The organism is Amycolatopsis sp. MtRt-6, from assembly GCF_017308975.1.
Classification (GTDB): Bacteria; Actinomycetota; Actinomycetes; order Mycobacteriales; family Pseudonocardiaceae; genus Amycolatopsis.
In genome coordinates, this window is sequence record NZ_JADWPD010000024.1 from 1 (window position 1) to 56,094 (window position 56,094).

The window sequence follows — 56,094 nt, forward strand, 5'->3', positions numbered from 1 at the left end:
CGGGGCCCCCCCCCGCGGGGGGGGGGCCCCACGGTTCGGAGTCGATCCGGTACGACCCGTGGGCGGGTCGTGGTCCGCGTCGGCGTGGTTCGTGCTGTAATGCAGCGTGCTTTACATCGTGCTGGTCCTGGTGCTGGCGGCTCTGGGGTTGCTCGTCACGGCGCTGATGACGGCTTCTTCGCTGTGGGCGTGGGTGTCCATCGGCCTGTCCGTGCTGGCCGGCCTGCTCCTGGTCGCCGACTGGCTGCGCCGCCGTCGCCGCTCCGCCGCACCGGCCGTCACTGCCGAGCCTGAGCCCGAGGCGCCTGCCGAGCCGGTCGCGGAAGAACAGACCGCGCTGATCCCGGCCTCCGGTGACCTGGGCGACCCGGCCGACACGCCCGAGCCGGCCGTGGATTCCACCGAGACCGAAACAACGGCCGATTCCGAGCCGGGGGTCGAAGAGACCCCGGAGGAGGACGTCGCCGTCCTGGCCGACCTCGAGGACGAGGTCGTGGTGGTCGACGAGCACCCCCGCTACCACCTGCGCACCTGCACCTGGCTCGGCACCCGCGAAACGATCCCGATCGGCGTCGGCGAGGCCCGCCAGCTCGGCTTCACCCCCTGCGCCGTCTGCCGCCCCGACGCCACCCTGGTAGCCGCCCACCGCTGACCGTGTCGCCCCTCCCATCACACGTGATGCCTCTCTGATCACGCGTGATGCCCGCCGGATCACACGTGATGCCCGTCAAGCGACCAGGTCGGCGAGGCCGAGGTGGGTTTCCAGCGCCCGGGCGCCGTCCGGAGTCAGGCGCAGCGCGCGGTGGGCCTGCGCGCGACGCGTCACCCAGCCCGCGTCGAGGAACCGCGTCGCCACCGCCGCGCCCAGCGCGCCCGCCAGGTGGTGACGCTGCTCGCTCCAGTCCAGGCAGAACCTCAGCAGCGGCCGCCGCTCCGCCGCGACGACGTCGACGTCGACGCCCAGCGCACCGAACACCGCGGCCGCCGCGGGACCCAGCGTGTACGGGTGTTCGCGCAGCGGAGCCGAAATCCGGTCGCCCGGTCGCCGTCGCGTGTCTCGGGGCCCGGCCAGGGCGCCCCGCGCGAGCAACGCCGACGTGACCGTCACGCCGAGCCGGCCCGCGAGGTGGTCGTAGCAGGTCCGGGCCGTCCGCAACGCCTCCGCGCGCGTCCCCTCGCGCAACGACGTCACCGGCTGGGCCGGCGAGTACCGCGCCAACGTCTCCAGCAGCTCCGCGGTGTCCGGCCCGGCCAGCCGGTAGAACCGGTGCCGCCCCGACTTCTCGGCGACGACCAGGCCCGCCGACCGCAGCTTCGCCAGGTGCGCGCTGACGCCTTGCGCGGACAGCCGCGCCTCGGCGGCCAGCACCGACGCCGCCAGTGCCCGGCCGTCGGCGAGCGCGAGCAGCACGCGGACCCGCGCCGGGTCCGCGAACAACGCGGCCGTGCGGGCGATGTCGGCGTCGCCTTCCACGCCGTTCAGGGTGCCCCCGCGACGCTTCCACCCAAACGGAAGTGTCCGCGCGGTCCACTGGGGGACATGCTCCTGCTCACCATGTGCGCCGGGATGTTCCTGGTGCAGCTGGACGTCACGGTCGTCAACGTCGCGCTGCCCGCCATCGGCACCGGCCTGCACGCCGGCCTCGCGGCGCAGCAGTGGGTGGTCGACGGCTACTCGGTCACCCTGGCCGCGTTCCTGCTCACCGGCGGCGCCCTCGGCGACGTCTTCGGTCACCGCCGGGTCGTCCTGGCGGGCTTCGCGCTGTTCGGCGCGGCGTCGGTCGGGTGCGGGCTCGCCACCACCGCGTCCCTGCTCGTCGCCGCCCGCGCCGGCCAGGGCCTGGGCGCGGCGTTGCTGCTGCCCGGCACGCTCGCCGTGATCACGAACGCCTACCCGGGACACGCCGAGCGCGCGCGGGCCCTCGGCGTCTGGGCCGGGGTCTCGGCGCTCGCCCTGGCGGCGGGCCCGGTCCTCGGCGGCGCGGTCGTCTCGGCCGCGGGCTGGCGGCCGGTGTTCTGGCTCAACGTCCCCGTCGTGCCGGCCGCCGTCTTCGCGACCCAGCGGCTCGTTCTACACAGCGAACGCGAGCCCGGACGGCGGATCGACGTCGCCGGCGTCCTCACGGCCGTGCCCGCGCTCGGCGCCGGGATCTACGCGGTCATCGACCGGAACATCGTGGCTGCGGTGGTCGCGGCCGCCGCGCTCGGCGCGTTCCTCGCCGTGGAGCGCCGCACCCCGGATCCCATGCTGCCCCCGGACCTCGCCCGGCGGACGCTGAGCCCGAACTTCGTCGCGGCGGCGATGAACTTCACCGGCATCGGCACGATCCTCGTGCTGACGCTGTACCTGCAGGGCGTGCGGCACGCGGGACCGCTCGAAGCCGGGCTCGAGCTGCTGCCGCTGTTCGGCCCGCTCTCGCTGCTGGCCCCCGTCGCGGGCCGGCTCACCGGCCGGTTCGGGCCGCGCCCGCTGATGATCACCGGGCTCGCCCTGGGTGCGCTCGGGATGTTCACCCTGCTGCTGCTGAACGAAACCAGCGGGTACGCGGCGCTCCTGCCGACGCTGCTCGGCCTCGGCATCGGCATGGGCCTGCTCACGACGGCGGTGGTGACGGCCGCGGTCGCCGGCATCCCGCCGGAGCGCTCGGGTGTCGCCGGCGGTGTCAACAACACCGCTCGCCAGGCCGGCGGCGCGCTCGGCGTGGCGGTGCTCGGCACCGTCGTGGACGGCCCGTTCGTCACCGGCCTGCACGAGGTGGGGCTGATCGCCGGGACGTTGTGGCTGGTCGCGCTCGGCGTGACCGTACGTGCCCCTCGTGACAACCGGTTGCGCGGGCCAGTTAACCTGGTAGGCAACACGGCGTCGATCCGGCCATCACCGGGGAGCCTCCGGAAGAACCGAGCGTCACGCTCCCAGTAGAACCGGACGGGTGCGGCCCGTGACAGCCGTCGAATGAGCGGCCCGGGAGCAAGTGCCGGGCAAGCGGGGTGGTACCGCGGAACGCCGGAAGGTGTCTCGTCCCCGTGTGGGTGACCGGTGCGGGAGCCGGTCGTCCGTACGCGAGCGACGAACCGAGGAGCACCCGGATGTACCCCCAGGCCCAGCTTGGCGACGGCGCAGGAGTCCCGTCGCAGCCGTCGTTCCCCGCCCTGGAGAAGCAGGTCCTCGCCTACTGGGAGAGCGACCGCACGTTCCAGGCGACGATCGACGCGCGCCCGGCGGGCGAAAAGGGCGAAAACGAGTACGTCTTCTACGACGGCCCGCCCTTCGCCAACGGCCTGCCGCACTACGGCCACCTGCTCACCGGGTACGTCAAGGACCTGGTGCCGCGCTACCAGACCATGAAGGGCCGCAAGGTCGAGCGCCGCTTCGGCTGGGACACCCACGGCCTGCCCGCCGAGCTCGAAGCCATGCGCCAACTCGGCATCACCGAGACGTCCGAGATCGAAGAGATGGGCATCGCGAAGTTCAACGCGGCTTCGCAGGAATCCGTCCTCCGCTACACCGACGAGTGGCGCGAGTACGTCACCCGTCAGGCCCGCTGGGTCGACTTCGACAACGACTACAAGACCCTCGACGTCACCTACATGGAGTCGGTGCTCTGGGCGTTCAAACGCCTGTGGGACAAGGGACTCGTCTACGAGGGCTACCGCGTCCTGCCGTACTGCTGGCGCGACGCGACGCCGCTGTCCAACCACGAGCTGGGCATGGACTCCGACGTCTACCGCAATCGCCAGGACCCGGCCGTCACGGTCGGCTTCCGCCTGGAGGGCAACGGGAACGACCTCGACGGCGCCTACCTGCTCATCTGGACGACGACGCCGTGGACGCTGCCGTCGAACCTCGCCACGGCCGTGCACCCGGACGTGCAGTACGTCGTCGTCGAGAACGACGGCAAGCGGTTCGTGCTCGCCGAAGCGCGAGTTGCCGCGTACGCGCGGGAATTCGGCGAAGAGCCGACGGTCGTCGCCCACTACACCGGCGCGCAGCTGCTCGGAACCCGTTACGCCCCACCGTTCCCGTACTTCACCGGGACCGAGAACGCCCATCAGGTGCTGGCCGCCGACTACGTCACCACCGACGACGGCACCGGGATCGTCCACATCGCCCCCGCCTACGGCGCCGACGACAAGCTCGTCACCGACGCCGCCGGCATCCCGCCGGTCACGCCGGTCGACGCGCACGGCAAGTTCGACGCCACCGTGCCGGACTACGAGGGCCAGCAGGTCTTCGACGCCAACCCGAACATCGTGCGGGACCTCAAGAACGGCACCGGATCCGCGGCGCGGCAGGGGGCCGTGCTGCTGCGGCACGAGACCTACGACCACAGCTACCCGCACTGCTGGCGCTGCCGGAACCCGCTGATCTACCGCGCGGTGTCGTCGTGGTTCGTCGCGGTGACGCAGTTCAAGGACCGGATGGTCGAGCTCAACCAGCAGATCACCTGGTACCCGGAGAACGTCAAGGACGGCCAGTTCGGGAAGTGGCTGGAGAACGCCATCGACTGGTCGATCTCCCGCAACCGGTACTTCGGCACGCCGATCCCGGTGTGGCAGTCCGACAACCCCGAGTACCCGCGCACCGACGTCTACGGCTCGCTCGACGAGCTCGAGGCGGACTTCGGTGTGCGGCTGGACAACCTGCACCGGCCCTACATCGACGAGCTGACCCGGCCGAACCCGGACGACCCGACCGGCAAGTCCACCATGCGCCGCGTCCCGGACGTCCTCGACGTCTGGTTCGACTCGGGCTCGATGCCGTACGCCCAGGTGCACTACCCGTTCGAGAACGCCGAGTGGTTCGAGCACCACTACCCGAGCGACTTCATCGTCGAGTACATCGGGCAGACCCGCGGCTGGTTCTACCTGCTGCACGTCCTGGCCACGGCGCTGTTCGACCGGCCGGCGTTCCGCACCTGCGTCTCGCACGGCATCGTCCTGGGCTCCGACGGCGCGAAGATGTCGAAGTCGCTGCGCAACTACCCGGACGTCAACGAGGTCTTCGAGCGCGACGGCTCCGACGCCATGCGCTGGTACCTGATGGCGAGCCCGATCCTGCGCGGCGGCAACCTCGTCGTCACCGACAAGGGCATCCGCGACGCCGTCCGCCAGGCCGTGCTGCCGCTGTGGAACTCGTACTACTTCCTCGCGCTGTACGCGAACGCCGAGGGTGTGGCAGGCCAGTGGCGCACGGATTCGGCGAACGTGCTCGACCGGTACGTCCTGGCGAAGACGCACGAGCTCGTCACCGACGTCGAGTACGCGATGGACAACTACGACGTCGCGGGCGCGTGCCAGACCGTCCGGGACTTCCTCGAGGTCCTGACGAACTGGTACGTCCGCCGCTCGCGCGACCGCTTCTGGGCGGGTGACCAGGACGCGATCGACACGCTGCACACCGTGCTGGAGGTGACGTCGCGGGTCGCGGCGCCGCTGCTGCCGCTGACCACCGAGGTCGTCTGGCGCGGGCTCACCGGCGGCCGCTCGGTGCACCTGACCGACTGGCCGAACGCCAACGACCTGCCCGCGGACGCGGCGCTCGTGACGGCGATGGACCGGGTGCGGCAGGTGGCGTCGTCGGCGTTGTCGCTGCGGAAGGCCAACAAGCTGCGCGTGCGGCTGCCGCTGTCGTCGCTGGTCGTGGCGGCGTCGGACGCGGAGACGATGGGCGCCTTCGCCGACATCCTGCGCGACGAGGTGAACGTCAAGGCGGTCGAGCTGACCACCGACGTCGCCGCGCACGGCGGGTTCGAGGTCGCGGTCAACGCCCGTGCCGCCGGCCCGCGGCTGGGCAAGGACGTCCAGACGGTGATCAAGGCCGTCAAGGCGGGGGACTGGTCGTTCCAGGGCGGTGCTGTGGTCGCGGCCGGGATCGCCCTGCAGGAAGGCGAGTTCGAGCGCCGGCTGGTCGCCAAGGGCGGCGGCGCGGCGGCGGAACTGCCCGGCGGGTCCGGCCTGGTCCTGATCGACACCGCGGTGACGCCGGAGCTGGCGGCCGAGGGCCTGGTCCGCGACCTGGTCCGGGTGGTGCAGCAGGCCCGTCGCGACGCCGGGCTCGACGTCGCCGACCGAATCGCGCTCACCGTCGACGCGCCCGCCGACGTCGTCGAAGCGGCCCGGACCCACGAGAAGTTCCTGGCGTCGGAGACTCTCTCCACGTCGGTGGCCTACGGCCCGGTCGCCGAGGGCTTCGCCGGCACCGTCGGGGACGGCACGAAGGTCACGGTCGCGGTCGCGAAGGCGTGAATTGCCGGGGGTGGCCGGTAGGGTGCGAACTCGACCGGCCACCCACGGCCGGCTCCTTGGGGGAGGGGAACCGGAATGAGCCCAGGCAAGAGACGCGGGATCCTGATCGGCGGCGCGCTGCTGGTCGTCGTCACCGTGGTCGCGGCGTTCTTCCTGCTGAACAGCGGGGATTCGACGCCGGAAGCCGCCACCGGGGAAACCACCGTCGAGCGGCCCGGTGCGATCGACCCGAACTCCGCGATCACCGAGTACCTGCAGGACCTTTCCGAGAACAACCCCGACGCGGCGGCCCGGCTGACCGACGACACCGCGGCCGCCGCGGTGACCCTGCGGACCACCCGGAACACGCTGAACCCGACGTCGGTGACCGCCAAGCTGACCGTCCTGCAGCCGGCCCCGGCCGGGGCGAAGCAGACGGGCGGCACGTTCAGCATGGCGTGGACGCTGAAGCCGGGCCAGGTCTGGACCTACGACGTGCCGTTCGAGCTGGTGCAGAACGGCGGGAAGTGGCTGGTCCACTGGGCGCCGTCGCTGCTGCACCCGAAGCTGGAGGCGGACCAGCGGCTGGTGATCAGCACCGCCGTGCAGGACACCGTCGCGGTCGCCGACCGCGACGGCAAGCCGCTGCTCGTCAGCGGGTCCGGCGGCGTGCGGCCGGTCGACGGCAACCCGGCGCCGCTGCTGCGCTCGGCGCTCACCGGGCAGGTCACCGCCGCGGCGGGCTCGGGCTTCGCCGTCGAGCGCGTCGACGCCGCCGGCAAGAGCGTCGAGCGGCTGTTCGGAAAGGTGGCGGAAGACGGCGCGAAGCCGCTCGTGACGAGCCTGAGCCTGGCCACGCAGAACGCCGCCCAGGCGGCGGTGGACGGCTACCAGGGGTCGGCGATGCTCGTCGCCCTCGACACGGGCTCGGGCGACATCCTCGCCGTCGCGCAGAACACCGCCGCCGGGGACGCCCCGAAGGCGCTCAACGGCCTGTACGAGCCGGGTTCGTCGTTCAAGATCGCGACGGCGGTGGCGGCGGTCCAGCAGCGCGGTCTCACCGCGACGTCGCCGGTCGACTGCCCCGGCGTCGCGACGATCGGCACCCGGACGGTCAAGAACGAGGGCTTCGAGCTGGGCGCGACGAACCTCCAGACGGCGTTCGCGCGCTCCTGCAACACGACGTTCGGGCAGCTCGCGCTCGACCTGCCCGCGGACGGCCTGAAGAAGGCGGCCGACCAGCTGGGCCTCAACGCCGACTACGAGATCCCGGGCATCAACACCGAGCTGGGGAAGATCGAGCCGGCGGCGAGCAAGGACGAGCAGGTCGAGGACGGCTTCGGCCAGGGCCGCATCCAGGCGAGCGCTCTCGGCGGCGCGCTGATGGCCGCCACGGTCGCCGCGGGCAAGGCGATCACGCCCCGGCTGTGGCACGACCTGCCGACCACGGTGGTCAAGGGCTACTCGCCGCCACCGGCGTCGGCGCTGGGCGAGGTCCGGAAGCTGATGCGCGCGGTGGTCACGAGCGGAACCGGCCGCGCGGCCGGCGCGGCCGGGAACGTCTTCGGCAAGACGGGCACGGCCCAGTTCGGCGACGGTTCGAACGCGACGGGCTGGTTCGTGGGCTACCGCGACAAGGTGGCGTTCGCGGTGGTCCTGGAGAACTCCAACGACTCGGGCCCGGCCGTCCAGCTGGCCACGAAGTTCCTCAAGGCCCTCTGACCCGGCGGGTGCGAAGGTTCGGCCACGGCCGAAGTCCCGCCGCCGTAGCGTGGGGACATGGAGACGATCGCGCTGGCCGAGGTGGCCGCGGTGCTCGCCGACCCGAGCCGGGCCACCATGTGCCTCGTGCTGCTGGACGGCCGGGCCTGGACCGTCGGCGAGCTCGCGAAGGCCGCCGGGATCGCGCTCTCGACGGCCAGCGAGCACGTCACCCGGCTGGCCGGTGCCGGCTTCGTCGTCCGCGTCAAGCAGGGGCGGGCCAGCTACGTCCGGATCGCCGACCCGCGCGTCGCCGAGCTGATCGAGCACCTGGCCCAGCACGCCGAACATCGGCCTCCGACCGGCCTGAAGTCGTCGCTGCGGGCGCGGCGGCTCGGGTTCGCCCGGACCTGCTACGACCACCTCGCCGGCGAGCTCGGCGTCGCCCTGCGCGACGGCATGCTCGCCGCCGGCCTGGTCGGTACCGCCGACGGGCTGACGCTGACCCCGCGCGGCCGCGCGGTGCTGGCGGACCTCGGCGTGCCGGTCGCCCCCGGGCGGCGGCCGCTGCTGCGGGACTGTCTGGATTGGACGGAGCGCCGCGACCACCTCGCCGGTGCCCTGCCCGCCGCCCTGCTCGACCGGGCGGTCGACGCCGGCTGGGTGGCCAGGGACGGCCACCGGGCGGTCAAGGTCCTGCCGGCCGCGCACGCGCCGTTCGCCGCTCTCGGTGTCGATCTCGACGCGCTCGGTGGCGTCGCGGCGCATTAACACACCGGGTCGCCGGAGCCGGGCAGCGGTACACGAACGAGTTAACCCCTGCGCCTCACTATTCTGAGGGCCCACGGCACTCGGGAGGAGGCGGGCATGAACCAGCTTCCCGTGCTGCTCGGCGTCGGGGGCGTCGTGCTCCTCGCCTCCGTGCTGGCCGTGCGGGTGTCGATCCGGCTCGGCCTGCCGTCGCTGCTGCTGTACCTGGGGATCGGCGTCCTGCTGGGCGAAGCCGGCTTCGGCATCCGGTTCGACAACCCCGAGCTCACCCAGTCGCTCGGGCTCGCCGCGCTCGTCATGATCCTCGCCGAGGGCGGGCTGACCACCCGGTGGTCGGCGGTGAAACCCGCGCTGGGCCGCGGGATCGCACTGTCCACAGTGGCCGTGGTGGTGAGCGTCGCGGCCACCGGCGCGGCCTTGCACTGGCTGCTGGGCCTCGACTGGCGGCTGGCGCTGCTGTGGGGCGCGGTGCTCGCCTCGACGGACGCGGCCGCGGTGTTTTCGGTGCTGCGGACGGCCGGGATCGGCAAACGGCTCACCGGCGCGCTCGAGCTCGAGTCGGGCATCAACGACGCGCCGGCCTACATCGCCGTCGTGGTGCTGGCCGAAGGCACCACTGTGGACTGGACGCTGCCGCTGCTGGTGGTCTACGAGCTGACGGCGGGCCTGGTCATCGGCTTGGCCTTCGGCTGGCTCGGCGGGATCGCGCTGCGGCGGGCCGCGCTGCCGGCCACCGGCCTCTACCCGCTGGCCACGGTCGCGGTGTGCGTCGTGGCGTACTCGTCCGGGCAACTGCTGCACGCGTCCGGGCTGCTCGCCACCTACGTCGCCGCGCTGGTGCTCGGCAATTCGCGGCTGCCGCACCGGTCGGACACGCTCTCGTTCGCCGAGGGCCTCGGGTGGCTGGCGCAGATCGGGCTGTTCGTGCTGCTCGGTCTGTTCGCTTCGCCGAGCCGGCTGCTCGACGCGATCGTGCCGGGCCTGGTCGCCGGCGCCGTCGTGCTGCTGCTGGCGCGGCCGCTCTCGGTCGTGCTGTCGATGCTGCCGTTCCGGCTGCCGTGGCGGGAACAGGCGTTCCTGTCGTGGGCCGGGCTGCGCGGCGCCGTGCCGATCGTGCTCGCCATGATCCCGCTGTCGCAGGGCCTGCCGGGCGCGCAGCGGCTGGTCGACGCGGTGTTCGTGCTGGTCATCGTGCTGACGCTGGTGCAGGGGGCGACGCTCGGCCCGCTCGCGCGCAAACTCGGGCTGGCCAAGAAGTCCGAGGCACACGAGATCGAGGTCGACTCCGCGCCGCTGGACGAAATGGGCGCGGAGCTGCTGCAGGTCCGGATCCAGCCCGGGTCGAAGCTGCACGGCGTGTACCTGTCCGAGCTGCGGCTGCCCATCGGGGCGACGATCAGCCTGGTCGTCCGCGACGGCGCGGGCTTCACGCCGCAGAAGACCAGCCGGCTGCAGGAGCACGACCAGCTGCTGGTCGTCACGACGAGCGCGGTTCGCGACGCCGTCGAACGCCGGCTGCGCGCGGTCGACCGGGCCGGGCGCCTGGCCCGCTGGAAGGGCGAATCCGGGCGCTGAAGGAAATTCACGAACAGTCTTCCCTGTAGTCGCTCTTTTGGCTCAATGTGCGCTCGTTCGAGTGAACATTGCCGGCCAGCAGGTCTACTCGGCGGGCATCCACTCCGACGACGGCAACACCGGGGTGAAGAACGCCATCGACTTCAGCCCGGCCGACGGCACGGTCCGCGCCCCGCTGGCCGGCACGGTCCACCTGCAGCACTGTGCGGGCGGTGACTGGGTGACCGTCGATCACTCGGGTGGGTGCTCGGCTCGACCGGCAACGCACTGCCGTGCGGAGGGAGCAGCACGGGCGCCCACGTGCACTTCACGCTCTGGACGCTCCCGGACGCGGCGGCGGGGGATTGGGACGGCGTCGCGTTCGCCCGCCTGTCGACGGAGGTGGCGGCGGCCCTCGGCGAGCCGGTCGACGGAAAGACGTTCGGCGGCTGGCGGTTCGCGGCGGGGCGGAGCAGTACTCGGGCACCGCGACGCACGTGGCGGACGGAGCGGTGGTCCAGCTGCCGGGCCGCTTCCGCGCAGCTCGCTGACGCGCCTGCGCGCACGAAGCCAAGCCGTGTTGGCGGGTCGCCAGCGCCCCAATGTGGCCTTCGGTGCGCTCAACGCACCGAAGGCCACATTGGGTGCGTTGAGCGCAACCAAGGCCACATTGGGGCGCGCCTTCCGTTCACCGTCTGTGAGCGCCGTCTCAGAATGTGAGGTGGGACTTGGCCGCCGGCCGCCTTCTCGGTTACCTTCTGGCTCAGGTCATGAGTGCCAGCGCGAAGCCCCGGCTTGCTGGCCGGCAACCCTCCAACCGCGGTGGGGTGCCCCGGGTGAAGACCGGGCCGGTCGCGCCGTGCGACGGGCAAGCGCGGGCCCCTCGCCGGGGTCCCCCGGATCGCCGAGGAGGCACCCGATGACTCTCGCCATCGACCGCACCCAGCTCGAAACCCAGGCCGTCCCCGCCGTCGCGGGGGCGTCGCTGCGGGTTCCGCTGGTGACCGGCGAAACCATCGGCTACGCCAACCTCGACCACGCCGCGAGCGCCCCCTGCCTCGACGCCGTCCGGACCAAGATCGACGAGTTCCTGCCCTGGTACGCCAGCGTCCACCGCGGGGCCGGCTTCGCCTCGCAGGTCTCCACCAAGCTCTACGAGCGCACCCGTGACGTCCTGCGCCGGTTCGTCGACGCGCGGCGGACCGACACCGTCGTCTTCACCCGCAACACCACCGATTCCTTCAACCTGCTCGCCCGCAGCCTGCCGCGGCACACCACCGTCGTCGTGTTCGACACCGAGCACCACGCCGCTCTCCTGCCGTGGCAGGGGCCGAACGTCCGCCGCCTGCCGACCCCGCGCACCCGCCTCGCCGCGGTGTCCGCTGTGGACGAAGCGCTCGCGGCCGCCCCGCAGGGACCGCGGCTGGTCGTCGTCACCGGAGCGTCCAATGTGACCGGTGAGCTGCTCCCGGTGGCGGAAATCGCCGCCGTGGCGCGGAAACACGGCGCTCGCGTCGCGCTCGACGCCGCGCAGCTGGCCCCGCACCGCCGGATCTCGATCAAGGACCTGGACGTCGACTACGTCGCGCTGTCCGGCCACAAGCTGTACGCCCCCTTCGGCGCGGGTGCGCTGATCGGCCGCGCCGACTGGCTGCGCGCGGCCCGCCCGTACCTCGCCGGCGGCGGGGCGACCAAGCTCGTCACCGAAGACGCCGTCGTGTGGAACACCGGCCCGGAGCGGCACGAAGCCGGCTCGCCCAACACCGTCGGCGTGTACGCGCTCGGCGTCGCGTGCGAAACCCTGAGCGAAAACTGGGCCGCGATCGAAACCCACGAGCAGGCCCTGCTCACCCGGCTGCGCAAGGGCCTCGAGAGCATCCCGGGCTGCGCCGAGCTGCGGTTGTTCGACGCGCCGGTCGACCGGGTCGGCACGGTCGGCTTCGTCGTCGACGGCTTCGACCCGGGCTGGCTCGCCGCGGTGCTGTCCGCCGAGTACGGCATCGGCGTCCGCGACGGCGCCTTCTGCGCCCACATCGCGGCCAAGCGCCTGATCGGCGTCACCGGCGGCGACGGGCAGCAGGCGGTCCGCGTCAGCCTCGGCCTCGGCAGCACCGAGGAACACGTCGACCGCCTGCTCCTGGCGCTGCGCCAGATCGTCGCGCGCGGGGCCCGCTGGGAGTACGCGAAGGTGGACGGCCGCTGGGCCCCGGTCGGCGACCCGCGCGAGCTGCCGCCCTTCTGCTGAGCGCTAGCCTGGGCCGATGGGGCGAGGGCCGTGGTTTCCGCTGGCGCTGCTGGGGTTCGCCGAGATCGGCCTGGCCGTGACGCAGCTGCTGGCCCGTCGCAGCCAAGCCCAAGCCGAAGCCGCGAACCTCCTGCTCCGACCGGCCGCACCGGCCGCCACCCGACCGCAGTTCCTGTCCCAGGACGACTTCTACGCGCTGGGCCCGGGTCTGCCCACCGAGACCGTGTGGCTGGTCGCGCTCGGCGTGGTCGTCCTCGGCACGGCCGTCTGGTACGCGATCGCCCTGCGGCCCGTCCGCACCGGGCGGTTCGTCCTCGGCACGGTCGCCGCGCTGCTCGCCCTCCCGCTGCTCGACCTGGTCGGCTCCTGGCAGTTCCGGCTCGGCGACGACCTGCGCGGCCCGCTCCTGGCCACGCTCGGCCTGCTGCTCCTCGCCGCCTACGAGCGCAGCCGGTTCGTCCTGCTGACGACGGCGGCGTTCGCCCTGGTCGCCGTCGTGTTCTCGGCCGACATGGCCGGCGTGCTGGGCTCGGCCATGATCCTGCTCGCCGCCGCCTTCGCCGCCCTGCTGCGGGGAAAGCCGCGCTCGATACCCTGAGGCGATGGGGAGTTCTCGCCGGTCCTGGTTCCCGTTGGCCGCGCTGGGGTTCGCGCTGCTCGTGATGGTGGTCGTCGACCTGGTGCCGGACACCTTCGAAGCTCCGCAGGGCCGCCCCGGCCTCGGCACGGGAGGCGTCGGCGGTACCGGCCTGGCGAGCGAGCAGCGTTCGGTCGCCGTCGCCGTGGCGGTCGCCGGGGTGCCGCCGGCCAGGCTCGGCTGGCTCGCCGGTCTCGTCTGCGTGGTGCTCGCCGTGGCCGCCTGGTACTGGTGGCAGCTGCGGCCACCGCGGCCGGGCCGGTTCGTCCTCGGCACGCTCGGGGCGCTGGCCGCCGTCCCGCTGCTCGACCTGGCCGGCGCCCTCCAGTTCCGGCTGGACGCCGACGTGCGCGGCCCGCTGCTCGCGGCGCTGGGCCTGCTGGTGCTGGCGGCCTACGAACGCAGCTGGTTCCTGGCGGCCGTCGCCGGGGTGTTCGCGCTGGTCGCGACGCTGTTCCTGCCCCCGGTCGCCGGTGCGCTCGTGGCCGCGGGCGTGCTGTTCGCGGCCGCGTTCGCCGTGCTCCTGTGGCCGCGCCCGGACGGGCCCGCCACCGCCTGACCAGCGCCGTGGACAATGGACCGGTGAGCACCGAGCCCAGCCACTCCGAACCCGGCACCGACACGCCCGCCGAAGCGGTGCCCGACACCGTGTCCGATCCCGAGGCCGACGCGCCCGAAAACCCGGAGGTCCCGGCGAAGCCGCTGCTGCCGAAGCGGCGGGTCGGCTGGGTCTTCGCGGTCGCCGTCGTGTTCTGGGCGATCGACCTGGTGACGAAGAACCTGGTCGTCGCCAACCTGGAGGGCAAGGAGCCGCAGCGGATCCTCGGCGGGCTGATCTACCTGCAGGTCATCCGCAACCCGGGCGCCGCGTTCTCGATGGCCACCGGCATGACGTGGGTGCTCGCCCTCGTCGCGCTCGCCGTCGTCATCGCGATCGTCTGGCTCTCCCGGCGGCTGCGTTCGATCGGCTGGGCGATCGGCCTCGGCCTCGTGCTCGCCGGCGCCACCGGCAACCTGACCGACCGCATCTTCCGTGCGCCCGGCGGCCTGCAGGGCCACGTCGTCGACTTCATCTCGGCCTTCGCCCCCAACGGCAAGGGCTTCGCGATCTTCAACATCGCCGACTCCGCGATCTGCGTCGGCGGCGCCCTGATCGTGCTGCTGTCGCTGCTCGGCAAGGACTACGACGGCACGTCGACCAAGGACAAGAAGAAGCAGGAAACGCAGGAGGACCAGGCGTGAGCTCGCGGATGCTCCCGGTGCCCGACGGGCTCGACGGGATGCGGGTCGACGCCGGCCTCGCCAAGCTGCTGGGGCTGTCCCGCACGGTCGTCGCCGAGCTCGCCGAATCCGGGGACGTGCTGCTCGACGGCCGTCCCGCGGGCAAGTCCGACCGCCTTTCCGGCGGCGGCCTGCTGGAGATCACCCTGCCCGAGCCGGCGAACCCGGTGGAGGTCGTCGCGCAGCCGGTCGAGGGTATGCAGATCCTGCACGACGACGACGACATCGTCGTGATCTCGAAGCCGGTCGGCGTCGCCGTGCACCCGAGCCCCGGCTGGACCGGCCCGACCGTCGTCGGCGGCCTCGCCGCGGCCGGCCTGCGCATCGCGACGTCGGGCGCGGCCGAGCGCCAGGGCGTCGTGCACCGGCTCGACGCGGGCACCACCGGCGTGATGGTGGTGGCCAAGAGCGAGCACGCCTACACGGTGCTGAAGCGCGCGTTCAAGGAACGCACGGTCGACAAGGGCTACCACGCGATCGTCCAGGGCCACCCGGACCCCATGCGCGGCACGATCGACGCCCCCATCGACCGCCACCCGCGCCACGACTACAAGTTCGCCGTGGTCCAGGGCGGCCGCCCGAGCGTGACGCACTACGAGGTCGTCGAGGCGTTCCGCGCCGCGTCGCTCGCGCACATCAAGCTCGAAACCGGGCGGACGCACCAGATCCGCGTGCACTTCTCGGCGCTGCGGCACCCGTGCGTCGGCGACCTGACCTACGGCGCGGATCCGGTGCTGGCCCGCCACCTCGGGCTCAGCCGGCAGTGGCTGCACGCGAAGACCCTGGGATTCGCGCACCCGGCGGACGGCCGCTGGGTCGAGTTCGAGTCGGAGTACCCGGACGACCTCGCGAAGGCACTGGACACCCTGCGCGAGGAGAGCTACTAGTCCTCGATCGACCAGGTCAGCGTGCGCTCGTCCGGCTCCGGCCGCGGGCTCCAGCGCACCGAGACCACGCGGGTCGCGTCGGGCAGGACGTACACGGTGTGGCCGCCCAGCGTCTCGCCCGGCTTGACGCCGATCTTGTGCGGCGGCCGGGACGTCAGCGACACCGGCGCCTTGCCGATCGCCGTGCCGTCGGCGGCGAGCAGCTCGAGGTAGTTGTCCGGCAGCGACGCGAACGGGATCGACCCGCGGTTGGTGATCTCGGTGTGCACGACCACCGCGCGTTCGCCGTCCTCCAGGCGGTACCCGGCCGCGCTGAACAGGTAGTCGGCCGGGTCCTGGACCTCCAGCAGCTGCACCGACAGCTGCTCGCCCTCCAGACCCTGCGTCTCCATGACCTCGCCCAGCTTGCCGCGCTTGCCCGCGGCGGGCCCGGACGGCCGGGCGGGTTCGTCGCCGCGGGCCCACGACGCCGTCTGCGGCACGCCCCACGTGCTCACGGCCGGGTCGAGCGGCACCGGCGGGGGCGTGAACGGCGGGCGCGGCGGCTGCGGCCGGGGCGGCGGGCCCGGGTACCGCCCGGACGGCGTGCCCTGGACGGCGTGCGGCCCGGACGGCGTGCCCTGGACGGTGTACGGCCCCGAAGGCGTGCCCTGGACGGTGTACGGCCCCGAAGGCGCGCCCTGGACGTTGTACGGCCCTGAGGGGGCGCCTTGCACGGTGTACGGCCCCGACGGCGTGCCCTGGACCGGCGGCGGCACCGGTGGCCCTGGCTGCGGCGGGCCGGCCTGCTGCTGCGGTCCGGCCTGCTGCGGCACCGGCTGCGACGGCGGCGCGAACTGCTGCTGCGGCGGCCGGTTAGCCCACGAGGGCGGTGCGCCGGCGATGGCCGCGCGCAGGCCGTTCGGGTCGCTTTCGACGCCGACGAGCAGGGGCAGCCCGCTGCCGGAGAGGGCGACCAGCCGGTAGGCGACCTCGCGGGGATCCATGCCGACCTTGGCCGCGAGCTCGTGCACGGCCGCCTTGCCGAGGTCGGCGAGCGCGGCGAGCAGGCGGGTATCCACGGGATCGGTCACGGCCACCCCTCGAACGCTACCGCTTCGCCGATCCGCGGTGCCGCAGGCCGTCCGCCCCGGGCGAACGGTCCGGCGTTTCTGTCGGTGATCTCCGTTAGGGTCGGCCGGGAGCACAACAGTCGAAGCTGGGGGTCCTGCCATGACCGCGGTCACCGAACTCGCCGACGAGTTCGTCGAAGCGCTGTTCGCCGCCGATCCGCTGATGCCCGCGCTCCTGGGCATCCGCCCGGCGGAGCCCGGTCTGCCGGACCTGTCCGCCGAGGCCGGGCAGGCGTTCCGGGCCCGGCTCGCGGCGTTCGTCGAACGCGCCGGCGCGCTGGCCGTCGAAGACCTCTCGGCGGAGGACCGCGTCACCCGCGAGGTCCTGATCACCACGGCGGAAAACCGGATCACGGCGATCGACAGCCGGATGACCGAGTTCACGGTCACCGACCTGTCCATCGGGCCCGCGGCCGGCCTGCTCATGGCGTTGCCGATGACGACCGTGACGGCGGGCGAGGCCGCCGAGGCCCAGCTCGGCCGGCTGGCCGCGATCCCCGGCCACCTGCGCCAGGCCGCGCGGCGGCACGCCGAGGGCATTGCCGCCGGCCTGCTCCCGGTGGCCCACCTGGTCGACGCCGCGGTCGCGCACCTCGACCGCTACCTCGCCGACCCGGACGCCGACCCCCTGCGCCGCCAGCCCGCCCCGGACGAGGAGTTCGAGCGGCGGCGGGAGGAGCTGCTCGCCGACGTCGTCCGGCCGGCCTTCGCCGAGTACCGCGAGTTCCTGGTCACCGAGGTCAAGCCGCACGGACGGCCCGCGGACCGGCCCGGCCTCCCGTGGCTGCCGGGCGGCGCGGAGACCTACGCCCGCCTGGCGCGGACGCACACGACCACCGACCTGACCCCGGAAGAACTGCACCGGATCGGCCTCGACACCATCGCCTCGCTCGCCGTCGAGTACCGCGAGCTGGGGCAGCAGGTGTTCGGCACCGACGACCTCGCCGAGATCTTCCGGCGCCTGCGCACCGACCCGTCGCTGCGCTGGCGCAGTGCCGACGAGCTGCTCGAGACCGCCCGCACGGCGGTCGCCCGGGCGGCCGCGGAAGCCCCGAAGTGGTTCGGCCGGATCCCGGAGCAGCAGTGCACCGTCGAGGCGGTGCCCGCGGAGGTCGCCCCCGGCGCGCCCGCGGCCTACTACCTGCGCCCGGCCGTCGACGGCTCCCGGCCGGGGATCTACTTCGCGAACACCCACGAAGCCACCGAGCGGCTGCGGCACATGGCCGAGACGACCGCGTTCCACGAAGCCGTGCCGGGGCACCACTTCCAGCTCAGCATCGCGCAGGGGCTCACCGAGCTGCCGCTGCTGCGCCGCGTCGGCATGTTCAACGCCTACGTCGAGGGCTGGGGGCTCTACGGCGAGCGCCTCGCCGAGGAGATGGGGCTCTACTCCGACGACATCGCCCGGCTCGGCATGCTGGCCGGCGACTCGCTGCGGGCGGGCCGGCTGGTCGTCGACACCGGGCTGCACGCACTGGGGTGGAGCCGGCAGCAGGCCGTCGACTACCTGCTCGAGCACACGCCCGAGGCGCGCGCGGAGATCGAGTCCGAGGTCGACCGCTACATCGCCTGGCCGGGCCAGGCGCTCGGGTACATGGTGGGGCGGCGGGAGATCCAGCGCGCCCGGGCCCGCGCCGAGCAGCGGCTCGGCTCGCGGTTCGACGTCCGCGCGTTCCACGACCTCGTGCTGGCCGGCGGTCAGTTGCCGCTGTCGGTGCTCGCCACCGTCGTCGACGAGTGGGTGGCCGGGCACGGCGACACCGTCGACGGCCTGGCGAGCGAGCTCGTCGAGCTGTCGTTCGAGCAGGAGCCGCTGAACGCGTCGGTCCTCGGCCTGCCGGGTGACCACGACCGGCTCGGTGACCAGACGCGGGCGGCGCAGGAGCGGTTCCGCGCGGCGTACACGGCCATCGCCGGCCGCGCGCGGGCACTGGCCACCGAAGGCCTGACGCCGGAAGAAGCCGTCACGCGCGAGGTCGTGATCGCCGCCGCCGAGGTCGAAGCCGACCGGCTCGGCGCGCGGACCGCCGACATCGCGGTCAGCGACGGGCTCACCGCGCCCGCGCTCGGCCTGTTGATGTACCTGCCGTACTACAAGCTGGACGACGAAAAGAAGGCACGCGGCTACCTGGCCCGGCTCGCCGCGATCGAGCCGTTCCTCGCGGATCTGACCGAGCGGCAGCGCGAAAGCCTGGCCGAGGGGCTGGTGCCGCCGGCCTACCTCGCCCGCGTCGGCATCGAGTACCTCGACCGCTACCTCGGCGCGCCGGACGGCGACCCGCTGAAGGTGGGCACGACCGCGGCCGTCGAAGGCTTCGAGGCCGAGCGCGACCGGCTGCTCGCCGAGGTGGTCCACCCGGCGTACGCGCGGTACCGCGACTTCCTCCGCACGGAGGTCGAGCCGGCCGGGCGGCCCGAAACCGCCCCGGGCATCTCCCACGTGCCGGGCGGGGCCGAGCGGTACGCCGCCCTGATCCGCGCGGAGACGACCACCGAGCGCACCGCGCGGGAGCTGCACGAAACCGGGCTGGCGCTGATCGAAAAGCTCGGGGCGGAGTACCGCGAGCTGGGCGCGAAGGTGTTCGGCACCACCGAGCTCCCGGAGATCTTCGAGCGCCTGCGCACCGATCCGGCGCTGCGCTGGCGCGACGGCGAGGAGCTGCTGTCCGCGGCCCGGGACGCCATCGCCCGCGCCGAAGCCGTCGCGCCGCAGTGGTTCTCGCGCATCCCGGCGGAGAAGTGCGAGGTCGCGCCGGTGCCGGAGGCCGACGCCGCCAGCGGCACGATCGCCTACTACCTCCAGCCGTCGCTCGACGGCACGCGACCGGGCACGTACTACGCGAACACGTACGAAGCGGCCAAGCGGCCGCGGTTCACCAGCGAGGCGATCGCGTTCCACGAAGCCGTGCCGGGGCACCACTTCCAGCTCAGCCTGGCCCAGGAACTGCGTGACCTGCCGCTGCTGCGGCGGATCGGCATGTTCAACGCCTACGCCGAAGGCTGGGGCCTCTACGCCGAGCGGCTCGCGGACGAGATGGGCCTGTACTCCGACGACGTGTCGCGGCTGGGGATGCTCACCCAGGACTCGATGCGGGCGGGCCGGCTGGTCGTCGACACCGGGCTGCACGCGCTGGGCTGGAGCCGGCAGCAGGCGATCGACTTCCTGGTCGACCACACGCCGATGGCGCGGCTGGAGATCGAAGCGGAGATCGACCGGTACATCGGCTGGCCGGCGCAGGCACTCGGGTACATGGTGGGGCGGCTGGAGATCCAGCGGCTGCGCGCCGAGGCCGAGCAGGCGCTCGGCGCGGCGTTCGACATCCGCGGGTTCCACGAAGTCGTGCTGGGGCACGGCATGCTGCCGCTCTCCGCGCTGGCGAAGGTGGTCGAGGACTGGGTGGCCGGGCAGCGTGACACGCCCGGCCGGCTGGCCGACGAGCTGGTCGCGCTGGACTTCGAGCGGCAGCCGCTGTACCCGTCGGTGTTCGGCCTGCCCGGCGACCACGGCAAGCTGCCCGATCCGAGCGCCGAAGCCCAAGCCCGGCTCCGCGCCGGGTACGCGGCGATCGCCAGGCGCGCCGAAGCCCTCGACACCACCGGGTTGCCCGCCGAAGAGCGCGTCACCCGGGAAGTCGTGCTGTCCCAGGCGAACGCGGCCATCGACGAGATCGACTCCGGCCGCGCCGAGATCTCGGTCAGCGACGGGCTCGGCGCACCCGCGCTGCAGCTGCTGCTCTCCCTGCCGCAGACGGTGCTGGACGACGAGCCGAAGGTCCGCGGCTACCTGAGCCGGCTCGCCGGCCTGGGGGATTACCTCGACGCGCTGATCGAGCGGCAGCGCGCGGCGGCGGGCGAAGGCCTGGTGCCGCCGGGCTTCCTGGTGCGCATCGGCATCGGCTACGTCGACCGCTACCTGGCCGCGCCGGAGAGCGACCCGCTGCGGGTGACACCGCCGTATGCGCTCGAGGGCTTCGAGGCCGAGCGCGACCGCCTGCTCGCCGAGGTCGTCCGGCCCGCGTACGCGCGCTACCGCGCGTTCCTGGCCGACGAGCTCGCGCCGGTGGCCCGGCCCGAGACGTCGCCGGGTATCGGTGCCCTGCCGGGCGGGCCGGAGCGGTACGCCGCGCTCATCCGCGTCGAGACGACCACCGAGCGCACGGCGCAGGACCTGCACGAAACCGGGCTGGCGCTGATCGAGCAGCTCGCCGGGGAGTACCACGAGCTGGGCGGAAAGCTGTTCGGCACCACGGATCTCGGGGAGATCTTCGACCGGATCCGGACCGACCCGGCGCTGCGCTGGAACGACGGCGAGGAGTTGCTGGCCGGCGCCCGGGCCGCCATCACCCGCGCGGAAGCCGTCGCCGGGCAGTGGTTCTCGCACGTTCCGGAGCAGAAGTGCCAGGTCGCGCCGGTGCCGGCGGCCGAGGCCACCAGCGGCACGATCGCGTACTACCTGCGGCCGTCGCTCGACGGCACACGGCCGGGCGTCTACTACGCGAACACGTACGAAGCGGACAAGCGGCCGCGGTTCACCAGTGAGGCGATCGCGTTCCACGAAGCCGTGCCGGGCCACCACTTCCAGCTGTGCCTCGCCCAGAGCCTCACCGGGCTGCCGCTGCTGCGCCGGATCCTCCACGTCAACGCCTACGGCGAGGGCTGGGGGCTCTACGCCGAGCGGCTCGCCGACGAGATGGGCCTGTACTCCGACGACGTGTCGCGGCTGGGGATGCTCACCCAGGACTCGATGCGGGCGGCCCGGCTGGTCGTCGACACGGGCCTGCACGCGCTCGGGTGGAGCCGGCAGCAGGCCGTCGACTACCTCGCCGAGCACACGCCGATGGCGCGCCTGGAGATCGAGGCGGAGATCGACCGGTACGCCGCCGACCCGGGCCAGGCGCTGGGCTACATGGTGGGGCGGCTGGAGATCCAGCGGCTGCGCGCCGAGGCCGAGCAGGCCCTGGGCGAGCGGTTCGACATCCGCGAGTTCCACGACGTCGTGCTGGGCAGCGGGACCCTGCCGCTGCCGGTGCTGGCCGGCGTCGTCGCCGAGTGGGTGGCGCGGCGCCGCGACACGCCCGGGAAGCTCGCCGACGAGTGCCTGGAGCTGATGTTCGAGGCGGAGCCGCTGTACCCGTCGCTGTACGGGCTGCCGGGCACGCACGACAAGCTCGCCGACCAGACCGCCGAAGCCGCCGCCCACCACCGCGCCGGCCTCGCCGGGATCATCGCGCGGGCGGAGGCGATCGAGGCGGCGACGCTGACGCCGCACGACCGCGTCACGCGGGACGTCGTGATCTGGCAGGCCCGCACGCTGATCGACGTGCTCGACTCCGGCCGGGCCGACATCGCGGTGAGCGACGGGCTGGACGCGCCGGCCCTCAAACTGCTCACGGAGCTGCCGCAGACGATTCTCGACGACGACGTCAAGGCGCGCGGCTACCTGAGCAGGCTGGCCGCGATCGGCACGTACCTCGACCAGGTGATCGAGCGGCAGCGGGCCGCGCTCGCCGCCGGCCTGACGCCGCCGGAGTTCCTGGCGCGCATCGGCGTCGGCTACGTCGAGCGGTACCTCGCCGCCCCGGAGAACGACCCGCTGAAGGTGCCCGTCCGGGGCCTGGAAGCCGAGCGTGACCGGCTGCTGGCCGAAGTGGTGTGGCCGGCTTACCGGCGGTACCGGGATTTCCTGGCCGACGAGGTCGTCCCGGTGGCGCGCCCCGAGACGTCGCCGGGCATCGGCGACCTGCCGGACGGGCCGGCGCGGTACGCGGCCCTGATACGGGCCGAGACGACGACCGAACGCACGCCGCAGGAGCTGCACGACACCGGGCTGGCGATCATCGAGCGGCTGGCGGGGGAGTACCGCGAGCTGGGCGCGGAGCTGTTCGGCACGACCGAGCTCGCGGAGATCTTCGAGCGGATCCGCACGGACCCGGCTCTGCGCTGGCGCGACGGCGACGAGCTGCTGGCGGCCGCCCGCGCGACGATCGAGCGGGCGGAAGCCGTGGCGCCCCGGTGGTTCTCGCGGCTGCCGGAGCAGCGGTGCCGGGTGGCGCCGGTGCCCGACGCGGAGGCCGAGAGCGGGTCGATCGCCTACTACATCGAGCCGTCGCTCGACGGTTCGCGGCCGGGCACGTACTACGCCAACACGCGCGACGCCGACCAGCGGCAGCGCACACTGAGCGAGTCCGTCGCCTTCCACGAAGCCGTGCCCGGCCACCACTTCCAGCTGACGCTGGCGCAGCAGCTCACCGGCGTGCCGGTGCTGCGCCGGATCTGCATGTTCAACGCGTACGCGGAGGGCTGGGGCCTCTACGCCGAGCGGCTCGCGGACGAGATGGGCCTGTACTCGGACAGCACGGCGAGGCTCGGCCTGCTGACGCAGGATTCGATGCGCGCGGCGCGGCTGGTGGTGGACACGGGCCTGCACGCGCTGGGCTGGAGCCGGCAGCAGGCGGTCGGCTTCCTGGTCGCGAACACGCCGATGGCGCCGATCGAGATCGAGGCGGAGATCGACCGGTACGCGGGTCTCCCGGGGCAGGCGCTCAGCTACATGGTGGGCCGCCTGGAGATCGAGCGGCTGCGCGCCGAGGCCGAGCGCGAGCTGGGCGAGCGGTTCGACATCCGCGAGTTCCACGACACGGTGCTGGGCAGCGGAACCCTGCCGCTGCCGGTGCTGGCGGACGTGGTGGCCGGCTGGGTGGCGGCGCGAGCCGCCCGGGACGAGGAGTGAACGTGACCTGGCTCGACCTTGCCGACGAGACGCCGTTCGGCCTCGAGAACCTGCCCTACGGCGTCTTCTCCGCCGGTGGCGCGCCCGAGCGGCGGGTCGGCGTGCCCGTCGGCGACCAGGTGCTCGACCTGACCGCCGCGGCCGCCGAGACCGCCGCTTCCTTCGCGCCGCTGCTCACCTCCGGTGTGCTCAACCCGTTGCTGGCCGCGGGGCCCGCTACCTGGCGCGAAGTCCGCGAAAGCGTCACCGGGTGGTTCACCGAAGCCCGCTACGCCGATCGGCTGCGGCCGCACCTGGTTCCGCTGGCCGAGGTCACCACCCACCTCGCGGTCGAGGTCGCCGACTACGTCGACTTCTACTCCAGCGAGCACCACGCCCTCAACGCCGGCAAGATCTTCCGCCCGGACGCCAACGAACTCCCGCCCAACTGGAAGCACCTGCCGATCGGCTACCACGGCCGGGCCGGCACCGTCGTCGCGTCCGGCACGCCGATCGTCCGGCCACATGGGCAGCGCAAGCCACGCAACGCCGACACCCCCTCGTTCGGCCCGTCACAGCGGCTGGACATCGAGGCGGAGGTCGGCTTCGTCGTCGGCACACCGTCCACTGTGGGCAGCCGGGTGTCCACAGCGGACTTCGCGGACCACGTGTTCGGCGTCTGCCTCGTCAACGACTGGTCGGCGCGCGACATCCAGGCCTGGGAGTACCAGCCGCTGGGCCCGTTCCTCGGCAAGTCGTTCGCGACGTCGGTGTCGCCGTGGATCGTCCCGCTGGCCGCGCTCGAACACGCGCGCGTCGACGGCCCGCCGCAGGACCCGGAGCCGTTCGAGTACCTCCGGACCACCGAAAAGTGGGGGCTCGACCTGGCACTGGAGATCCGGCTCAACGGCCACCTGGTGTCGAGCCCGCCGTTCGCGACCCAGTACTGGACGGCCCCGCAGCAGCTGGCGCACATGACGGTCAACGGCGCGAGCCTGCGCACCGGCGACCTGTTCGCCTCGGGCACGGTGACCGGCCCGGAGCGCGACCAGCGCGGCTCGTTCCTGGAGCTGTCCTGGGGCGGCCGGGAGCCCCTCGAACTGCCGGGCGGCGTGACGCGGACGTTCCTCGAGGACGGCGACGAGGTGGTGATCAGCGCGACCGCGCCGGGCCCGGGCGGCACGCGCATCGGCTTCGGTGACGTGCGGGGCACGGTGGTCGCGGGTGGATAGTGGCGGTCCCCATATCGCCGGAGTCCGCGCAGCGCGCATAATGACCTGCGACTAAGCGCTTGCTCACCACGGGAGGACGCCCATGAGGATCGGGACCGGGATCAGCTACTCCGGAGGCTTCGCCGAAAGCGTGGCCGACGTCGTCGAACTGGAGAAGGCCGGCCTCGACGTCGTCTTCGTGCCGGAGGCGTACTCGTTCGACGCGGTCAGCCAGCTCGGCTACCTGGCCGCGAAGACCGAGCGCGTCCAGCTGGCGTCGGGCATCTTCCAGATCTACACCCGCACGCCGACGCTGACCGCGATGACCGCGGCCGGGCTCGACTTCGTCTCCGACGGGCGGTTCATCCTCGGGCTCGGGGCGTCCGGCCCGCAGGTCATCGAGGGGTTCCACGGCGTGAAGTACGACGCGCCGCTGGGCCGCACCCGCGAGATCGTCGAGGTCTGCCGCCAGGTGTGGCGCCGCGAGCGCGTGGTGCACGAGGGCAAGCACTACACGATCCCGCTGCCGCCGGAGCAGGGCACCGGCCTCGGCAAGCCGCTCAAGCTGATCAACCACCCGGTCCGGGAGCGGATCCCGGTGCTGCTGGCCTCGATCGGGCCGAAGAACGTCGCGCTGACGGCCGAGATCGCCGAGGGCTGGCAGCCGATCTTCTTCCACCCGGAGCAGGCGGCCGACGTCTGGGGCGCGTCCCTGGCCGAAGGCAAGGCCAAGCGTGACCCGGCGCTGGGCGAGCTGAACACGTTCGTCATGACCGCGCTGGCGATCGGCGACGACGTCGAACCGCTGCTCGACCACATGCGGCCGATGGTGGCGCTGTACGTCGGCGGGATGGGCGCGCGGGGCAAGAACTTCTACAACGAACTCGCGTGCCGCTACGGCTACGAGGCCGAGGCGAAGCTGATCCAGGACCTGTACCTGGACGGCAAGAAGGAGGAAGCGGCCGCGGCGGTCCCGCTCGAGCTGCTGCGCGCGATTTCGCTGGTCGGCCCGGCGGGCTACGTGAAGGAGCGCGTGGCGGCCTTCGCCGAGGCCGGCGCGACGACGCTGATCGTCAACCCGCTGCTGCCCGGCAGGGAGGCCCGGGTGGCGGCGGTGTCGCAGCTGCGCGAGCTGATCGGCTGACGGAAGACCGAGTCGAAAAGGCCCGAGGTCGCGGAGTCATTCGCGACCTCGGGCCGCGGCGGTCCGAAGCCGTTACGCCGGCGTCGCGTAGACCGCCACCCGCGTATCGCTGAGGCCCGTGCTGTCGTACGTCCCGTCGCTGGTGATCAGCCGCAGCTCCGGGCCAGGGCCCTCCGACGCCACCAGTGTGCTGTCCGGCTCGTCCGCCGGGAACACCGCCGTCTTGCGGACCGTGAAGCGGATCTCCTGGCCCTTGGCGTCGCGGACCGTGATCGTCGCTCCCGGCTTGAGTCTGCCCAGGAACGCGAACGCGCCCGGCGAATACCCGAAGGCCGAGTGCGCCGACAGCACCGCCACGCCCGGGGCGCCCGGGGCCGGGCCGTCGGCGAACCAGCCGACGCCGCGGGTCGTGCCCGGCTGTTCGCGGCGGCCGCCGGGGGTGACGCCGAGGGCGACCACGTGGTTCAGCTCCAGGCCCAGGTCGGGGATCAGCAACGCGGCCGGCGGGGCGGCGGGCCGTGCCTGGTTGTTCGCGGCGACCGGCGGGGCCGGCGCGAGCACCGACGTCACGCCGAGCAGGACGCAGCCCAGCCCGGCCACGACCGCGAGCATGACGGCGGCCGGCCGCACGAACCGCTCGGGCCGTTGCATCTCTTTCCCCTGCTCCACGCCGGTTCCGATGTCCGATCAATCGCCGGACGCTGCCTGGCGTTACCGAATCGTGTCCAGTTGTACCCTGGTTCACTCGATCGGGTTATCTCACTGTGACCTTTGCATCAGGAACACGCCCCCGGAGGGCCCCAATCGCGGAAATGCGCGGCACCACGGCGTGAGTTCGGACATCATTGCTGGTTTCGAACCGTCGAACTGGGATATTCACCAGGCGGAAGTGAGGTGCCTCGAGCAGTGCGAAAAAGGGAAGAGCCCGCGGTGGGCGTGCTGGACGTCGGTTCGTTCAGCGCCCGGCTCGTGGTGGTGCCGGTGGCCGGCTCACCCCGGGAACCGCTGGTCAACCACCAGACGCGGCTGCGCCTGGACCGTGAGCTCGACGTCCACGGCCGCCTCTCCGACCGCGGCATCGCCGCCGTCACCGCCGCCGTCGCCGCGGGCATGACCACCGCCTACCGCCACGGCGTCAGCGACGTCTACCCGCTCGCGACGTCCTCGATCCGGGACGCCGCCAACGCGGCGGACGTCGTCCGGCACGTCGCCGGCGAAACCGGGGTCGAGCTGCGGTTCCTCTCCGGCCGCCGCGAGGCCGAGCTGACCTACCTCGCCGCCCGCCGCTGGTACGACGCCGAGCCCGGGCCGATGCTGGTGCTCGACATCGGCGGCGGCACGGTCGAGCTGGCCGCCGGCTCCGGCGAAAAAGCCACTTTCGCGCGCTCGCTGCCGCTGGGTGCCCGCTCGATGACGCGGGACTGGCTGCCGTCCGAGCGCGTGTCGAACAAGCAGGTCAAGGCGCTGCGCGCGCACGCCCTCGACGTCGTCACCACCACGCTGGGCGCCGCCGACGTCGACGACCCGCGGGTCATCGGCTGCTCGAAGGTGCTGCAGCAGCTCGCCCGGCTGGCCGGCGCCCGGCCGGGCAAGTGCCGGGAACTGCGGCTCGACGACCTCCGCGCGTGGATCCCGCGGCTCGCCGCGCTGCCGCCGTCGAAGCGCGCCGAGCTGCCCGGCATTTCCCGCAGCCGCGCCCACCAGGCCCTGGCCGGCGCGATCGTCGCGGAAGCGCTGCTGACCGTCGCCGGCGGCAAGGTGACGATCTGCCCCTGGTCCACGCGCGACGGCCTGCTGCTCACCCTGCAGGACAAGGCACGCGCGGCGGCCGGGAAGCGCGCGGCCTGAGGTTTTTCGGGGGTTCCGGGTGGCGGAGCCCCCGGCCCGGGGCGCAGCCCCGGATGTCACAGACCCGCTGGCCGTGACCGGGAAAACCGGGTATTCCGGAAAGCATGAGCGAGCAGCAGCGCCTCCACGGCCGTGACGACGAAGACGAAGAGCTCCCGAAGCTCCCGACCCCCGGCAAGCTGACCCACGACGTGCCGACCGCACCGGACCCGGACGTGAGCCCGGGCGGGACCGAGGAGATCCCGGCCCCACCCGGCCGCGACGCCGCTAGCGACCTGCCTCGGTGAGAGTTATTCAGCCGTCGGCCGCCGCATGACTTCGGCGGCGACCTGCGGTTCCGCGGTGGAGGCGGCGGCCTAACCAGAATAACTCTCAGTAATCGGGTTCGACGGCTCGGCGTACTGACGCACCTTCTCCGAGTCGCGCCGCATCGGGGCGCGGCCCGGCGGCTGCTTCGGCGGCTCGCCCGCGTCGATCTTCGGGATCGCGAACCGCTGCGGCTCCGGGGTGAGCGTGATGCGCTCGCCGTGGTGCAGGACTTCGAGCGGCTCGCCGTCGAGCACGTGGTAGGTGACCTGGTCGGGGTCGATCTCGACCTGGAACCGGGTGCCGCGGAACATCAGCCGGAAGGTGATCCGGCCCAGCTGCGCGGGCAGCCGCGGTGAGAACGCCAGCGTCCCGCTGTGGTCGCGCAGCCCGCCGAACCCGGCCACCGCGCCCTGCCACGCCCCGGCCAGTGACGCCATGTGCAGGCCGTTGCGGACGTTGTTGTGCACGTCGTGCAGGTCGGTCAGCGCCGCTTCGGCGAGGTAGTCGTAGGCCAGCTCGAGGTGGCCCACCTCGGCCGCGATGACCGCCTGCGTCCCCGCCGACAGCGAAGAATCGCGCACGGTCCGTGCTTCGTAGTAGGCGAAGTTGCGGGCTTTCTCCTCCTGACTGAAGGAGTCGCCGCACAGGTGCAGCGCCAGCACCAGGTCCGCCTGCTTCACGACCTGCTTGCGGTACAGGTCGAAGTACGGGTAGTGCAGCAGCAGCGGGTAGTGCGCCTGGTCGGTGTTCGCGTAGTCCCACTCGTCGTGGTCGAGGAACCCCTCCGACTGCGGGTGCACGCCGAGTTGTTCGTCGTAGGGCAGGAACATCGCCGCGGCCGCCGCGCGCCAGGAGTCCAGCTCGACGGTGTCGACGCCGAAGCGCGCCGCGACGTCGGGGTGCCGCTCGCACGACTCCGCCGCCGCCAGCAGGTTCCGCCGCGCCATCAGGTTCGTGTAGACGTTGTTGTCCGCCACCGCCGAGTACTCGTCCGGGCCGGTGACGCCGTCGATGCGGAACGCGCCGTGCCGGTCGTGGTGGCCGAGTGACGCCCACAGCCGCGCGGTTTCCAGCAGCAGCTCGGTGCCGTAGTCGCGTTCGAACTGCTCGTCGCCGGTCGCGTTGAGGTAGCGCAGGACGGCGTCGGCGATGTCCGCGCTGACGTGGAAGGCCGCCGTGCCGGCCGGCCAGTACGCCGAGCACTCGGCGCCGTTGATCGACCGCCACGGAAACGCCGCGCCGCGCAACCCCAGCTGGTGGGCGCGTTCCCGCGCTTTGTCCATTGTGGAGTGCCGCCAGCGCAGCGCGTCGCGTGCCGCGTCCGGGATGGTGTAGGTGAGCACCGGCAGGACGAAGGATTCGGTGTCCCAGAAGGCGTGCCCGTCGTAGCCGGGCCCGGTCAGCCCCTTGCCGGCGATCGCGCGGCTCTCGCCGCGGGCCCCGGCCTGCAGGATGTGGAACAGGGCGAACCGGACGGCCTGCTGCAGCTCGGGGTCGCCCTCGATCTCGATGTCCGAGGTGGCCCAGTAGTCGTCCAGGAACTCGCGCTGCTCGGTGAGCAGGCCCTTCCAGCCCGTCTGGCGGGCGCCGGCCAGCGCGGCCTCGACCTGCGAGCGCAGCGCGGGTACCGAGCGCTGCGCCGACCAGCCGTAGGCGAGGAACTTGGTGATCCGCAGCCGCCCGCCCTTGGGCACGTCGACCGCGACGGTCAGCCGCGCGAGGTCCTCCTCGGCGTGGATGCGGGCGCGGATCCCGTCGTCCACCTCGATCTTGTGGTCCATCGCCGCGGCCATCCGCAGCCCGGACCGGCGGGTCTGGTGCACCAGCACGGCGTTGTACTCCGACGCGCGGTGGAACTGGCCCACCAGCGGCGATTCCAGCGCGGCGGCCACCCGCGGGTCGCTCGTGTCGGACTCGATCGGCTCGTTGGCGAGCAGGTCGGACTGGACGACCAGCTGCAGGTCCTCGTCGAGCGGCTCGACTTCGTACCGGATCGCGGCGACCGCGCGCTGGGTGAACGACACCAGCCGCTCGGTGCGGACGCGGACGCGCCGCCCGGTCGGCGACGACCACTCCGTGGTCCGGCTCAGCGTGCCCTTGCGGAAGTCGAGCACGCGGTCGTGCGCGGTGGCCGCGCCGTAGCGCATGTCGAGCGGTTCGTCCTCGACGAGCAGCCGGATGATCTTGCCGTCGGTGACGTTGACGACGGTCTGGCCCTCTTCGGGGTAGCCGTAACCGGCTTCGGCGTAGGGGAGTTCGTGCTGTTCGTAGAAACCGTTGAGGTACGTGCCGGGCAGCCCGCGCGGCTCGGCCTCCTCGAGGGTGCCGCGCAGGCCGATGTGGCCGTTGGACACCGCGAACGCCGATTCGGTGCGCTGCAGGGCGTCGACGTCCATGCCGCGCCACCGCAGGGCCCAGGGCGCGCACTCGTAGCCGTGCGGTTCGGTCATCGGTCCTCCAGGAGGTCGGCGAGGTCGTCGACGACGATGTCGGCCCCGTGGGCCTTCAGTTCGGCGGCCTGGTTCGCCCGGTTCACGCCCACGACGTACCCGAAGCCGCCGGCCTTGCCGGCCTGGACGCCGGACTGGGCGTCCTCGAAGACGGCCGCGTGCGCGGGCTCGACCCCGAGCGCGGCGGCGCCGGCCAGGAACGAGTCCGGCGCGGGCTTGCCCTTGAGGTGCTGTTCGCGGATCACGATGCCGTCGATGCGGGCCTCGACGTACTGGCTCAGCTCGGCACCGTCGAGCACCTTGGCGCCGTTGGCCGACGACGTCACGACGGCGATCCGCAGGCCGGCGGCCTTGACGGCTTCGAGGTAGCGCACCGAACCGGGGTAGGGGTTCACCCCGCGCTCGTCGATGATCTTGAGGACCAGCTCGTTCTTGCGGTTGCCGACGCCGTTGACGGTGGGGGCGTCCACCGGGTCGTCCGGGGTGCCCTCGGGCAGCACGATCCCCCGTGACCGCAGGAACTCCCGCACGCCGTCGGCGCGCGGGCGCCCGTCCACGAAAGCCGCGTAGTCGAGGTCGGTGAACTCGGCGAACCCGGCGCCGTCACGGGCGCGGAGGAATTCGTCGAACGTCCGTTTCCAGGCCTCGCGGTGGAGGATCGCCGTGCCGGTCAGCACTCCGTCGAGGTCGAACAAGCAGGCGGTGATGGTCTCGGGCAATCCCGTCATGCCCGCACGCTACCGGTCCTCGGCTTCGTTCGCGGGCTGTTCGGGATGGGGACGCACTCGATGGATGAGTTCGTGCACGGTCGCGTCCGCCAGCCGGTACCGCACCACGCGGCCGGTGCGTTGCGGTGTGACCAGGCCGTGGGCCCGCAGCAGCCGCAGGGCCTGCGACACCGCGGTGTCGGTCATGCCGGTGGCCGCGGCGAGGTCGGTGACGCTGATCTCGCGGGCGTAGTGGATGCAGACCAGCAGCGCCAGCCGCGAGGGGTCGGCGACCACGGAGAAGCGGCGGGCCCATTCGTCGATGACGGCGCGGTCGCCCAGCCCGTCGACCGCCGCCGCGACGCGTTCCGGGTCGATCAGCTTGCGGTCGGTGTGCACCCCCGGATGATTCCACCCCGGTCGCGGGCCGACCACCGGTGGCCTGGGTCACGCCGCGCTTGACGCTCGCCCTCCCGCGGGCGACGCTGTTGTTAAGACAGCTGTCATAATCGAGGAGCCCGGATGACCGACGTCGAAGCCCAGGTCCGTTCGAAGACCATCACGTGGCAGGACCCCCTCGAAACGGCTCGGCTGGGCGCCACGATGTCCGGCCTGGAGTACATGCGGGCGATCGCCGACGGCCGCGTCCCACCGGCTCCGATCGCGGCGCACTTCGGGATGCGCTGGGAAAGCATCGAACCCGGCGAGGTCGTGGCGGTCGCCGAGCCGGACGAGTCGCTGTACAACCCGATCGGCATGGTCCACGGCGGCGTGGCGGCGACGATGCTGGATTCGGTGGTCGGCTGCGCGGTCCACACGACGCTCCCGGCCGGCGTCGGCTACGCGTCGGTGGAGCTGAAGGTGAGCTACCTGCGCGCGATCCACGCGGGCCGCGGCGAGATCCGCGCGACGGGCCGGGTGGTGAAGGAGGGGTCGCGGATCGCCTTCGCGGACGGGGAGATCCGCGACGCCGAGGGGAAGCTGCTGGCCACGGCGTCGGGGACCTGCGTCATCACCCGCTGACGGGCTGCTTGACGTCCCAGTGCTCGACGAGCAGGCCGTCCTCGACGCGCAGGATGTCGACGACGGCCATGCCGGCGACGTGCAGGTGCGCGACGACGAGGTCATCCTCCGCGACGACGTGCCGGATCACCGCGGTCGCGCCGGCCAGCGGCGAGTTCTTCACGGCGTCGGTGAACGCCTCCCGGCCGGAGGGCAGCCCCGGGCTGTGGGTGACGAAGTCCGGGTGCAGCGCGGCCTTCGCGGCATCGAAGTCCTTGTGCACGAACAGGTTCTCCAGGCAGCCGACGACGATCATGCGGTTCTTGGCGGATTCGCTCATGCGCTTGATGGTCGGCTGTCCGGGCGACGACGTCGATTACGCCGGAGGTAATCAGCGCGGCGGCCGGACCCGCCGGGCGCGGATCGCGTCGTCACCGCCATAACGGCCGATGACCGCCGCCAGGAGTTTCCGCGCGTCCTCGACCCGTTCGGCGCCGTAGTCGGACTCGATTTCCTCCTGAAGGTCCCGCCGCAGCACCCGGGTCGCCTCGACGGCGGCCAGCGCGTGCCCGGTCAGGTGCAGCAGTTTCGTCCGCGCGTCCGACGGGTCGGCTGCGCGCCGCACCAGCCCTCGGCGTTCGAGGTCCGCGACCGCCTTCGATGCGGCCTGCTGGGTCACGCCCATCCGCTCGGCCAGCGCGGTGATGGGCAGCGGTGCGGCCAGGATGTGCTGGATGACGACGCCGTCGTTGAAGCGCAGGTCGCCGAAACCCTGCTCGGCGAGCCGCCGCTGGACCTCGTCGGTCATCGCCCAGCCCGCGAAGAGGGCGGTCAGGGAAAGGTCGAGAGTGGTAGGATCCACAACCATGGTTGTGGAATCTAGCAGAGTGCCGCCGGAGCTGGCGGAAGCGTTCGTGCGCGTGGCGCACCGGATCGTCTGGTGCACGCTGGTGACCGTCGACCGGCGCGGCCGCCCGCGTTCCCGCGTCGTCCACCCGATCTGGGAGCGGACGCCGGACGGGCTGACCGGACGGCTGTTCACCCGGCCGACACCGCTGAAGCTGGCGCACCTGGCGGCGTCGCCGTACGTGTCGTGCTCGTACTGGGACCCGCAGCACGAGGTCGCGGTGGCGGAGTGCCACGCGGCGTTCGAGGACGACGAGGAGAGCCGCAAGAACCTGTGGGACCTCTTCGCGTCGACGCCGGAACCGCTGGGCTACGACCCGAAGATCCTCGGCGGCGAGGACCACCGCGACCCGAAGATCACGGTGCTGCGCCTGACACCCTGGCGCCTCTCGACCGGCGGCGAGGCCTGGCGGGCGGCTTAGGCGGCGCCCACCCGGCGGTCGAACACCAGCCCCTCGGCCGCCCGCAGGCCCACGCTGATCGCGCCGGTCAGCACCGCGTCCTCGCCCAGCTCGCCCTGGACCACCTTGGGCACCAACGGCGTGAACGCCCGCAGCGCCCGGTCGATCGGCTCCAGCAGCAGGTCCGCCGCCGTTCCCATGCCGCCGCCCAGGACGATCAGCTCCGGGTCGATCACCGCCGCCACCGAGGCCACCGTGTACGCCAGGCGGTCGGCTTCCGCCGCCAGCGCCTGCCGGGCCAGCTCGTCGCCTTCGCGCGCCAGGCGGAAAACCTCGCGGGCCGATTTCGCCGTGCCCAGGCCGAGTTCGCGGGCACCGCGGACGACCGACTGGGCCGCCGTCGCCTCCTCGAGGTGGCCGCGGGCGGGCGGGGTGCCGGGCTCGTCGGCCGCGCGCGTGCGGCCGTACGGGAGGTAGCCGATCTCGCCCGCGGCGCCGGTCGCGCCGCGGAACACCCGGCCGTCGACCATCAGCCCCATGCCGACGCCGGTGCCGATCGTGATGCAGCCGAACACCGACGCGCCGCGCGCGGCGCCGCTCTCCCACTCGCCGACCGCGGTGAGGTTCGCGTCGTTCTCCACCATCAGGTCCGGGCCCAGCACCGCTTCGAGGTCGTCGATCAGGCCCGCGCGGCCCCAGCCCGGCAGGTTCGGCGCGTGCCGGAAGCACCGCTTCTCCGGATCGGCGACGCCGGGGGAGCCGACCACGCGGACAACGATGTCGCCCGCCGCGAGGCCGGCCTCCGCGATCGCCGCGGCCGCGATCTTCCCGACCGCGGTGACCAGCGCCGCGCCGGAGCGCGCCGTGTTGCGCTCGTCGCGGCGCGCCACCACCGCGCGGCCGAGGTCCGACACCGCGACCCGCAGGTGCTCGCGGCCGATGTCGACGCCCAGCACGTACCCCGCGGTGGGGTCGGCCTCGTACAGCACCGCCGAGCGCCCGGTGCCGGTGGACGTCTGCCCGGTCGGCCGCGCGAGGCCGGCGGCCTCCAGCGCCAGCAGCGCCTGGCTGACCGTCGGCTTCGACAGCCCGGTGTCCTTCGCGACCTGCGGCCGGGTCGCCGGCCCGCCGCGGCGCAGCAGGTCGAGCACCGCCCGCTGGTTGATCTTGCGCATCCCGGCGGGGGTACCGACCGTGGGAACTTCTACGCCGGCCACCCGTGCCCGCCTCCAGTCGTCCTCGTGCTGCCTGCCACGCTAGCCGTCCCGCCCCGGATTCCGCCGGAATACCCCCGCGCCGGGACCGGTTGACCCGGGCATGAGCACTCCGGGACGCGGCCGGGTCCGCGTGGCAGGCGGCGCGAAGCGGGTACGGGTGTTCCTCGGCGGGCAGGTCGTCGCGGACACGGTGCACCCCCTCCTGGTGTGGGAAGTTCCGTACTACCCCACGTACTACATCCCGCGCGCGGACGTCGTGAGCGGTGTTCTCACCCCCTCCGGCCGGACCACGCACTCGCCGAGCCGCGGGGAAGGTGTTCTGTCGACGATAAAGGGTGCCGGAGCCGAGGCGGTGGACGGCGCGCTGGAGTACCCGGATTCGCCGATCGAAGAGCTCCGCGGCCACGTCCGCTTCGAGTTCGCCGCGTTCGAGTGGTTCGAAGAGGACGAACAGATCTTCACGCACCCGCGCGACCCGGGTGTCCGCGTCGACGTCCTGCCGAGCTCGCGGCACGTCCGGATCGAGGTCGACGGCGTGACCGTCGCCGACTCGGTGCGGCCGCACCTGCTGTTCGAGACCGGCCTGCCGACCCGCTACTACCTGCCCCGCGTGGACGTCCGGATGGACCTGCTCTCCCGGATCGACACGGTGACGCACTGCCCGTACAAGGGCGCGGCCGAGCACTTCGACGTGGCCGGGCACGAGGACCTCGCCTGGAGCTATCCGACGCCGCTGCCCGAAAGCATCCGGGCCGCGGGGCTGGTGGCGTTCCTCGACGAGAAGGTGGACGTGTACGTCGACGGGGTGCGGCAGGACCGCCCGAAGACGAAGTTCGCGTAAGCCTTCAGGCGCCGAAGACGGCTCGCACGGCCGTCTCGTCGCCTTCGATGTCGAGTGCGGCCTCGGTCTCGTCGAGGTCGAGGACGCCCGCGGCCAGGCCGAGCACGATCGCGGGATCGGCGCGCACGACGGCGTCACAGTCCCGGCCGTCGTGCCGGGCGACCTCGACGCCCGAGCGCGTCACCCGCACCTGGACCATCCCGTCGTCGACCGCGATGCCGACCGTCGCCTGCCGCCGCGCTGTCACCCGGCCGCGGAGCAGGGCCGGGAGGGCGACGACGAGCCATTCGCCGCGGAATCGGTCGCCGCCGGGGCCGCGCACCATCAGCGGCGCCGACCAGCGGACGAGACCTTCGACCGGCTCGCGCAGCGCGGCACCCCAAGGGGTGAGGGCGTACACGATCCCGTTGCCCTCCGCGGCCGGCCGTCGCTCGACCACGCCGGCGTGCTCGAGGTCGCGGAGCCGGTCGGCCAGCAGGTTGGTGGCCACGCCGGGGAGCCCGTCGAGCAGCTCCCGGTACCGCGCGGGCCCGATGAGCAGCTGGCGGACGACGAGCAGGTTCCACCGGTCGCCCACGACGTCGAGCGCCCGGGCGAGTCCGCAGTACTGACCGTAGCTCCGGCTCATGGTCCCTCCACTTGACAATCTCAAGTCCGCTTGACTATATCAAGTGCAGCCGATCTTGAGGAGCCGTCATGACCGTTCTCCCGGCGATCACCGCCCTGCGCACCGCCGGCGAGCGCGGCGACGCCGACGCGGTCGCCGAACTGCTGGCGCCCGATGTCGTCTTCCACTCGCCGATCTCGGCGCGGCTCCGCTTCGAGGGCAAGGCCGAAGTCGCGGCCCTGCACCGGGACATCTTCGCCGTCCTGGCGGATCTCGAAACCACCGAGCCGCTCGTGCGCGGCGACACGGGCTCGTTCACGTTCCGCGCGCGCGTCCGCGGCGTGGAACTCGAAGCCATGAACGTGATCCGCGTCGACGCGCAGGGCCGGATCGTCGAGTGCAAGGTCTACGCCCGCCCGCTCCCCAGCCTCGCGACGCTGTTCTCGGCGCTCCCGCCGCGCGTGGCGGCGCGGCGGCGCGGACGTCTCACCGGAGTGCTCGTCGCGCTCGCCACCCGGCCGCTCGCCTTCGTGCTGCGCGCGGCCGACCGGGTGGCCCCGAAGCTCGTATAACGCCCTATGCGGCGGGCCGGGAGCGACCGTGGGCCTGCCGCCGGAACGGGCGGGGCCGCGGCCGCCCGGGCGCCGGGGCGTCCACAGTGGACCCGGACGTCGCGGCGCCGTCGTCGGCCGTGGCCGCCGGGAGCGGGGTGCCGTGGTCGCGGTGCCCCCGGTGCACCGCGTAGAGCAACGCCAGCCCGAGCACCACGAGCAGGTGCGTCGCCAGGCGGGACAAGGTCACCTGGCCCGCCGCCAGGTCGCCGGCCGACAGCACCAGCAGCACGCCGACGAAGCCCGTCAGCAGCGGCAGCTGGCCGCCCGCCGTCCGGGGGAGCAGGGCAGCCGTCAGCAGGCCGACGCCCACCGCCAGGTTCCACGCGCCGCTTTCGTGGTCGAGGTGGACACCGTGCTCACCCGCCGTGCCGAGCAGTTGCGCGAACGCCAGCCCGAGCTGCGCGATCGCCACCACCGCCAGCGCGGTCCGCCGGCCCCAGTGTTCGCCGGACGGCGCCGGGGTGCGCTCGAGGATCGCCGCGGTCAGGTCCGGCACCGGCGGGGCCGGGCGCAGCAGCATCGTGCGCCGCAGCCGTTCGGCACCGGCGAACCACTCCCGGCACTCCGCGCAGGTCGCCAGGTGCTCGTCGGGCGACACCGGCTCGGCCTCACCGTCCAACCGGGCCGAAAGCGCTTCACGGCAGTCCTCGCACCTCATGGTCCAGTAGTCGGACGGCGGCTCCCGAAAGTTCCCGGTCACTGCTAACTCCGCCTTCCTCCCCGCCACCGCCCTCAACGGAGGCGCTTCGCGCCGCTGTATGTTTATGGACCATGACCCACCGTGAGGACGACGACCGCGTCACGGCCCTCGCCCTGTCCGCCGGCCGCGGTGACCGGCGCGCGCTGGAGGAGTGGGTCCGCGCCACCCAGGCCGACGTCTGGCGCTTTCTCGCCCACCTCACCGACGGCGGCGCGGCCGACGACCTGACGCAGGAGACCTACCTTCGCGCCTTCGGCAGCCTTCGCCGCTTCGCCGGGCGTTCGTCGTCGCGAACCTGGCTGCTGTCGATCGCCCGGCGGGTGGTCGTCGACCAGCTTCGCGCCGCCGGCGCGCGGCCCAAGATCGCCGACACCGACTGGGAAGCCGCCGCCGAGCGCACCCGCGATCCCGCGGCCGGCTTCGAGGACCTCGTCGAGCTGCGCCTGCTGCTCGACGGGCTGGAGCCGGACCGGCGCGAGGTGCTCGTGCTGACCCAGGTCCTCGGGCTCTCCTACGCCGAGGCGGCCGACGTCTGCGGCTGCCCGGTCGGCACCGTCCGCTCCCGGGTCGCCCGCGCCCGTGAGGACCTGATCCAGGCCCGGCGCGCCCGCGGGGCCGGCTGAACCAGCCCGCGCTGCGCCGTCCGGCGCTGTGGCGGCGCACACATTCGGCGGCTTCCGCTGTCATCTCGTCACAGAGATGCGCGAACTCGACTACTCCGCGTTGACGCCGGGTGCAGGGGTCCTTAGCGTGGCGCGCACCCCGCCACCACGCAGCAAGGGATTCCCGATGGCCAGTCCCACCACCGAACAGCCCGAGCCCGGGCAGGTCGGGCGCCGCCGCTTCCTCACCTACCTGGTCGCCGCGCCCACGCTCACCGTCGCCACGAAACTGACCGCCGACGCGGTGGCTCCGGCCCGCGCCGAGGCCGTCGTCCCGACCCTGCCGCAGCCGGCGGAGCTCCTCGACCTCGGGGACGTCCTGACGCTGTCGTGCGCGCCGACCGCCGGGATGCTCGTGCTCGAACTGACCACCGACGGCCGGGCGCGCCTGCAGCTGCCGCGCGCCGAGGTCGGCCAGGGCATCACGACGGCGACCGCGATGCTCGTCGCCGAGGAGCTGGACCTGCGGCTCGACCGCGTCGACGTCGTGCTGTCCGACGCCCGCACCGAGCTGCTGTTCAACCAGCTCACCGGCGGGTCCAACACGATGCGCTCGCTCTACGACCCGGTCCGCGCCACCGCCGCCACCGCGCGGGCCCGGCTGGTCGCCGCGGCCGGGGCGCGGTGGGGGACCGATCTGTCGCGACTGTCCACACGCGACGGTGCGGTGTGGGCGCCCGACGGGCGCAGCGCCTCCTACGGCAGCCTCGCCGGGCCGGCGTCGCGGACGGACCTGACCACCGGGGCCGTCGCGCCGAAAGCCGAGTCGGCGCAGACGCTCGTCGGGACGCCGACCTCGCGCCAGGACGCCCGCGCGATGGTCACCGGCAAGCAGGTCTACACACTCGACCTCGACGTCCCCGGCGCGAACCCGGTGATGGTGCGGCGGCCGCCGACGATCAACGGCACGGTGCGGAAGATCAACAACGAGGCCGCCGTCCGCGCCATGCCGGGGATCATCGACATCGCCGTCGTGCCGACCGGCGTCGCGGTGCTGGCCGAGACGTTCGGCCAGGCTCTCGACGGCAAGAACGCCCTCGACGTCACGTGGGGCCCGGGCACGGTCGACGGCGAGGACAACGAGACGATCAAGAAGAAGCTGCGGGCCGCCGCGCTGCCGTTCGTGGTGCCACCGCTGCTGACCCAGTACGTCGACGGCGAGTTCGACTTCGCCTTCGTCAGCCACGCGCCGATGGAGTCGAACTCCGCGGTGGCCGATGTCCGCGAGGACAGCGCGACCATCTGGGCCGGGCTCAAGTCGCCGATCGTGGCCAAGCAGACCATCGCCCAGGAGCTGGGGCTGCCGGAGAACAAGGTCACCGTGCACGTCCAGCAGGGCGGCGGATCGTTCGGGCGGCGGCTGTTCTTCGACGCGGCGCTGGAGGCCGCGCGCATTTCGAAGGCGATGAAGAAGCCGGTGCGGCTGATGTGGAGCCGGATCGACGACATGCGCCACGGCCGGGCGCGCGCGGCGAGCTACCACCGGATCCGCGCGACCTTCGCGCTCGGGCAGGTCCTGACGTTCGAGCACCGCGTCGCGAGCGTCGAAACCGACTGGAGCCACGGCCTCGGCGAGATCCTCACCGCGTACGCGGCGAAGCTGCCCGTCGGCGGCAACCTCAGCTTCGCGCAGACGGTGTTCCTGCTGACCGTGAAGTCGCCGTACAACTTCGGCGTCACGACGCAGCTGCTCAACGAGGTGCCGCTGAAGTTCCACACCTCGGCGTGGCGCTCGGTCTACTCGGCGAACACCCGCGGCGCCGAGGAGATCATGGTCGACGAGATCGCGGCGAAGCTCGGCAAGGACCCGGTGGCCTTCCGCCGCGAGTTCATCAAGGAGCCACGGCAGCGCGCGGTGCTCGACAAGGTCGCCGAGCTCGGCGAGTGGGGCAGGAAGCTGCCCGCCGGGTTCGCGCAGGGCATCGCCGTGCACGGCGAGTACAAGTCCTACACCGCCTGCCTGGTCGAGCTGGACGCGCGCGACCCGAAGCACCCGCGCGTCACGAAGGCGACGATCGCGGTGGACGTCGGCAAGCCGGTGAACCCGCGCGGGATCCAGGCACAGATGCTCGGCGGCCTGACCGACGCGATCTCGACGACGCTCACCGCGGGCCTGCACATCGACAAGGGCCTGCCGCTGGAGGGCAGCTACTCGCAGTTCCACTACGCGCGGCAGAAGAACTCGCCCACGGACGTCACCGTGCACGTCATGCCGGCCACCGGCGACGACATCGGCGGCGCGGGCGAGCTGGGCCTGCCGGCGCCGGTGGGCGCGATCGCCAACGCCTACGCCCGGGCGACCGGGATCAAGCCCCGCAGCTTCCCGATCACCTTCCCGGTCGACTTCGACCCGTTCCCGCGCTGAGGAGAGCCACCGTGCCGAACTACACCTTCGTGGTGAACGGGAAGACCGTCACCGTCGACGCGCCCGCCGACCTGCCGATGCTGTGGGCGCTGCGCGACAAGCTCAAGGTCCGCGGGCCGAAGTACGGTTGCGGCATCAACGTCTGCAAGGCCTGCACCAGCCACCTCGACGGCGAGGCGTTCAACCCCTGCGTCACGCCGGTTTCGGAGTGTGCCGGGCGCGAGGTCACCACGATCGAGGGGCTGGCCGACGGCGACGAGCTGCACCCGGTCCAGGAGGCCTGGCTGGAGCAGGACGTCGCGCAGTGCGGTTACTGCCAGCCGGGCCAGATCATGGCGGCGGTGGCGCTGCTGAAGAAGACGAAGAACCCGACGGACGCCGACATCGACGCGATCCAGAACGTGTGCCGCTGCGGCACGTACTTCCGGATCCGGGAGGCGATCAAGAGCGCGGCCGCCAAGCTGGCCTGACGCGGATGCGGAGGTTCGACAAAAGAACCTCCGCATTCGCGGTTCCTGTAGCAAGTTCACCCGAACGTGGTGGCCTCGTTCGGGTTAGATGTCGGTCTCGGGCCTCGACGAGGAGGGCCGGGTACCGGAGGCCACCATGCACTACCAGGCGCTTCTGTCCGACGGGCGCGCGCCCCGGGTCGCCTCGCTGGCCGCCGAGGTCGAGCGGAAGCTGCCCGAGCTGGTCGACAGCACCGTGCGGCAGATCCTCGCCGAGATGCCCGTCTACGCCGACGCGCGGTTCGTTTCGCACGCCGAACTCCGGAACTCGGTGCGCGCCAACCTCGAGCACGTGATGCGGACGCTGCGCGGCTCCGACGTCCCGGACCTGTCGCAGGCCCGCCTCACCGGCCGGGCCCGGGCCCTGCAGGGCGCGCCGCTGCCGGAACTGCTGCGGGCCTACCGGATCGGGCTCACCGAGGTGTGGCACCGGTTCGTGGAGCTGACCGCCGTCGCGCAGGACCTGGCCGCGCTGGTCGCCGCGACGACGGCGATCTGGGCCCTGATCGACGACCTCGCCGAAGCACTGACGACGTCCTATCGCGACACGACGGCGGAAGTCATGGTGGCGCACCAGAACCGGCGCTCGGCGCTGGTGGAGGCGCTGTTCGCGGGCGGCGCGGCGACCGAGGGCACGCTGTGGGACATCGCCCGCGTGCTCGACCTGTCCCTCGACGGCACGTTCGTGGTGGTGGCGGCGGAAACCCCGCGGCTGGGCCACGAACCGCTCCCGCAGATCGAGGCCCGGTTGCGCGCACTGCAGCACGCGTCGGCGTGGCGCCTGACACCGGACCTGCAGGTCGGCGTGGTTTCCCTGCGCGACCCGGCCGCGCCCGCGGCGATCGTGGACCTCGTGCGCGAGCACCCGGTGGGCCGGGTCGGGATGAGCCCGGTGTTCACCGGCCTCGGCAACACGGCCCGCGCGCTGCACCTCGCGCGAGTGGCGTTGTCGAGCATGACGCCGGGGACGCCGGGCCTGGTCCAGTTCACCGAGTCGCCGCTGGCCGGGCTGGTGGCGAGCGCGCCGGAGGCGTCGGTCCAGCTGGCCCACCACGTCCTCCAGCCGGTGCTCGACCTGCCGGGCGACGACCGCAACGTCCTGCTGCTGACGCTGCGCGCGTGGTTCGACTGCCAGGGTTCGACGAAGCTGACGTCGGAGCGGATGTTCTGCCACCCCAACACGATCCGCCACCGGCTGAAGCGGATCACGGAGGAACTGGGCAGGTCGTTGACGAACCCGGCGGACATCGCCGAGCTGGGCGCGGCGCTGCGGGCGCTGAACCTGTTCCCGGAGGCGACCCACCTGCCGGCGCCGCGCTAGCCGGCCAGCAGCGCGCGGGTGCGGGCCTGCTCCTCCGCCGAACCGACCGGCATCACCAGCAGTTCCGTCGCCCCCGCGTCCTCGAGGGACTTCACCTGGCGCAGCACGGTCTCTTCGTCGCCGACGATGACGCTGTCCGAGACCCGCTCGTGGCCCTCGCGGTCGAGGATCGCCCGGTACGCCGGAATGCTCGCCGCTCCGCCGTAGGTCTCCTCCACCCACGCCCGGCATGCGTCCACTTCGGACGTCACGCAGACCAGCTGGCCGGACACCACGCGGGACGCGCTCCCCAGCGCCGGCACCACGAACTCGGCGGTCGCCCGCGGGCCCGCCCACGTCGTGATCACGCCGTCGGCCAGCTCGCCCGCCAGCCGCATCGACTGCGGGCTCACCGAGCCGACCAGCACCGCCGGCCGCTGCGCGCCGGGTGCGTTCACCGCACCCGCCGCCGTCAGCGATTCGCCGTGGACGTCCGCTTTCTCCCCGCGCAGCAACGGGTTCAGCGCCTGGAGGTACTCGCGCAGGTGGCGGATGGGGCGGTCGTAGGAGTAGCCGAACTCGCCTTCGACGATGAACTTGTGGCTCAGCCCGACACCCAGGTGGACGGGCACGCCGGTCGACGCCTGCGCGGTCAGGGCCTGCGCCGCCATGGTGATCGGGTGCCGCGAGTACGTCGGCACGACGCACGTGCCCAGCCCCACGCCGGGCGCGGCCGCGGCGAGCGCGGGCAGTGCCGTGAGGGCGTCCCAGCCGCCGCGCTGCGCCACCCAAAGTGTGCCGTAACCGAGTTTCGCCGCTTCGCGGGCTTGGGCCGTGACGGCGTCGAAACCGACGCCGAGTTCGTCGATCAGGATTCCGGTGTGCACGGGACCTCCCGGTGGTCAGTACGCGCGTTCGAGCTGTTTGCGGTCGAGCGCGACGGCTTCGGTGAACAGCGCCAGCGCCCGGGGTGCCACGGCGCGCAGCTGCTTCGGTGGCACGGCGAGCGGCTCGAAGGCGTGCGCGATCGTGTCGGCGAGCAGGGCCGGCTCGGGCGGGGGCGTGTGGCCGAGGAAGCCCTGGAGCACGGCCTGGTAGGCCACGACGAGCTCGCGGACCGGCCGGCCGGTGCGGAGCAGGTCGTTGGCCGTCAGCAGTTCCCAGTACTCGACGAAGGCTTCCGCGTGCCGCGGGTCGAGCCTGCCGTGCAGCTTCGGCAGCAGCTTGCCGAGCGTTTCGGTGTCGTCGGTGTACCCGGCCCGCAGCAGCGGGCGCTTCAGCACGTTGGCGTACTGGATCTCGGTGAGCCGTGAGAGCCGGGCGGCGAGCGGGTCGGCTTCGAGGGTGCGGACGAGGTCTTCGAGGACTCGCACCGACTCCCGCAGCAGCACGGCCAGGAACAGCTCCTCGCGGTTCTTCCAGTGCAGGTAGACGGTGCCCTTGCCGACGTCGGCGAGCTCGGCGACGTCCTCGATCGTCGTCCGCCGGTAGCCGGCACGCAGCAGCAGGTCGGCGGCCGCGTCGAGGATCCGCTCGGCGCGTTCGGCGCGGTCTTCGGCCGGAGGCATGATGCCATCGTATGACCAAATAAGAAATCTGGTCAAATGTTCGTCGTGGTGACCGGCGTCACTCCGGTCTGCTGTCACGGGCGTCCGGCCGCCGGTGTCTGGTGGTCGGTCGGATGCCACACGCAGAACGGGGAAACACATGGGCAAGGTCTGGTTCGTCACGGGTTCGTCGCGCGGCCTGGGCCGCCGCTTCGTCGAGGCCGCCCTCGGCCGCGGCGACCGGGTCGCCGCGACCGCGCGCTCCACCGAGAGCTTCGACGAGCTCGTCGAAGCTTTCGGCGACGCCGTGCTCCCGCTGGAGATGGACGTGACCGACAAGGCGGCCGTCTTCGAGACGGTGAAGCGGGCCGCCGAGCACTTCGGGCGGCTGGACGTCGTCGTGAACAACGCCGGCTACGCGCAGATCGGCGCCATCGAGGAGCTGACCGAGGCCGAGCTGCGCGCCCAGCTGGAGACCAACGTGTTCGGCCCGGTGTGGGTCATCCAGGCCGCGCTGCCGTACCTGCGCGAGCAGCGCGCCGGCCACATCATCCAGCTGTCATCGGCCGCTGGGCTGATCGCCATGCCGCTCGGCGGGGCGTACCAGGCGTCCCGGTGGGCGATCGAAGCGCTGGGCGAAACCCTGGCCAAGGAGGTGGCCGGCTTCGGCGTCAAGGTGACGATCGTCGAGCCGGGCGGGTTCGCCACGCGCGAGGGCAAGAACCCGGACCCCCTCGCCAACGGCCACGTCGCCGAGGCCAACCCGGTGTACGACGGACTGCGCCGCCGCCTCGCGGAGGTCGCGGGCAAGCAGCCGGCCGGCGACCCGGCCGCCGCCGCCCAGGCCCTGTTCAAGGTCGTCGACGCGCCCAACCCGCCCCTGCGCGTGCTCTTCGGCCAGGGCTTCTACCCGATGATCCAGCAGGCCTACGCGGACCGGCTCGCGACCTGGGACGAGTGGCAGGACCTGTCGGCGGAGGCCCACGGGCGGCTCAAGCGTCCGACGACCGCTGCCAAAGATTGATGTCCGCGTCGGTCGCGTGCTCGTCGATCTCGGCCAGCTCCTCGGCGGCGAACTCGAGGTTGCCCAGCGCACCCATGTTGTCTTCCAGCTGCCGCACGCTGCTCGCCCCGATCAGCACCGACGTCACCCGGTCGTCGCGCAGGGCCCAGGCCAGGGCCAGCTGCGCCAGCGACTGACCGCGGCGGCTCGCGATGTCGTTCAGCGCGCGGACACGGGCCAGCCGGTTCTCGTCGAGGGTGTCCGGGTCGAGGGACTTGCCCTGGGCGGCCCGCGAATCCGCCGGGACGCCGTGCAGGTACCTGTCCGTCAGCAGGCCCTGCGCCAGCGGCGAGAACGCGATGCAGCCGGCGTCCGCCTCCGCCAGCGTGTCGAGCAGGCCGTCGGCCTCGATCCAGCGGTTGAGCATCGAGTACGACGGCTGGTGGATCAGCAGCGGCGTGCCGAGCTCCCGCAGCAGCCGGGCCGCCTCCGCCGTGCGCTCCGAGCTGTAGGACGAGATCCCGACGTACAGCGCCTTCCCGGCGCGGACCGCCGCGTCGAGCGCGCCGACCGTCTCTTCCAGGGGCGTCTCGGGGTCGAAGCGGTGCGAATAGAAGATGTCGACGTAGTCCAGGCCGAGCCTGCCGAGCGATTGGTCCAGTGAGGACAGCAGGTATTTGCGGGAGCCCCACTCGCCGTACGGGCCGGGCCACATGTCGTAGCCGGCCTTGGTGGAGATCAGCAGCTCGTCGCGGTAGGGCCTGAAGTCCGTGGCCAGCAGGCGACCGAAGTTCTCCTCCGCCGAGCCGTAGGGCGGGCCGTAGTTGTTGGCCAGGTCGAAGTGGGTGATGCCCAGGTCGAACGCGCGGCGAGTGATGGCGCGCTGGGTTTCCAGCGGCCGGTCGTGGCCGAAGTTGTGCCACAGCCCGAGCGAGATCGCCGGCAGCTTCAGCCCGGAACGCCCGCAGCGCCGGTAGGGGATCGAGTCGTATCGGCCGGATGCCGCAACGTAGGTCACGCGGCCGATGCTAGCCCGCTCTTCGGGTACGCTCCGGGTGAGCGACCGCTTAGGAGGTCAGTGGTGGGCACCGGATTCTTCACCTCGGTCGACGACGTGTCGGCGAAGCTGGCCGACGCCGGCTACCTGGCGTCGACGGCGGTCGCGACGACCGTGTTCCTCGCCGACCGGCTCGGCAAGCCGCTGCTGGTCGAGGGCCCGGCCGGTGTCGGGAAGACCGAGCTCGCCAAGGCCGTTGCCCGGGTCAGCGGCTCGCGGCTGGTGCGCCTGCAGTGCTACGAGGGCATCGACGAAGCCCGCGCGCTGTACGAGTGGAACCATGCGAAGCAGCTGCTGCGGATCACCGCCGGCCGCGACGAGACGTGGGAGCAGGCCCGCACCGACATCTTCGGCGAGGAGTTCCTGCTGCGCCGCCCGCTGCTGACGGCGATCTCTTCCGACGAGCCGACCGTGCTGCTGATCGACGAGACCGACAAGGCCGACATGGAGGTCGAGGGCCTGCTGCTGGAGGTGCTCGGCGACTTCCAGGTCACCGTGCCCGAGCTCGGCACGATCACCGCCACGCGCGCGCCGTTCGCCGTGCTGACCTCCAACGCGACCCGCGAGCTGTCCGAGGCACTGCGCCGCCGGTGCCTGTTCCTGCACATCGACTTCCCGGACTCCGACCTCGAACGCGACATCGTCCGGCTCAAGGTCCCCGGGATCGACGCCGCCCTCGCCGATTCCGTCGTCCGGGTGATCGCCGCGCTGCGCGCCATGGACCTGCGCAAGCTGCCGTCGGTCGCGGAGACCATCGACTGGGCCCGCACGCTGCTCGCGCTCGGCGCGGCCACGCTCGACGAAACGGTGGTGCGCGAAAGCCTCGGCGTCGTGCTCAAGCACCAGGACGACATCGCCAAGGCCACCGCCGGGCTGCAGCTCGAACAGGTCCTGGACGCGTCGTGACCGGCGGCGTGCCGGAGCGGCTCGCGGCCTTCGTCAAGGCACTGCGGGCGCAAGGCATCCCGGCCGGCCCCGCGGAGACGGTCGACGCCGCCGCGGCGCTGGAGGTGCTCGGCCTCGACGACCGGGCGCTGGTCCGCGAGGGGCTCGCCGCGGCCCTGGTCCGCCGCGGCGGGCAGCGCGCGGTCTTCGACGCCGCGTTCGACCTCTACTTCCCGGCCGGGGTCGGCGCGCCGGAACGGGCCCGCGAAGAGCCGTCGACCCTGGGAGAGCTGCGGGAAGAGCTGGCCGCCGCTCTCGCCGACGGCGACCGGCAGGCCCTCTCCCAGCTGGCCGGGCTGGCCGTCGACATGCTGGGCCAGTACGGCTCGGCGTCCGGCTTGGGAAGTGGAAGTTTCTCCGCCCACCAGACCCTGGAGCGGCTCCAGCCGCAGACGCTCATCGCGCGGGTGCTGGCCGCGGTCCGCGGCGGTGGCGCGCGCGGCGAGTTCACCGACCGGTTCGACCGCGACGAGATCCGTCGCCGCGTCGAGGGCTTCCGCGGGCAGGTCCGCGCCGAGGCGCGGCGCCGCGCGGCCGAGGTCCGCGGCCGCGAGCGCGTCGCCAAGCACGCCATCGCGCCGTCGCCCGACCGCGTCGACTTCCTGATCGCGAGCCGCGCCCAGCTCGCCGAGCTGCGGCGCACGATCCAGCCGCTGTCCCGCAAGCTGGCGACGCGGCTGGCCGCGCGCCGCAAGCGGACCACGCGCGGGCAGATCGACCTGCGCCGGACGCTGCGGCGGTCCCTCTCGACCGGTGGTGTACCGCTGCGGCCCGCCTACCGCCACCGGCGGCCCGGACGGCCGGAAATCGTGCTGCTGTGCGATCTTTCCGGCTCGGTGGCGGGGTTCGCGAACTTCACCATGCTGCTGGTGCAGGCGCTGCGCGACCAGTTCGGCAAGATCCGCGTGTTCGCCTTCGTCGACAGCGCCGACGAGGTCACCCACCTGGTCACCACCGGCGCGGCCGACCCCGAGCACCTGGGCGCGCGCATGCTGTCCGAAGCGGCGCTGGTGCGCTGGGACGGCCACAGCGACTACGGCGGCTCGCTGCGCCAGTTCACCGAGAACTGGCTCGAGGCGGTCGGCCCGCGGACGTCGGTGCTGATCCTCGGCGACGCCCGCACCAACGGCGGCGACCCGAACCTCGACGCGGTCCGCGCGATCAAGGCCCGGGCGCGGCACGTCTACTGGCTCAACCCGGAGCGGCGGTCGCTGTGGTCCACGGGGGACTCGGCGGCGCTGGAGTACGCCGGCGTCGTCGAGATGCACGAGTGCCGCACGGTGCACCAGCTCGGCAGGCTGGTCACCCGCCTGCTGCCGGTGTGAGCCAGGCGTCGATGTCGCGCAGGATCTTCGCCTTGGTCGCTTCGGGGGCGAAGGACGCCGTGACGCTCGCGCGGGCGAAGTCCGCCATCGTCGTGTCGTCGTAGCCGAAAGCTTCCCGCACCCGCGCGTACTCCTCGGCCAGCGCGGCGCCGGTGACCGACGGGACGTCGGTGTTGAGCGTGACCGTCAACCCGGCGTCGAGCAGCCGGGGGAGCGGGTGCTCGGGCAGCGACGGCACCAGGCCCAGCGTCACGTTCGACGACGGGCACACCTCCAGTGCCAGGCCGCGGTCGCGGACCTCGGCGACGAGCGCGGGGTCGTCGAGGACGCGGATGCCGTGGCCGAGCCGTTCGGTCCGGCCGACTTCGAGGGCCTCACGGATGCTGTCCGGGCCGGCGTCCTCGCCGGTGTGGTGCAGCAGCCGGATCCCGGCCGCGTGGGCCTTCTCGAAGAGCGTCGCGAACGGCCGCAGCGAGTGGTTTTCCTCGCCCGCCATGCCGATCGCGAAGACTTCGTCGTACTTCAGCGCGAGGTCGAGGGTGCGCTCGGCCCGCTCGACCGACCGGCGCCGGGAGTGATCGAGCAGCAGGCGCCACTCGAGGTCGGTGCTCGTCGACAGTCCGTCGAGGACGGAAGCCAGCGGCATTTCGAGGTCGCCCAGCCGTTCCCCGTGCGAGGCCGCGGTGAAGGTGACTTCGGCGTAGCGCGTGCCCTGGGCGGCTTCGTCCTCGCAGTACTCGCGCGCGATGCGTTCGAAGTCTTCCGGACGCCGGAGGCAGGACCGGATCAGCGCGTTGTAGTCGGCGAAGGCGCGGAAGCCGTCGAACACCGGAGGCTCGCCCGGGACGTCGACGCCGTTCGCCGCGCCCAGCTCACGGAGCGTGGCCGGGCGGATCGTGCTCTCCAGGTGGACGTGCAGGTGGGCCTTCGGCAGGGCGGCCAGGTCGCGCATGATCGCGAGCCTAGGGCCGCCTGCTGGCCCGCCGCGCGGCATTTTCCGGGGCCGGCCGGGACCGGCCCAGGTTTTGGCCCACGTCACACAGGGAACCTTCGGGTGGTTCGTCCGCGTTGTCAGGATGACCGCAACCGACGAAGGAGGGCCACCGTGCCTCTGATGAAGAAGCTGACCATGCTGGCCGGCGCTGCCGGCGCGGCTCGTGCCTACGCGAAGAAGAACCCCCAAAAGGTGAACCAGGCCGTCGGGAAGGCCGCGAAGTTCGTCGACGACAAGACCAAGGGCAAGTACCACCAGCAGATCGCCGGCGCGGTCCGCAAGGTCAACTCCGTGACCGGGCAGCCCGGCCACCCGGGGCAGCCGACCGGCCGGTAGGTCACTCCGCGGTCAGGATCTCCAGGAGTCCCTCGCCGTACTTGGCGAGCTTGTTCTCGCCGACGCCGCTGACCGTGCCCAGATCCGCCAGCGACGACGGTCGTTGCGTGGCGATCTGGCGCAGGGTCGCGTCGTGGAAGACGACGTAGGCGGGCACGCCCTGCTCCTTCGCGACGCCGGCCCGCCACGCGCGCAGGCGTTCGAAGAGCGGGGCCGCCTCCGCGGGCATGTCCACGGCCGCGGCGGCCTTCCGGGTGCTGCGGACCTTCGCGGCGGCGGCCCGCTCGGGCTCGCGGCGCAGCAGCACCTGGCGGTCGCCGCCCAGCACCTCTGAGCTGGTTTCGGTGAGCACCAGCGAGCCGTAGTCGCCTTCGACGGCGAGCAGGCCCTGGGCGAGCAGCTGGCGGACGACCGCCCGCCATTCCGGCTCGCGCAGCTCGGTGCCGATGCCGAACGTCTTCAGCGTGTCGTGCTGGAACTGCGTGACCTTGGGCGTGGACTTGCCGAGCAGGATGTCGATGATCTGGCCGGCGCCGAACTTCTGGCGCCGTTCGTTGCGCAGCCGCACGACGGTCGACAGCAGTTTCTGCGCCGGGATCGTGCCGTCCCACTTCTCCGGCGGGTTCAGGCACGTGTCGCAGTTGCCGCAGGGGCCGGCCTGCTGCCCGAAGTAGTTGAGGATCTGCACGCGGCGGCACTCGACCGTCTCGCACAGCGCGAGCATCGCGTTGAGGTGCGTGCCCAGCCGCCGCCGGTGCGCCTCGTCGCCCTCGGACGTGTCGATCATCTTGCGCTGCTGGACGACGTCCTGCAGCCCGTACGCGAGCCAGGCGGTCGACGGCAGCCCGTCGCGGCCCGCGCGGCCGGTTTCCTGGTAGTAGCCCTCGACCGACTTCGGCAGGTCGAGGTGCGCGACGAACCGGACGTCCGGTTTGTCGATGCCCATCCCGAACGCGATCGTCGCGACGACGATCAGCCCGTCCTCGCGCAGGAACCGCGCCTGGTGCTTCGCGCGCGTGCGCGCGTCGAGCCCCGCGTGGTAGGGCACCGCCGGAATCCCGTTCTGCACCAGGAACTCCGCGGTCTTCTCCACCGAGTTCCGGGACAGGCAGTAGACGATCCCCGCGTCACCGGCGTGCTCGGTGCGCAGCAGCTCCAGCAGCTGCCGCTGCGGCGAGTTCTTGCCGACGATCCGGTACTGGATGTTCGGCCGGTCGAAGCTGGCGACGAAGTGCCGGGCCTCGTCCAGCCGCAGCCGTGCGGTGATCTCCTTGTGCGTGGCCTCGGTCGCGGTCGCCGTCAGCGCGATCCGCGGCACGTCCGGCCACCGCTCGTGCAACGCCGAGAGCTGGAGGTAGTCGGGCCGGAAGTCGTGGCCCCACTGGGCGACGCAGTGCGCTTCGTCGATCGCGAACAGCGAGATCTTGCCGCGGTCGAGCAGCCGCACGGTGGATTCCACCGAAAGCCGTTCCGGCGCCAGGTAGAGCAGGTCGAGCTCGCCGTTCAGGAACGCCGTCTCCACCTCCTGCCGCGCCGCGTAGTCCTGCGTGGAGTTGAGGAAGCCGGCGCGGACACCGGCGTTGCGCAGCGCGTCGACCTGGTCCTGCATCAGCGCGATCAGCGGTGAGACCACGACGCCCACGCCGGGCCGCACCAGGGCGGGAATCTGGTAGCACAAGGACTTCCCGCCGCCGGTGGGCATCAGCACGAGCGCGTCGCCGCCGGCGATCACGTGCTCGACGATCGCCGCCTGGTCGCCGCGGAAGCTGTCGTAGCCGAACACGCGCCGGAGGGTCTCCAGCGCTTCGGACGCGGGTGCGAGGTCGGTCTCTGCCACCCGCCCGACTATAGAGCGGGGGTCCGACAGTTCCGGCCCGCCCCGCCGCGGGGTGCCACACTGGCGGGGTGCACTACTGGCCCGTTCCCGACCTCGCCGCGTATTTCGGCGGCGCCTGGCACCTGGACCGCGAGATCCGCACGGCGGACGGCGACCCCGCGGGTGAGGTGACCGGCACCGCCACCTTCACCGAGGCCGGGGGCGTGCTCGTCTACCACGAGGAGGGCGAGCTGCGGCTCGGCGGCCACACCGGGCCGGTCACCCGGACCCTGCACTACCGCCCGGCCGGCCCCGGCCGCGCGTCGGTCCACTTCGACCACGGCGGCTTCTTCCACGACCTCGACCTGCGCGCAGGTCACTGGACGGCCGACCACCCCTGCCGCGCCGACCACTACCGCGGCGAGTACCGCGTGACCGGCGCCGCGCGCTGGCAGCAGGAGTGGGCGGTGCGCGGGCCGGCGAAGGACCACGTCATCGTCAGCCGGTTCACCCGTTAGCGTCGCACCGCCGGCCCCGAGCGCCCCAATGTGGCCTTGGTTGCGTTCAACGCACCGAAGGCCACATTGGGTGCGTTGAACGCACCGAAGGCCACATTGGGGCGCTTGGCCTGACGTCGAACGCCGGCGACGCGCGAGACTAGACGATGCCGCCGTTGGCGCGCAGCACCTGGCCGTTCACCCAGCGCGCCGGGCCGGCGAGGAACGCGACGACCTCGGCGATGTCCTCGGGCTCGCCGAGCCGTTCGAGCGGCGGCTGCTTGGCCATCCGGGCGACGGTCTCGTCGTCCTTGCCGTCGAGGAACAGCGCGGTCGCGGTCGGGCCGGGCGCGACGGTGTTGACGGTGATGTCGCGGCCGCGCAGCTCGCGCGCCAGGATCATGGTGATCGCCTCGACCGCGCCCTTCGTCGCGTTGTAGACGCCGTAGCCGGGCAGGTTCAGCCCGAGCACCGACGTCGAGGTGGTGATCACCGCGCCGCCGTCGCGCACCCGGCGCGCGGCCTGCTGGGCCACGGCGAACGTGCCGCGGATGTTGGTGCGGTGCACGCGGTCGAGGACGTCGAAGTCGGTGTCGGCGATCGGGGTCGGCGGGCTCATCACCCCGGCCAGGTGCGCGACGACGTCCACGCCGCCGTAGGTGCGCTCCGCGGTGTCGAACAGCTCCGCCACCGCGGCCGGGTCGGCCACGTCGGCGCGGACCGCGATCGCCCGGCCACCGCGCGCGGTGATGGCGTCGACGGCGGCCGCGGCCTCCTTTTCGTTGCCCGCGTAGTTGACGACGACCGCCATGCCGTCGGCGGCCAGGCGCTCGGCGACCTGGCGCCCGATTCCGCGGGAGCCGCCGGTGACGATCGCGACACGGGACACAGCAGGGGTGCTCATCGGTTCCTTCTTTCGTAACGCCGCTTTCTCTCGGTCTGTTATCGACGATACCACTCCGTTGGTAACGCTGCTACCCGCGCTGTCACCGTCGTCACCCTCCCCGTGGCGGGGCGGAGGCATCCGGCCGTATCGACGCGGCCGGACGGCCGAATCCCGAGGTCAGGCGCCTCGTGCCCGTTTTCGGCCGCGGTAATCCGGGAACACCGGTCGCAGCGGGGGCTTGACATCCTTGAAGGAGTTTGAGCGATGCCCACATGGCTGATCGTCTTGATCGTCGTCGTGGCCGTCGCGGTGCTCGGCGCCGTGATCTGGCTGGTGACACAGGAAATGCAGCGAAAACGGCTGCAGCAGCGGTTCGGTCCCGAGTACGACCGCACGGTCGCGGAGAAGGACAGCCCTCGAGCCGCGCAACGGGAGCTCGCCGAGCGCGAACGCCGGCACAAGGAGCTCGACATCCGGCCGCTTTCGGCGTCGGCGCGCGAGCGCTACGCCCGGGAATGGGCGCAGGTACAGGAAAAGTTCGTCGACCAGCCGGCCGCCGCGGTCGGCGACGCCGAGCGGCTGCTGAACTCGCTGATGGCCGAACGCGGCTACCCGACCGAGGGCTACGAGCAGCAGCTGGCCGACCTTTCCGTGCGGCACGCCAAGACCCTCGAGCACTACCGCGCCGCGCACACCACGCAGCAGAAGCGCGACGGAGCGTCCACTGAGGACCTGCGGGACGCGATGGTGCGCTACCGCACCGTGTTCGAGGACCTGCTGACCGACGGTGCCGACGAGAAGCGGGACCACGACCGCGATCACCACGACCGCCGGAACGGGCACGACCACGACCGCGCCGACCGGCACGAGACCGAGCGCCAGGCGTCCGCGAGCCGGCGGACCGAGTCGAATGGAGGACGTTGACCATGACCGATCACCTGACGCGGCACGACGCCGAGGACGAGCGTGACCTGACGGGGCGCGAGGCCGTCCACGAGGGCTATCGGGACGAGAGCGCCACGGAGGTTCCCGGCCAGGACCGGACCGGCGACGATCAGAGCCTGAGCACCGCCGACCTGGCCTCGGCCGGGCGGCAGGACGCCGACGACACCACCGGCACCACCGACACCACCACGCCCGCGGAGTCCGGCGGTGACGTGGAAACCCCGGCCGCATCGGGCGGGGACGTCGAGCCGCCGCCGCTGATCGACGAGGAGAAGGTCACCGGGTTCCGCGACCGCTGGCAGAACGTCCAGACCGGCTTCGTCGACGACCCGAAGCAGGCGGTCCGGCAGGCCGACGAGCTCGTCGCCGCCGTGATCAGCGCGCTGGCCACCACCTTCGCCGAGCACAAGAGCGAGCTGGAATCCCAGTGGCAGCAGGGCGAACCGGCCACCGAGGAGCTGCGGATCGCGCTGCGCCGCTACCGCTCGTTCTTCGACCAGCTCCTGCCCCGCTGAGCCGACGTCGTTTGCCGGCGGGCATGATCGGGTAGCACGCCGGGGAACTGTCAGCAACGGAAGGCAGCCGAATGAACGTGGCCGATCTGCTCGTCGACGGGTTCGGCCGGGTCCGGGGCACGGTGCACGCGGCGGTGGACGGACTCACCGCCGCGCAGCTCGGGACCCGGCCGGCCGACGGGGCCAACTCGATCGCCTGGCTGGTGTGGCACCTGACCCGGGTCCAGGACGACCACGTCGCCGACGTGGCCGGGACCGAGCAGGTGTGGACCGGCCAGGACTGGCTTTCCCGGTTCGGCCTCCCGTTCCCGGCCGGCGACACCGGCTACGGCCACCGCCCGGCCGACGTCGAGGCGGTCCGCGTCGACGAGCCGGCCCTGCTCACCGGCTACTACGACGCCGTGCACGAGCAGACCGTCCGCTACGTCACCGGGCTAGACGAGAAGGCCCTCGATCGGATCGTCGACGAAGCCTGGGACCCGCCGGTCTCCCTGGGCGTCCGCCTGATCAGCGTCCTCGACGACGACATCCAGCACGCCGGGCAGGCGATGTACGTCCGCGGTCTGCTGGAACGTCAGTCCGCGTAGCCGCCCCCGCGGTGGTCGGCGAGGCGCCGCGGCCCCGGGCCGTCGGCGCCGAGCCGGTCGCCGGGGTTGGCCAGCCGGCAGCGGGCCAGTGACATGCAGCCGCAGCCGATGCAGTTGTCCAGCTGGTCGCGCAGCTGTTCCAGCTGCCGGATCCGCGCGTTCAGGTCGTCCTGCCAGCACCGGGAGATCCGGGTCCAGTCGGCGCGGGTCGGCGTCCGGTCGTCGGGCAGCAGGGCCAGCACCTCCCGGATCTTCGCCAGCGGCATGCCGACCCGCTGGGACATCCGGACGAACGTCACGCGCCGCAGCGTGTCCCGGCCGTAGCGCCGCTGGTTGCCCGCGGTGCGGCGGCTGTGGATGAGGCCTTCGTCCTCGTAGAAGCGCAGGGCCGACGCGGGGACTCCGCTGCGCCGGGAAAGTTCGCCGACCGTCAGATCGGGAGGCGACTGGGCGGGGGCGTTCACCATGGTCCACACCCAATCACAACGGCACACTTGACTTCAAGCAAACTTGAGGTCTCATCCTGATGCGGACAGCAAGAACGCCTACGTGTCAAGGAGGAAGCGTGCCGGAAACACCGGTCCGGGTAGCGGTGATCGTGGGAAGTGTCCGGGAAGGACGGTTCGGCCCGGTGGTGGCGGACTGGCTGGCCGGCGTCGCGGACGGCCACGGCGGCTTCGAAACCGACGTCGTCGACCTCGCCGAAGCCGACCTTCCCCTGGCCATGCCGGCGTTCGGCGCCGCACCGTCGGCGGCGGTCGTCGCCGAAATCGCGAAGGTGGCGCCGCGGCTCGAAGCCGCCGACGCGTTCGTCGTGGTCACCCCGGAGTACAACCACAGCTATCCGGCGTCGCTCAAGAACGCCATCGACTGGCACCGGCCCGAATGGCGGGCCAAGCCGGTCGCTTTCGTGTCCTACGGCGGGATTTCCGGCGGGCTGCGCGCGGTCGAGCACCTGCGGGCGGTCTTCGCGGAGCTCCACGCGGTGACCATCCGCGAGACGGTCTGCTTCCCCGGCGCCCAGGCGCGGTTCGGGGACGACGGCGTGCCGGCCGACGCCGGCTCGGACGTCGCGGCGAAGGCGATGCTCGACCAGCTGGGCTGGTGGGCGCGGGCGCTGACCGAGGCCCGGGCGGCACGGCCCTACCCCGGCTGAGGCGGCAAGCCGGCATGTCGACACCGGCGCTCACACCTGGCACGCCTGGTACGGCAGCCGGAGGTCCGGACCGGAGACGGCGATGGTGCTGTCGACGACGGTCGTGCCCTGGGTGGCCAGGGCCGCGAACGCGGTGCACACCAGCTGGTTGACGCCGAGGCCGGTGAGCGGCCGCAGCGGGAACGGGACGTTGATCGTCGCCGGCGAACCGGGGGTCAGGGTGACCGTGCCGGACTGGCGGGGCAGCGCCGTCCCGTACCCGTCGGCCCGCTCACCGGCGGTCGGTCCGTCCAGCAGCACCGTCAGCGCGGACTCGACGCCCACCACCCCGGCGGACGGCCGCACCACCGGGGTCACCCGGTCGGCGAGGACGAAGTAGAGGACCAGGTCGGTGCCGCGGCCCTCGGTCGCCGGGCTCCGCAGCGTCGGGGCCGGGCCGGCCGGGATCACCGGCGTCGGCTTGACCCCGCACGCGCTCACCAGCAGCAGCACCGCGCAGACGGCGAGCTTCTTCACCGCGCCTCCCGGGGCAGGCGCAGCTCGAACCGGGCGCCGGTGCCGGTGTTGGCC

Annotated in this window: 53 protein-coding genes and 1 riboswitch (1 of these 54 only partly in view); of the genes, 33 read left to right on the forward strand and 20 right to left on the reverse strand. The window is 72.6% G+C overall.

Going from position 1 to position 56,094, the window contains the following annotated elements; translation table 11 throughout:
* The first annotated feature begins 106 nt into the window (after positions 1-106).
* Positions 107-652, forward strand: coding sequence for a hypothetical protein (locus tag I4Q55_RS33040; RefSeq protein WP_206793489.1), 546 nt, complete (start codon positions 107-109; stop codon positions 650-652).
* A gap of 75 nt (positions 653-727) precedes the next feature.
* Here I4Q55_RS33040 and I4Q55_RS33045 read toward each other — a convergent pair whose 3' ends face one another.
* Positions 728-1,474, reverse strand: a complete 747-nt coding sequence (locus I4Q55_RS33045) for a helix-turn-helix transcriptional regulator (protein WP_206793491.1) — start codon at positions 1,472-1,474, stop codon at positions 728-730.
* Between the two features lie 66 nt (positions 1,475-1,540).
* Between I4Q55_RS33045 and I4Q55_RS33050 the strand changes: the two genes are divergently transcribed.
* The 10 genes from I4Q55_RS33050 (at position 1,541) to I4Q55_RS33095 (ending at position 15,301) form a co-directional block, all read left to right on the forward strand.
* Complete coding sequence (locus I4Q55_RS33050; protein ID WP_206793493.1) at positions 1,541-2,920, forward strand: MFS transporter; 1,380 nt, start codon at positions 1,541-1,543, stop codon at positions 2,918-2,920.
* A gap of 167 nt (positions 2,921-3,087) precedes the next feature.
* Positions 3,088-6,246, forward strand: a complete 3,159-nt coding sequence (gene ileS / locus I4Q55_RS33055; protein WP_206793495.1) for an isoleucine--tRNA ligase — start codon at positions 3,088-3,090, stop codon at positions 6,244-6,246.
* A 75-nt stretch (positions 6,247-6,321) separates the two neighbouring features.
* Positions 6,322-7,947, forward strand: a complete 1,626-nt coding sequence (locus tag I4Q55_RS33060; protein WP_206793497.1) for a penicillin-binding transpeptidase domain-containing protein — start codon at positions 6,322-6,324, stop codon at positions 7,945-7,947.
* A gap of 57 nt (positions 7,948-8,004) precedes the next feature.
* Entirely contained in the window at positions 8,005-8,697 is a 693-nt protein-coding gene (locus I4Q55_RS33065; RefSeq protein WP_206793500.1) for a helix-turn-helix transcriptional regulator, read from the forward strand.
* Positions 8,698-8,793: 96 nt separating this feature from the next.
* A complete protein-coding gene (locus tag I4Q55_RS33070; RefSeq protein WP_206793502.1) occupies positions 8,794-10,272 on the forward strand; it encodes a potassium/proton antiporter in 1,479 nt (492 codons plus the stop codon).
* A gap of 745 nt (positions 10,273-11,017) precedes the next feature.
* A riboswitch (SAM riboswitch) is annotated at positions 11,018-11,132 on the forward strand.
* Between the two features lie 38 nt (positions 11,133-11,170).
* Entirely contained in the window at positions 11,171-12,496 is a 1,326-nt protein-coding gene (locus I4Q55_RS33075; protein WP_206793504.1) for an aminotransferase class V-fold PLP-dependent enzyme, read from the forward strand.
* Between the two features lie 16 nt (positions 12,497-12,512).
* Entirely contained in the window at positions 12,513-13,094 is a 582-nt protein-coding gene (locus I4Q55_RS33080; RefSeq protein ID WP_206793506.1) for a hypothetical protein, read from the forward strand.
* Between the two features lie 4 nt (positions 13,095-13,098).
* Positions 13,099-13,692, forward strand: a complete 594-nt coding sequence (locus I4Q55_RS33085; RefSeq protein WP_206793508.1) for a hypothetical protein — start codon at positions 13,099-13,101, stop codon at positions 13,690-13,692.
* An 89-nt stretch (positions 13,693-13,781) separates the two neighbouring features.
* Positions 13,782-14,375 (forward strand): signal peptidase II, encoded by a 594-nt coding sequence (gene lspA / locus I4Q55_RS33090; protein ID WP_206793815.1) that lies wholly within the window; start codon positions 13,782-13,784, stop codon positions 14,373-14,375.
* The gene (locus I4Q55_RS33095) at positions 14,372-15,301 is read left to right on the forward strand and encodes an RluA family pseudouridine synthase (RefSeq protein ID WP_206793510.1); all 930 of its coding nucleotides are present in this window, start codon (positions 14,372-14,374) and stop codon (positions 15,299-15,301) included. Before lspA ends, I4Q55_RS33095 begins: the two co-directional genes overlap by 4 nt.
* Here the strand turns inward: I4Q55_RS33095 and I4Q55_RS33100 are convergent.
* Entirely contained in the window at positions 15,298-16,380 is a 1,083-nt protein-coding gene (locus I4Q55_RS33100; protein WP_206793512.1) for an AsnC family protein, read from the reverse strand. The two genes, I4Q55_RS33095 and I4Q55_RS33100, sit on opposite strands and share 4 nt — an antisense overlap.
* A 133-nt stretch (positions 16,381-16,513) precedes the next feature.
* On the opposite strand from I4Q55_RS33100, the gene I4Q55_RS33105 reads away from it, so the two are divergent.
* The 3 genes from I4Q55_RS33105 (at position 16,514) to I4Q55_RS33115 (ending at position 25,477) form a co-directional block, all read left to right on the forward strand.
* Positions 16,514-23,143, forward strand: a complete 6,630-nt coding sequence (locus I4Q55_RS33105) for a DUF885 family protein (protein ID WP_206793514.1) — start codon at positions 16,514-16,516, stop codon at positions 23,141-23,143.
* Positions 23,140-24,354: a fumarylacetoacetase gene (gene fahA, locus I4Q55_RS33110; protein WP_206793516.1), complete on the forward strand. Its 1,215-nt coding sequence runs from the start codon at positions 23,140-23,142 to the stop codon at positions 24,352-24,354. The genes I4Q55_RS33105 and fahA overlap by 4 nt, the downstream gene beginning before the upstream one ends.
* 82 nt (positions 24,355-24,436) lie before the next feature.
* Positions 24,437-25,477: an LLM class F420-dependent oxidoreductase gene (locus tag I4Q55_RS33115; RefSeq protein WP_206793518.1), complete on the forward strand. Its 1,041-nt coding sequence runs from the start codon at positions 24,437-24,439 to the stop codon at positions 25,475-25,477.
* A gap of 72 nt (positions 25,478-25,549) precedes the next feature.
* On the opposite strand, the gene I4Q55_RS33120 is transcribed toward I4Q55_RS33115, so the two are convergent.
* Entirely contained in the window at positions 25,550-26,146 is a 597-nt protein-coding gene (locus I4Q55_RS33120) for a class F sortase (RefSeq protein WP_307793374.1), read from the reverse strand.
* A gap of 237 nt (positions 26,147-26,383) precedes the next feature.
* On the opposite strand from I4Q55_RS33120, the gene I4Q55_RS33125 reads away from it, so the two are divergent.
* Positions 26,384-27,325 (forward strand): Ppx/GppA phosphatase family protein, encoded by a 942-nt coding sequence (locus tag I4Q55_RS33125; RefSeq protein WP_206793520.1) that lies wholly within the window; start codon positions 26,384-26,386, stop codon positions 27,323-27,325.
* Positions 27,326-27,429: 104 nt separating this feature from the next.
* Positions 27,430-27,612: a hypothetical protein gene (locus tag I4Q55_RS33130; protein WP_206793522.1), complete on the forward strand. Its 183-nt coding sequence runs from the start codon at positions 27,430-27,432 to the stop codon at positions 27,610-27,612.
* Positions 27,613-27,681: 69 nt separating this feature from the next.
* Here the strand turns inward: I4Q55_RS33130 and I4Q55_RS33135 are convergent, their stop codons facing one another.
* Genes I4Q55_RS33135 through I4Q55_RS33145 form a run of 3 tightly spaced genes read right to left on the reverse strand, consistent with a single transcriptional unit; the run spans position 27,682 to position 31,190 of the window.
* Entirely contained in the window at positions 27,682-30,084 is a 2,403-nt protein-coding gene (locus I4Q55_RS33135) for a glycoside hydrolase family 65 protein (protein WP_206793524.1), read from the reverse strand.
* Complete coding sequence (locus I4Q55_RS33140) at positions 30,081-30,812, reverse strand: HAD family phosphatase (RefSeq protein WP_206793526.1); 732 nt, start codon at positions 30,810-30,812, stop codon at positions 30,081-30,083. Before I4Q55_RS33140 ends, I4Q55_RS33135 begins: the two co-directional genes overlap by 4 nt.
* A 9-nt stretch (positions 30,813-30,821) precedes the next feature.
* Positions 30,822-31,190, reverse strand: a complete 369-nt coding sequence (locus I4Q55_RS33145; protein ID WP_206793528.1) for a helix-turn-helix transcriptional regulator — start codon at positions 31,188-31,190, stop codon at positions 30,822-30,824.
* A gap of 123 nt (positions 31,191-31,313) precedes the next feature.
* Here I4Q55_RS33145 and I4Q55_RS33150 point away from each other — a divergent pair, with 123 nt between their 5' ends.
* Positions 31,314-31,814, forward strand: a complete 501-nt coding sequence (locus tag I4Q55_RS33150) for a PaaI family thioesterase (RefSeq protein ID WP_206793530.1) — start codon at positions 31,314-31,316, stop codon at positions 31,812-31,814.
* On the opposite strand, the gene I4Q55_RS33155 is transcribed toward I4Q55_RS33150, so the two are convergent.
* Positions 31,804-32,133, reverse strand: coding sequence for a nuclear transport factor 2 family protein (locus I4Q55_RS33155; protein ID WP_206793532.1), 330 nt, complete (start codon positions 32,131-32,133; stop codon positions 31,804-31,806). The two genes, I4Q55_RS33150 and I4Q55_RS33155, sit on opposite strands and share 11 nt — an antisense overlap.
* Positions 32,134-32,184: 51 nt before the next feature.
* Positions 32,185-32,661, reverse strand: coding sequence for a MarR family winged helix-turn-helix transcriptional regulator (locus tag I4Q55_RS33160; RefSeq protein WP_206793534.1), 477 nt, complete (start codon positions 32,659-32,661; stop codon positions 32,185-32,187).
* On the opposite strand from I4Q55_RS33160, the gene I4Q55_RS33165 reads away from it, so the two are divergent.
* Positions 32,660-33,121, forward strand: a complete 462-nt coding sequence (locus I4Q55_RS33165) for a pyridoxamine 5'-phosphate oxidase family protein (protein WP_206793536.1) — start codon at positions 32,660-32,662, stop codon at positions 33,119-33,121. The genes I4Q55_RS33160 and I4Q55_RS33165 overlap by 2 nt on opposite strands.
* Here I4Q55_RS33165 and I4Q55_RS33170 read toward each other — a convergent pair.
* On the reverse strand, positions 33,118-34,317 hold the full coding sequence (locus I4Q55_RS33170; protein WP_206793539.1) for an ROK family protein: 1,200 nt from the start codon (positions 34,315-34,317) through the stop codon (positions 33,118-33,120). The genes I4Q55_RS33165 and I4Q55_RS33170 overlap by 4 nt on opposite strands.
* Before the next feature lie 100 nt (positions 34,318-34,417).
* On the opposite strand from I4Q55_RS33170, the gene I4Q55_RS33175 reads away from it, so the two are divergent.
* Positions 34,418-35,158, forward strand: a complete 741-nt coding sequence (locus tag I4Q55_RS33175; protein WP_206793542.1) for a DUF427 domain-containing protein — start codon at positions 34,418-34,420, stop codon at positions 35,156-35,158.
* A 4-nt stretch (positions 35,159-35,162) separates the two neighbouring features.
* Here I4Q55_RS33175 and I4Q55_RS33180 read toward each other — a convergent pair whose 3' ends face one another.
* On the reverse strand, positions 35,163-35,786 hold the full coding sequence (locus I4Q55_RS33180) for a helix-turn-helix domain-containing protein (RefSeq protein WP_206793544.1): 624 nt from the start codon (positions 35,784-35,786) through the stop codon (positions 35,163-35,165).
* A 68-nt stretch (positions 35,787-35,854) separates the two neighbouring features.
* On the opposite strand from I4Q55_RS33180, the gene I4Q55_RS33185 reads away from it, so the two are divergent.
* Positions 35,855-36,337 carry a nuclear transport factor 2 family protein gene (locus I4Q55_RS33185; protein ID WP_206793546.1) on the forward strand — a complete coding sequence of 161 codons (483 nt, stop codon included), beginning with the start codon at positions 35,855-35,857 and terminating at the stop codon, positions 36,335-36,337.
* Positions 36,338-36,341: 4 nt separating this feature from the next.
* Here the strand turns inward: I4Q55_RS33185 and I4Q55_RS33190 are convergent, their stop codons facing one another.
* The gene (locus I4Q55_RS33190; protein ID WP_307793376.1) at positions 36,342-37,079 is read right to left on the reverse strand and encodes a zf-HC2 domain-containing protein; all 738 of its coding nucleotides are present in this window, start codon (positions 37,077-37,079) and stop codon (positions 36,342-36,344) included.
* 71 nt (positions 37,080-37,150) lie between these two features.
* Here I4Q55_RS33190 and sigC point away from each other — a divergent pair, with 71 nt between their 5' ends.
* The 4 genes from sigC to I4Q55_RS33210 all read left to right on the forward strand — a co-directional run bounded on the left by sigC (position 37,151) and on the right by I4Q55_RS33210 (position 41,936).
* On the forward strand, positions 37,151-37,702 hold the full coding sequence (gene sigC / locus I4Q55_RS33195) for an RNA polymerase sigma factor SigC (RefSeq protein ID WP_206793548.1): 552 nt from the start codon (positions 37,151-37,153) through the stop codon (positions 37,700-37,702).
* Positions 37,703-37,868: 166 nt separating this feature from the next.
* Positions 37,869-40,106 (forward strand): xanthine dehydrogenase family protein molybdopterin-binding subunit, encoded by a 2,238-nt coding sequence (locus tag I4Q55_RS33200; protein WP_206793550.1) that lies wholly within the window; start codon positions 37,869-37,871, stop codon positions 40,104-40,106.
* An 11-nt stretch (positions 40,107-40,117) separates the two neighbouring features.
* Complete coding sequence (locus tag I4Q55_RS33205) at positions 40,118-40,576, forward strand: (2Fe-2S)-binding protein (protein WP_013224858.1); 459 nt, start codon at positions 40,118-40,120, stop codon at positions 40,574-40,576.
* Positions 40,577-40,712: 136 nt separating this feature from the next.
* On the forward strand, positions 40,713-41,936 hold the full coding sequence (locus I4Q55_RS33210) for a CdaR family transcriptional regulator (RefSeq protein ID WP_206793821.1): 1,224 nt from the start codon (positions 40,713-40,715) through the stop codon (positions 41,934-41,936).
* Here I4Q55_RS33210 and I4Q55_RS33215 read toward each other — a convergent pair.
* Complete coding sequence (locus I4Q55_RS33215; protein ID WP_206793552.1) at positions 41,933-42,802, reverse strand: TIGR03564 family F420-dependent LLM class oxidoreductase; 870 nt, start codon at positions 42,800-42,802, stop codon at positions 41,933-41,935. The genes I4Q55_RS33210 and I4Q55_RS33215 overlap by 4 nt on opposite strands.
* A gap of 15 nt (positions 42,803-42,817) precedes the next feature.
* Entirely contained in the window at positions 42,818-43,483 is a 666-nt protein-coding gene (locus I4Q55_RS33220; RefSeq protein ID WP_206793553.1) for a TetR/AcrR family transcriptional regulator, read from the reverse strand.
* A 139-nt stretch (positions 43,484-43,622) separates the two neighbouring features.
* Between I4Q55_RS33220 and I4Q55_RS33225 the strand changes: the two genes are divergently transcribed.
* Positions 43,623-44,486: an SDR family NAD(P)-dependent oxidoreductase gene (locus I4Q55_RS33225; protein ID WP_206793556.1), complete on the forward strand. Its 864-nt coding sequence runs from the start codon at positions 43,623-43,625 to the stop codon at positions 44,484-44,486.
* On the opposite strand, the gene mgrA is transcribed toward I4Q55_RS33225, so the two are convergent.
* Entirely contained in the window at positions 44,455-45,483 is a 1,029-nt protein-coding gene (gene mgrA / locus I4Q55_RS33230; protein ID WP_206793558.1) for an L-glyceraldehyde 3-phosphate reductase, read from the reverse strand. The two genes, I4Q55_RS33225 and mgrA, sit on opposite strands and share 32 nt — an antisense overlap.
* A 63-nt stretch (positions 45,484-45,546) precedes the next feature.
* Here mgrA and I4Q55_RS33235 point away from each other — a divergent pair, with 63 nt between their 5' ends.
* Together I4Q55_RS33235 and I4Q55_RS33240 are read left to right on the forward strand one after the other, a co-directional pair.
* Positions 45,547-46,428 carry a MoxR family ATPase gene (locus I4Q55_RS33235; RefSeq protein ID WP_206793560.1) on the forward strand — a complete coding sequence of 294 codons (882 nt, stop codon included), beginning with the start codon at positions 45,547-45,549 and terminating at the stop codon, positions 46,426-46,428.
* Positions 46,425-47,792: a VWA domain-containing protein gene (locus I4Q55_RS33240; RefSeq protein WP_206793562.1), complete on the forward strand. Its 1,368-nt coding sequence runs from the start codon at positions 46,425-46,427 to the stop codon at positions 47,790-47,792. Before I4Q55_RS33235 ends, I4Q55_RS33240 begins: the two co-directional genes overlap by 4 nt.
* Here the strand turns inward: I4Q55_RS33240 and add are convergent.
* On the reverse strand, positions 47,770-48,744 hold the full coding sequence (add, locus tag I4Q55_RS33245) for an adenosine deaminase (protein ID WP_206793563.1): 975 nt from the start codon (positions 48,742-48,744) through the stop codon (positions 47,770-47,772). The two genes, I4Q55_RS33240 and add, sit on opposite strands and share 23 nt — an antisense overlap.
* Before the next feature lie 162 nt (positions 48,745-48,906).
* Here add and I4Q55_RS33250 point away from each other — a divergent pair, with 162 nt between their 5' ends.
* The gene (locus I4Q55_RS33250; RefSeq protein WP_242547241.1) at positions 48,907-49,122 is read left to right on the forward strand and encodes an antitoxin; all 216 of its coding nucleotides are present in this window, start codon (positions 48,907-48,909) and stop codon (positions 49,120-49,122) included.
* Between the two features lies 1 nt (position 49,123).
* Here I4Q55_RS33250 and recQ read toward each other — a convergent pair whose 3' ends face one another.
* Positions 49,124-50,959 (reverse strand): DNA helicase RecQ, encoded by a 1,836-nt coding sequence (recQ, locus tag I4Q55_RS33255; RefSeq protein ID WP_206793568.1) that lies wholly within the window; start codon positions 50,957-50,959, stop codon positions 49,124-49,126.
* A gap of 68 nt (positions 50,960-51,027) precedes the next feature.
* Between recQ and I4Q55_RS33260 the strand changes: the two genes are divergently transcribed.
* Complete coding sequence (locus I4Q55_RS33260; protein ID WP_206793571.1) at positions 51,028-51,456, forward strand: DUF6314 family protein; 429 nt, start codon at positions 51,028-51,030, stop codon at positions 51,454-51,456.
* A 139-nt stretch (positions 51,457-51,595) separates the two neighbouring features.
* On the opposite strand, the gene I4Q55_RS33265 is transcribed toward I4Q55_RS33260, so the two are convergent.
* Positions 51,596-52,339 carry an SDR family oxidoreductase gene (locus I4Q55_RS33265; RefSeq protein WP_206793573.1) on the reverse strand — a complete coding sequence of 248 codons (744 nt, stop codon included), beginning with the start codon at positions 52,337-52,339 and terminating at the stop codon, positions 51,596-51,598.
* Positions 52,340-52,585: 246 nt separating this feature from the next.
* On the opposite strand from I4Q55_RS33265, the gene I4Q55_RS33270 reads away from it, so the two are divergent.
* From I4Q55_RS33270 to I4Q55_RS33280, 3 genes are all read left to right on the forward strand, one after another.
* Positions 52,586-53,245, forward strand: coding sequence for a hypothetical protein (locus I4Q55_RS33270; protein ID WP_206793575.1), 660 nt, complete (start codon positions 52,586-52,588; stop codon positions 53,243-53,245).
* A gap of 2 nt (positions 53,246-53,247) precedes the next feature.
* Positions 53,248-53,781: a hypothetical protein gene (locus tag I4Q55_RS33275; RefSeq protein WP_206793577.1), complete on the forward strand. Its 534-nt coding sequence runs from the start codon at positions 53,248-53,250 to the stop codon at positions 53,779-53,781.
* Between the two features lie 71 nt (positions 53,782-53,852).
* Entirely contained in the window at positions 53,853-54,368 is a 516-nt protein-coding gene (locus tag I4Q55_RS33280) for a DUF664 domain-containing protein (RefSeq protein ID WP_206793580.1), read from the forward strand.
* On the opposite strand, the gene soxR is transcribed toward I4Q55_RS33280, so the two are convergent.
* Positions 54,356-54,835: a redox-sensitive transcriptional activator SoxR gene (gene soxR, locus I4Q55_RS33285; protein WP_206793581.1), complete on the reverse strand. Its 480-nt coding sequence runs from the start codon at positions 54,833-54,835 to the stop codon at positions 54,356-54,358. The two genes, I4Q55_RS33280 and soxR, sit on opposite strands and share 13 nt — an antisense overlap.
* Positions 54,836-54,933: 98 nt before the next feature.
* Between soxR and I4Q55_RS33290 the strand changes: the two genes are divergently transcribed.
* Positions 54,934-55,524, forward strand: coding sequence for an NADPH-dependent FMN reductase (locus tag I4Q55_RS33290; protein ID WP_206793583.1), 591 nt, complete (start codon positions 54,934-54,936; stop codon positions 55,522-55,524).
* 30 nt (positions 55,525-55,554) lie between these two features.
* On the opposite strand, the gene I4Q55_RS33295 is transcribed toward I4Q55_RS33290, so the two are convergent.
* Entirely contained in the window at positions 55,555-56,040 is a 486-nt protein-coding gene (locus tag I4Q55_RS33295; RefSeq protein ID WP_206793585.1) for a hypothetical protein, read from the reverse strand.
* Positions 56,037-56,094 carry the 3' end of a HAMP domain-containing sensor histidine kinase gene (locus I4Q55_RS33300; RefSeq protein ID WP_206793587.1) on the reverse strand. Its footprint extends 1,352 nt past the window's final position, so 58 of the gene's 1,410 nt are visible here — the last part of the coding sequence; its start codon lies off the right edge, out of view; its stop codon occupies positions 56,037-56,039. Before I4Q55_RS33300 ends, I4Q55_RS33295 begins: the two co-directional genes overlap by 4 nt.

Bases quoted from the DNA above. Each gene is read 5' to 3' on its own strand.
- I4Q55_RS33050 (WP_206793493.1), top strand. From the start codon at position 1,541: ATGCTCCTGCTCACCATGTGCGCCGGGATGTTCCTGGTGCAGCTGGAC.
- ileS (WP_206793495.1), top strand. From the start codon at position 3,088: ATGTACCCCCAGGCCCAGCTTGGCGACGGCGCAGGAGTCCCGTCGCAG.
- I4Q55_RS33060 (WP_206793497.1), top strand. From the start codon at position 6,322: ATGAGCCCAGGCAAGAGACGCGGGATCCTGATCGGCGGCGCGCTGCTG.
- I4Q55_RS33065 (WP_206793500.1), top strand. From the start codon at position 8,005: ATGGAGACGATCGCGCTGGCCGAGGTGGCCGCGGTGCTCGCCGACCCG.
- I4Q55_RS33070 (WP_206793502.1), top strand. From the start codon at position 8,794: ATGAACCAGCTTCCCGTGCTGCTCGGCGTCGGGGGCGTCGTGCTCCTC.
- I4Q55_RS33075 (WP_206793504.1), top strand. From the start codon at position 11,171: ATGACTCTCGCCATCGACCGCACCCAGCTCGAAACCCAGGCCGTCCCC.
- I4Q55_RS33080 (WP_206793506.1), top strand. From the start codon at position 12,513: ATGGGGCGAGGGCCGTGGTTTCCGCTGGCGCTGCTGGGGTTCGCCGAG.
- I4Q55_RS33085 (WP_206793508.1), top strand. From the start codon at position 13,099: ATGGGGAGTTCTCGCCGGTCCTGGTTCCCGTTGGCCGCGCTGGGGTTC.
- I4Q55_RS33105 (WP_206793514.1), top strand. From the start codon at position 16,514: ATGACCGCGGTCACCGAACTCGCCGACGAGTTCGTCGAAGCGCTGTTC.
- I4Q55_RS33115 (WP_206793518.1), top strand. From the start codon at position 24,437: ATGAGGATCGGGACCGGGATCAGCTACTCCGGAGGCTTCGCCGAAAGC.
- I4Q55_RS33130 (WP_206793522.1), top strand. From the start codon at position 27,430: ATGAGCGAGCAGCAGCGCCTCCACGGCCGTGACGACGAAGACGAAGAG.
- I4Q55_RS33135 (WP_206793524.1), bottom strand. From the start codon at position 30,084: ATGACCGAACCGCACGGCTACGAGTGCGCGCCCTGGGCCCTGCGGTGG.
- I4Q55_RS33140 (WP_206793526.1), bottom strand. From the start codon at position 30,812: ATGACGGGATTGCCCGAGACCATCACCGCCTGCTTGTTCGACCTCGAC.
- I4Q55_RS33150 (WP_206793530.1), top strand. From the start codon at position 31,314: ATGACCGACGTCGAAGCCCAGGTCCGTTCGAAGACCATCACGTGGCAG.
- I4Q55_RS33155 (WP_206793532.1), bottom strand. From the start codon at position 32,133: ATGAGCGAATCCGCCAAGAACCGCATGATCGTCGTCGGCTGCCTGGAG.
- I4Q55_RS33165 (WP_206793536.1), top strand. From the start codon at position 32,660: ATGGTTGTGGAATCTAGCAGAGTGCCGCCGGAGCTGGCGGAAGCGTTC.
- I4Q55_RS33160 (WP_206793534.1), bottom strand. From the start codon at position 32,661: ATGGTTGTGGATCCTACCACTCTCGACCTTTCCCTGACCGCCCTCTTC.
- I4Q55_RS33175 (WP_206793542.1), top strand. From the start codon at position 34,418: ATGAGCACTCCGGGACGCGGCCGGGTCCGCGTGGCAGGCGGCGCGAAG.
- I4Q55_RS33180 (WP_206793544.1), bottom strand. From the start codon at position 35,786: ATGAGCCGGAGCTACGGTCAGTACTGCGGACTCGCCCGGGCGCTCGAC.
- I4Q55_RS33185 (WP_206793546.1), top strand. From the start codon at position 35,855: ATGACCGTTCTCCCGGCGATCACCGCCCTGCGCACCGCCGGCGAGCGC.
- sigC (WP_206793548.1), top strand. From the start codon at position 37,151: ATGACCCACCGTGAGGACGACGACCGCGTCACGGCCCTCGCCCTGTCC.
- I4Q55_RS33200 (WP_206793550.1), top strand. From the start codon at position 37,869: ATGGCCAGTCCCACCACCGAACAGCCCGAGCCCGGGCAGGTCGGGCGC.
- I4Q55_RS33210 (WP_206793821.1), top strand. From the start codon at position 40,713: ATGCACTACCAGGCGCTTCTGTCCGACGGGCGCGCGCCCCGGGTCGCC.
- I4Q55_RS33220 (WP_206793553.1), bottom strand. From the start codon at position 43,483: ATGCCTCCGGCCGAAGACCGCGCCGAACGCGCCGAGCGGATCCTCGAC.
- I4Q55_RS33225 (WP_206793556.1), top strand. From the start codon at position 43,623: ATGGGCAAGGTCTGGTTCGTCACGGGTTCGTCGCGCGGCCTGGGCCGC.
- add (WP_206793563.1), bottom strand. From the start codon at position 48,744: ATGCGCGACCTGGCCGCCCTGCCGAAGGCCCACCTGCACGTCCACCTG.
- I4Q55_RS33250 (WP_242547241.1), top strand. From the start codon at position 48,907: ATGAAGAAGCTGACCATGCTGGCCGGCGCTGCCGGCGCGGCTCGTGCC.
- I4Q55_RS33265 (WP_206793573.1), bottom strand. From the start codon at position 52,339: ATGAGCACCCCTGCTGTGTCCCGTGTCGCGATCGTCACCGGCGGCTCC.
- I4Q55_RS33270 (WP_206793575.1), top strand. From the start codon at position 52,586: ATGCCCACATGGCTGATCGTCTTGATCGTCGTCGTGGCCGTCGCGGTG.
- I4Q55_RS33275 (WP_206793577.1), top strand. From the start codon at position 53,248: ATGACCGATCACCTGACGCGGCACGACGCCGAGGACGAGCGTGACCTG.
- I4Q55_RS33280 (WP_206793580.1), top strand. From the start codon at position 53,853: ATGAACGTGGCCGATCTGCTCGTCGACGGGTTCGGCCGGGTCCGGGGC.
- soxR (WP_206793581.1), bottom strand. From the start codon at position 54,835: ATGGTGAACGCCCCCGCCCAGTCGCCTCCCGATCTGACGGTCGGCGAA.